General features: G+C 72.7%; 58 protein-coding genes and 1 riboswitch (1 of these 59 cut by a window edge). Of the genes, 41 read left to right on the top strand and 17 right to left on the bottom strand.

Going from position 1 to position 54,979, the window contains the following annotated elements; genetic code table 11:
• Nucleotides 1–24: 24 nt before the first annotated feature.
• The gene (locus tag AMK19_RS14390; protein ID WP_073811626.1) at nt 25–1,065 is read right to left on the bottom strand and encodes a LacI family DNA-binding transcriptional regulator; all 1,041 of its coding nucleotides are present in this window, start codon (nt 1,063–1,065) and stop codon (nt 25–27) included.
• 148 nt (nt 1,066–1,213) lie between these two features.
• Nucleotides 1,214–1,945: a response regulator transcription factor gene (locus AMK19_RS14385; protein ID WP_073811624.1), complete on the bottom strand. Its 732-nt coding sequence runs from the start codon at nt 1,943–1,945 to the stop codon at nt 1,214–1,216.
• 541 nt (nt 1,946–2,486) lie between these two features.
• Here AMK19_RS14385 and AMK19_RS34335 point away from each other — a divergent pair.
• The 5 genes from AMK19_RS34335 to AMK19_RS14360 all read left to right on the top strand — a co-directional run bounded on the left by AMK19_RS34335 (nt 2,487) and on the right by AMK19_RS14360 (nt 5,592).
• Nucleotides 2,487–2,792: a MoaD/ThiS family protein gene (locus AMK19_RS34335; RefSeq protein WP_241844399.1), complete on the top strand. Its 306-nt coding sequence runs from the start codon at nt 2,487–2,489 to the stop codon at nt 2,790–2,792.
• A gap of 123 nt (nt 2,793–2,915) precedes the next feature.
• Nucleotides 2,916–3,578: an LmeA family phospholipid-binding protein gene (locus tag AMK19_RS14375; RefSeq protein WP_158071908.1), complete on the top strand. Its 663-nt coding sequence runs from the start codon at nt 2,916–2,918 to the stop codon at nt 3,576–3,578.
• Nucleotides 3,579–4,087: 509 nt separating this feature from the next.
• Nucleotides 4,088–4,921 (top strand): sulfurtransferase, encoded by an 834-nt coding sequence (locus AMK19_RS14370; protein ID WP_073811620.1) that lies wholly within the window; start codon nt 4,088–4,090, stop codon nt 4,919–4,921.
• Between the two features lie 39 nt (nt 4,922–4,960).
• Entirely contained in the window at nt 4,961–5,251 is a 291-nt protein-coding gene (locus tag AMK19_RS14365) for a DUF1416 domain-containing protein (protein ID WP_035864892.1), read from the top strand.
• A gap of 62 nt (nt 5,252–5,313) precedes the next feature.
• Nucleotides 5,314–5,592 (top strand): DUF3099 domain-containing protein, encoded by a 279-nt coding sequence (locus AMK19_RS14360; protein ID WP_073811619.1) that lies wholly within the window; start codon nt 5,314–5,316, stop codon nt 5,590–5,592.
• 4 nt (nt 5,593–5,596) lie between these two features.
• Here the strand turns inward: AMK19_RS14360 and AMK19_RS14355 are convergent, their stop codons facing one another.
• Nucleotides 5,597–5,959 (bottom strand): DsrE family protein, encoded by a 363-nt coding sequence (locus AMK19_RS14355; RefSeq protein ID WP_073811617.1) that lies wholly within the window; start codon nt 5,957–5,959, stop codon nt 5,597–5,599.
• Between the two features lie 254 nt (nt 5,960–6,213).
• On the opposite strand from AMK19_RS14355, the gene AMK19_RS14350 reads away from it, so the two are divergent.
• The 3 genes from AMK19_RS14350 to ygfZ all read left to right on the top strand — a co-directional run bounded on the left by AMK19_RS14350 (nt 6,214) and on the right by ygfZ (nt 8,361).
• Nucleotides 6,214–6,798 (top strand): FABP family protein, encoded by a 585-nt coding sequence (locus AMK19_RS14350; protein ID WP_043915577.1) that lies wholly within the window; start codon nt 6,214–6,216, stop codon nt 6,796–6,798.
• A gap of 77 nt (nt 6,799–6,875) precedes the next feature.
• A complete protein-coding gene (locus AMK19_RS14345) occupies nt 6,876–7,322 on the top strand; it encodes a Fur family transcriptional regulator (RefSeq protein ID WP_073811616.1) in 447 nt (148 codons plus the stop codon).
• A gap of 82 nt (nt 7,323–7,404) precedes the next feature.
• Nucleotides 7,405–8,361, top strand: coding sequence for a CAF17-like 4Fe-4S cluster assembly/insertion protein YgfZ (gene ygfZ / locus AMK19_RS14340; protein ID WP_073811614.1), 957 nt, complete (start codon nt 7,405–7,407; stop codon nt 8,359–8,361).
• A gap of 14 nt (nt 8,362–8,375) precedes the next feature.
• Here ygfZ and dtd read toward each other — a convergent pair whose 3' ends face one another.
• On the bottom strand, nt 8,376–8,807 hold the full coding sequence (gene dtd / locus AMK19_RS14335) for a D-aminoacyl-tRNA deacylase (RefSeq protein ID WP_073811756.1): 432 nt from the start codon (nt 8,805–8,807) through the stop codon (nt 8,376–8,378).
• Between the two features lie 346 nt (nt 8,808–9,153).
• Between dtd and AMK19_RS14330 the strand changes: the two genes are divergently transcribed.
• From AMK19_RS14330 to AMK19_RS14320, 3 genes are all read left to right on the top strand, one after another.
• A complete protein-coding gene (locus AMK19_RS14330) occupies nt 9,154–9,672 on the top strand; it encodes an RsiG family protein (protein WP_073811754.1) in 519 nt (172 codons plus the stop codon).
• Nucleotides 9,673–9,730: 58 nt separating this feature from the next.
• Nucleotides 9,731–10,690, top strand: coding sequence for an asparaginase (locus tag AMK19_RS14325; RefSeq protein WP_241844398.1), 960 nt, complete (start codon nt 9,731–9,733; stop codon nt 10,688–10,690).
• Nucleotides 10,691–10,785: 95 nt separating this feature from the next.
• Nucleotides 10,786–11,001, top strand: a complete 216-nt coding sequence (locus AMK19_RS14320; protein ID WP_073811613.1) for a dodecin — start codon at nt 10,786–10,788, stop codon at nt 10,999–11,001.
• A gap of 94 nt (nt 11,002–11,095) precedes the next feature.
• On the opposite strand, the gene AMK19_RS14315 is transcribed toward AMK19_RS14320, so the two are convergent.
• Nucleotides 11,096–11,587, bottom strand: coding sequence for an inorganic diphosphatase (locus AMK19_RS14315; protein WP_073811611.1), 492 nt, complete (start codon nt 11,585–11,587; stop codon nt 11,096–11,098).
• Between the two features lie 137 nt (nt 11,588–11,724).
• Here AMK19_RS14315 and dacB point away from each other — a divergent pair, with 137 nt between their 5' ends.
• The 6 genes from dacB to folE all read left to right on the top strand — a co-directional run bounded on the left by dacB (nt 11,725) and on the right by folE (nt 19,357).
• On the top strand, nt 11,725–13,164 hold the full coding sequence (gene dacB / locus AMK19_RS14310) for a D-alanyl-D-alanine carboxypeptidase/D-alanyl-D-alanine endopeptidase (protein WP_241844397.1): 1,440 nt from the start codon (nt 11,725–11,727) through the stop codon (nt 13,162–13,164).
• Between the two features lie 72 nt (nt 13,165–13,236).
• On the top strand, nt 13,237–14,382 hold the full coding sequence (locus tag AMK19_RS14305) for a zinc-dependent metalloprotease (protein ID WP_073811608.1): 1,146 nt from the start codon (nt 13,237–13,239) through the stop codon (nt 14,380–14,382).
• Between the two features lie 231 nt (nt 14,383–14,613).
• On the top strand, nt 14,614–15,756 hold the full coding sequence (tilS, locus tag AMK19_RS14300) for a tRNA lysidine(34) synthetase TilS (protein ID WP_073811606.1): 1,143 nt from the start codon (nt 14,614–14,616) through the stop codon (nt 15,754–15,756).
• 63 nt (nt 15,757–15,819) lie between these two features.
• Nucleotides 15,820–16,374: a hypoxanthine phosphoribosyltransferase gene (gene hpt, locus AMK19_RS14295; protein WP_073811605.1), complete on the top strand. Its 555-nt coding sequence runs from the start codon at nt 15,820–15,822 to the stop codon at nt 16,372–16,374.
• Between the two features lie 221 nt (nt 16,375–16,595).
• Complete coding sequence (gene ftsH, locus AMK19_RS14290; protein ID WP_073811603.1) at nt 16,596–18,638, top strand: ATP-dependent zinc metalloprotease FtsH; 2,043 nt, start codon at nt 16,596–16,598, stop codon at nt 18,636–18,638.
• 113 nt (nt 18,639–18,751) lie between these two features.
• On the top strand, nt 18,752–19,357 hold the full coding sequence (gene folE, locus AMK19_RS14285) for a GTP cyclohydrolase I FolE (protein WP_073811602.1): 606 nt from the start codon (nt 18,752–18,754) through the stop codon (nt 19,355–19,357).
• 15 nt (nt 19,358–19,372) lie between these two features.
• On the opposite strand, the gene AMK19_RS14280 is transcribed toward folE, so the two are convergent.
• Nucleotides 19,373–20,557, bottom strand: a complete 1,185-nt coding sequence (locus AMK19_RS14280) for an alpha/beta hydrolase (RefSeq protein ID WP_073811600.1) — start codon at nt 20,555–20,557, stop codon at nt 19,373–19,375.
• A 391-nt stretch (nt 20,558–20,948) separates the two neighbouring features.
• Between AMK19_RS14280 and AMK19_RS14275 the strand changes: the two genes are divergently transcribed.
• The 7 genes from AMK19_RS14275 (at nt 20,949) to AMK19_RS14245 (ending at nt 27,268) form a co-directional block, all read left to right on the top strand.
• Nucleotides 20,949–22,784: a phosphatidylglycerol lysyltransferase domain-containing protein gene (locus AMK19_RS14275; protein WP_083646776.1), complete on the top strand. Its 1,836-nt coding sequence runs from the start codon at nt 20,949–20,951 to the stop codon at nt 22,782–22,784.
• 180 nt (nt 22,785–22,964) lie between these two features.
• The gene (gene folP / locus AMK19_RS14270; protein ID WP_073811597.1) at nt 22,965–23,831 is read left to right on the top strand and encodes a dihydropteroate synthase; all 867 of its coding nucleotides are present in this window, start codon (nt 22,965–22,967) and stop codon (nt 23,829–23,831) included.
• A 2-nt stretch (nt 23,832–23,833) separates the two neighbouring features.
• Nucleotides 23,834–24,331: a nuclear transport factor 2 family protein gene (locus AMK19_RS14265; RefSeq protein ID WP_083646774.1), complete on the top strand. Its 498-nt coding sequence runs from the start codon at nt 23,834–23,836 to the stop codon at nt 24,329–24,331.
• A 164-nt stretch (nt 24,332–24,495) separates the two neighbouring features.
• Complete coding sequence (folB, locus tag AMK19_RS14260) at nt 24,496–24,855, top strand: dihydroneopterin aldolase (protein WP_043916702.1); 360 nt, start codon at nt 24,496–24,498, stop codon at nt 24,853–24,855.
• A complete protein-coding gene (folK, locus tag AMK19_RS14255) occupies nt 24,855–25,490 on the top strand; it encodes a 2-amino-4-hydroxy-6-hydroxymethyldihydropteridine diphosphokinase (protein WP_443135008.1) in 636 nt (211 codons plus the stop codon). The genes folB and folK overlap by 1 nt, the downstream gene beginning before the upstream one ends.
• 137 nt (nt 25,491–25,627) lie before the next feature.
• Nucleotides 25,628–26,125, top strand: coding sequence for a DUF3180 domain-containing protein (locus AMK19_RS14250; RefSeq protein ID WP_073811592.1), 498 nt, complete (start codon nt 25,628–25,630; stop codon nt 26,123–26,125).
• Between the two features lie 132 nt (nt 26,126–26,257).
• Nucleotides 26,258–27,268 carry a hypothetical protein gene (locus AMK19_RS14245; protein WP_143200203.1) on the top strand — a complete coding sequence of 337 codons (1,011 nt, stop codon included), beginning with the start codon at nt 26,258–26,260 and terminating at the stop codon, nt 27,266–27,268.
• A gap of 61 nt (nt 27,269–27,329) precedes the next feature.
• On the opposite strand, the gene AMK19_RS14240 is transcribed toward AMK19_RS14245, so the two are convergent.
• Nucleotides 27,330–27,905 (bottom strand): TerD family protein, encoded by a 576-nt coding sequence (locus AMK19_RS14240; protein ID WP_073811589.1) that lies wholly within the window; start codon nt 27,903–27,905, stop codon nt 27,330–27,332.
• Between the two features lie 93 nt (nt 27,906–27,998).
• Nucleotides 27,999–28,490: a hypothetical protein gene (locus tag AMK19_RS14235; RefSeq protein ID WP_073811750.1), complete on the bottom strand. Its 492-nt coding sequence runs from the start codon at nt 28,488–28,490 to the stop codon at nt 27,999–28,001.
• Nucleotides 28,491–28,553: 63 nt separating this feature from the next.
• Between AMK19_RS14235 and arfB the strand changes: the two genes are divergently transcribed.
• Entirely contained in the window at nt 28,554–28,982 is a 429-nt protein-coding gene (gene arfB / locus AMK19_RS14230; protein ID WP_073811748.1) for an alternative ribosome rescue aminoacyl-tRNA hydrolase ArfB, read from the top strand.
• A gap of 10 nt (nt 28,983–28,992) precedes the next feature.
• Here arfB and AMK19_RS14225 read toward each other — a convergent pair whose 3' ends face one another.
• Complete coding sequence (locus AMK19_RS14225) at nt 28,993–29,547, bottom strand: flavin reductase family protein (protein ID WP_073811746.1); 555 nt, start codon at nt 29,545–29,547, stop codon at nt 28,993–28,995.
• Between the two features lie 294 nt (nt 29,548–29,841).
• Here AMK19_RS14225 and AMK19_RS14220 point away from each other — a divergent pair, with 294 nt between their 5' ends.
• Both AMK19_RS14220 and AMK19_RS14215 read left to right on the top strand, forming a co-directional pair.
• Nucleotides 29,842–31,617 (top strand): sensor domain-containing diguanylate cyclase, encoded by a 1,776-nt coding sequence (locus tag AMK19_RS14220; RefSeq protein ID WP_073811587.1) that lies wholly within the window; start codon nt 29,842–29,844, stop codon nt 31,615–31,617.
• A gap of 107 nt (nt 31,618–31,724) precedes the next feature.
• The gene (locus AMK19_RS14215; protein WP_073811585.1) at nt 31,725–32,651 is read left to right on the top strand and encodes a hypothetical protein; all 927 of its coding nucleotides are present in this window, start codon (nt 31,725–31,727) and stop codon (nt 32,649–32,651) included.
• 49 nt (nt 32,652–32,700) lie between these two features.
• Here AMK19_RS14215 and AMK19_RS14210 read toward each other — a convergent pair whose 3' ends face one another.
• From AMK19_RS14210 to AMK19_RS14195, 4 genes are all read right to left on the bottom strand, one after another.
• Nucleotides 32,701–33,555, bottom strand: coding sequence for a class II fructose-bisphosphate aldolase (locus AMK19_RS14210; protein ID WP_073811584.1), 855 nt, complete (start codon nt 33,553–33,555; stop codon nt 32,701–32,703).
• An 85-nt stretch (nt 33,556–33,640) separates the two neighbouring features.
• Nucleotides 33,641–34,816: an N-acetylglucosamine-6-phosphate deacetylase gene (nagA, locus tag AMK19_RS14205; protein ID WP_073811582.1), complete on the bottom strand. Its 1,176-nt coding sequence runs from the start codon at nt 34,814–34,816 to the stop codon at nt 33,641–33,643.
• Nucleotides 34,813–35,745: an ROK family protein gene (locus AMK19_RS14200; RefSeq protein ID WP_073811581.1), complete on the bottom strand. Its 933-nt coding sequence runs from the start codon at nt 35,743–35,745 to the stop codon at nt 34,813–34,815. The genes nagA and AMK19_RS14200 overlap by 4 nt, the downstream gene beginning before the upstream one ends.
• A gap of 125 nt (nt 35,746–35,870) precedes the next feature.
• Nucleotides 35,871–36,791, bottom strand: a complete 921-nt coding sequence (locus AMK19_RS14195; protein WP_073811579.1) for an SIS domain-containing protein — start codon at nt 36,789–36,791, stop codon at nt 35,871–35,873.
• A gap of 194 nt (nt 36,792–36,985) precedes the next feature.
• On the opposite strand from AMK19_RS14195, the gene AMK19_RS14190 reads away from it, so the two are divergent.
• From AMK19_RS14190 to otsB, 4 genes are all read left to right on the top strand, one after another.
• Nucleotides 36,986–37,774, top strand: coding sequence for a DeoR/GlpR family DNA-binding transcription regulator (locus AMK19_RS14190; protein ID WP_073811578.1), 789 nt, complete (start codon nt 36,986–36,988; stop codon nt 37,772–37,774).
• Nucleotides 37,775–37,921: 147 nt separating this feature from the next.
• On the top strand, nt 37,922–39,184 hold the full coding sequence (locus tag AMK19_RS14185) for an extracellular solute-binding protein (protein WP_241844396.1): 1,263 nt from the start codon (nt 37,922–37,924) through the stop codon (nt 39,182–39,184).
• Between the two features lie 61 nt (nt 39,185–39,245).
• Nucleotides 39,246–39,476 carry a DUF3263 domain-containing protein gene (locus AMK19_RS14180; RefSeq protein WP_073811576.1) on the top strand — a complete coding sequence of 77 codons (231 nt, stop codon included), beginning with the start codon at nt 39,246–39,248 and terminating at the stop codon, nt 39,474–39,476.
• Between the two features lie 41 nt (nt 39,477–39,517).
• Complete coding sequence (gene otsB / locus AMK19_RS14175; RefSeq protein WP_073811574.1) at nt 39,518–40,366, top strand: trehalose-phosphatase; 849 nt, start codon at nt 39,518–39,520, stop codon at nt 40,364–40,366.
• A gap of 197 nt (nt 40,367–40,563) precedes the next feature.
• Here the strand turns inward: otsB and AMK19_RS14170 are convergent, their stop codons facing one another.
• Together AMK19_RS14170 and AMK19_RS14165 are read right to left on the bottom strand one after the other, a co-directional pair.
• On the bottom strand, nt 40,564–42,030 hold the full coding sequence (locus AMK19_RS14170) for an alpha,alpha-trehalose-phosphate synthase (UDP-forming) (protein WP_073811573.1): 1,467 nt from the start codon (nt 42,028–42,030) through the stop codon (nt 40,564–40,566).
• Nucleotides 42,031–42,187: 157 nt separating this feature from the next.
• Entirely contained in the window at nt 42,188–43,186 is a 999-nt protein-coding gene (locus tag AMK19_RS14165) for a glucosyl-3-phosphoglycerate synthase (RefSeq protein ID WP_073811571.1), read from the bottom strand.
• 139 nt (nt 43,187–43,325) lie between these two features.
• Nucleotides 43,326–43,454, top strand: a riboswitch (SAM riboswitch).
• Nucleotides 43,455–43,471: 17 nt separating this feature from the next.
• Between AMK19_RS14165 and thrC the strand changes: the two genes are divergently transcribed.
• The 5 genes from thrC (at nt 43,472) to AMK19_RS14140 (ending at nt 48,236) form a co-directional block, all read left to right on the top strand.
• The gene (gene thrC, locus AMK19_RS14160; protein WP_143200202.1) at nt 43,472–44,752 is read left to right on the top strand and encodes a threonine synthase; all 1,281 of its coding nucleotides are present in this window, start codon (nt 43,472–43,474) and stop codon (nt 44,750–44,752) included.
• A gap of 29 nt (nt 44,753–44,781) precedes the next feature.
• Nucleotides 44,782–45,060, top strand: coding sequence for a MoaD/ThiS family protein (locus tag AMK19_RS14155; protein WP_073811567.1), 279 nt, complete (start codon nt 44,782–44,784; stop codon nt 45,058–45,060).
• A 574-nt stretch (nt 45,061–45,634) separates the two neighbouring features.
• Nucleotides 45,635–45,841 carry a cold-shock protein gene (locus tag AMK19_RS14150; RefSeq protein ID WP_014137493.1) on the top strand — a complete coding sequence of 69 codons (207 nt, stop codon included), beginning with the start codon at nt 45,635–45,637 and terminating at the stop codon, nt 45,839–45,841.
• 321 nt (nt 45,842–46,162) lie between these two features.
• Nucleotides 46,163–47,785: a chaperonin GroEL gene (gene groL, locus AMK19_RS14145; protein ID WP_073811566.1), complete on the top strand. Its 1,623-nt coding sequence runs from the start codon at nt 46,163–46,165 to the stop codon at nt 47,783–47,785.
• Nucleotides 47,786–47,876: 91 nt separating this feature from the next.
• Nucleotides 47,877–48,236 carry a hypothetical protein gene (locus AMK19_RS14140; protein ID WP_073811564.1) on the top strand — a complete coding sequence of 120 codons (360 nt, stop codon included), beginning with the start codon at nt 47,877–47,879 and terminating at the stop codon, nt 48,234–48,236.
• Between the two features lie 118 nt (nt 48,237–48,354).
• On the opposite strand, the gene AMK19_RS14135 is transcribed toward AMK19_RS14140, so the two are convergent.
• Complete coding sequence (locus AMK19_RS14135; protein ID WP_083646811.1) at nt 48,355–48,984, bottom strand: HD domain-containing protein; 630 nt, start codon at nt 48,982–48,984, stop codon at nt 48,355–48,357.
• A 165-nt stretch (nt 48,985–49,149) separates the two neighbouring features.
• Between AMK19_RS14135 and AMK19_RS14130 the strand changes: the two genes are divergently transcribed.
• From AMK19_RS14130 to AMK19_RS14110, 5 genes are all read left to right on the top strand, one after another.
• Nucleotides 49,150–49,866, top strand: coding sequence for an ABC transporter ATP-binding protein (locus AMK19_RS14130; RefSeq protein WP_073811561.1), 717 nt, complete (start codon nt 49,150–49,152; stop codon nt 49,864–49,866).
• Entirely contained in the window at nt 49,863–52,562 is a 2,700-nt protein-coding gene (locus tag AMK19_RS14125; RefSeq protein ID WP_073811560.1) for an FtsX-like permease family protein, read from the top strand. The genes AMK19_RS14130 and AMK19_RS14125 overlap by 4 nt, the downstream gene beginning before the upstream one ends.
• A 25-nt stretch (nt 52,563–52,587) precedes the next feature.
• Entirely contained in the window at nt 52,588–52,932 is a 345-nt protein-coding gene (locus tag AMK19_RS14120; RefSeq protein ID WP_073811559.1) for a PadR family transcriptional regulator, read from the top strand.
• Complete coding sequence (locus AMK19_RS14115) at nt 52,929–53,888, top strand: hypothetical protein (RefSeq protein ID WP_143200201.1); 960 nt, start codon at nt 52,929–52,931, stop codon at nt 53,886–53,888. The genes AMK19_RS14120 and AMK19_RS14115 overlap by 4 nt, the downstream gene beginning before the upstream one ends.
• 113 nt (nt 53,889–54,001) lie before the next feature.
• Entirely contained in the window at nt 54,002–54,688 is a 687-nt protein-coding gene (locus AMK19_RS14110) for a copper homeostasis protein CutC (protein ID WP_073811556.1), read from the top strand.
• Nucleotides 54,689–54,834: 146 nt separating this feature from the next.
• Here the strand turns inward: AMK19_RS14110 and AMK19_RS14105 are convergent, their stop codons facing one another.
• Nucleotides 54,835–54,979 carry the 3' end of a HelD family protein gene (locus tag AMK19_RS14105; RefSeq protein ID WP_073811554.1) on the bottom strand. The gene runs 1,922 nt beyond the window's last position, so 145 of the gene's 2,067 nt are visible here — the last part of the coding sequence; its start codon lies beyond the right edge, outside the window — the gene reads right to left on this strand; its stop codon occupies nt 54,835–54,837.

The following is a 54,979-nucleotide window of genomic DNA, read 5'->3' as shown; positions in this document are numbered from 1 at the left end:
CATAAAGCCTGGTCAGGACGGAGATCAGGCAGGGTCGCCGGAGCAGCCGCAGGAACGCCGCACGACCAGCCGGGACGGGAACTTGCGGACCCGTTCGGTGTCGCTGCCGGGCACCATCAGCGAGTCGTCGAGGACCAGGTCGACGGCGGCCCGGGCCATCGCGTCCCGGTCGGAGGCGACGGTGGTGAGCGGCGGGTCGGCGAACCCGGCCTCCGGGATGTCGTCGAAGCCGGCCACCGCGAGGTCCTTGCCGACCTTCAGCCCGAGTTCGCGGGCGGCCCGCAGCACGCCGATCGCCTGGTCGTCGGTGGAGCAGAAGATCGCCGGCGGCCGCCGGTCGGAGGAGAGCAGCTCCAGCGCGACCTGGTAGGCGCCGTAGCGGTGGAACGGGGCGTCGATCAGGTGCGGTTCGGTGGGCAGGCCGTGCGCGGCCATCGCGAGCTCCCAGCCGGCCACGTGGTCGATGACCGGGTCGCCGGGCGCGGGCGACTCCACCGGGCCGCCGAAGCATGCCACGTACGGGTGACCGTGCACTTCGAGCAGGTGACGGACGACCAGTTCGGAGCCGCCGACGTCGTCGGTGACCACGGCGACGTCGTCGATCGCCTCGGGGCGGCGGTGCAGCAGCACCACCTTGGCGCCCTCCATCGCGGCGAACTCCTCGGCGGCGCGCTGCGAGGGGCCCTGGCTGACCAGGATCAGACCGGAGACCCGCATGCCGAGGAAGGCGCGGACGTAGTGCACCTCGCGGTCGTCGACGTAGTCGGAGTTGCCGATCAGCACGAGCTTGCCGCGCTCGGAGGCGGCGCGTTCCACGGCGTGCGCCATCTCCGCGAAGAACGGCTGCCGGGCGTCGGGGACGACCATGCCGATCAGGTTGGTGCGCCGGGAGGCCATCGCCTGGGCGACGGAGTTCGGGCGGTACCCGAGCTGCTCGATCGCGGCCAGCACCTTTTCCCTGGTGGCCGGGGCGACCGGCCGGGGACCATTGTTGATCACATAGCTGACGACCGCGGTCGAGGTCCCAGCCAGTCGGGCTACATCGTCGCGCGTCACCTTGGCCACGGGGGGAGTCTACGCGGGTGGCTCGGCGCGTCGAGCCGGGGCCGGACCTGGTGGGACGGGGTGCCGGAGGGGACCGATCGGGACCGAATCGGACCGATCCGGGCAAGCCGGGCGAGGGGTGGCGCCGCCCGGCCCGTCCCGCGGGCGATCAGCGTTCGCGGTGCGCGGCGGCTCTGCCCGGTTCCGTCCGCTCGGCGCTCCTGTCGCTCCGCTCCGGGACCACGAAGCGGTAGCCGACGTTGCGCACGGTGCCGATCAACTGCTCGTTCTCGACGCCGAGTTTGGCCCGCAGCCGGCGCACGTGGACGTCCACGGTGCGGGTGCCGCCGAAGTAGTCGTAGCCCCACACCTCCTGGAGCAGCTGGGCCCGGGTGAACACCCGGCCGGGGTGCTGCGCCAGGTACTTGAGGAGCTCGAACTCCTTGAAGGTGAGGTCGAGGACGCGGCCCTTGAGCTTGGCGGAGTAGGTGGCCTCGTCGACCGACAGGTCGCCGTTGCGGATCTCCATCGGGGAGTCGTCCACGGCGACCTGGAGGCGGCCGAGGGCGAGCCGCAGCCGGGCCTCGACCTCGGCCGGGCCGGCGGTGTCCAGCAGCACGTCGTCGATGCCCCACTCGGCGGTGACGGCGGCCAGGCCGCCCTCGGTGACGACCAGGATCAGCGGGCTGCCGATGCCGGTGGACCGCAGCAGCTGGCAGAGGCTGCGGATCTGCGGCAGGTCGCGGCGCCCGTCGACCAGGATCACGTCGGCGTTCGGGGTGTCGATCAGGGCGGATCCCTCGGCGGGGGCCACCCGGACGCTGTGCAGCAGCAGGCCGAGGGCGGGCAGCACCTCGGCGGAGGGTTGCAGGGCGTTGGTCAGCAGGAGCAGTGAACTCATACCTGGCCAGTCCCCTTTCCGGGTCGTCGCGGTCGCGGCCGCCGCGGGGACGGCGGGCGCGGTACAGGGTGGGGGAGCGCCGACGGCCCGGAGGGGGCGGCGGCGGACGGGGCGGCGGCCGACCGGGGTTCGCGCATCCCCTGGCGTCCCGCTGCTGCCTCGTCCATCGGCGGTCCCTCCGCTCTGTCCGCCGGCTGCCGGCACGTCGTCGTGCGGTCGGCGGCGGGGTCGGTCCGGCGGCCGGTGCGGGTGGGGCACCGTGCGCCGGAACGTCCGACTGGCGTCCTGAAAGCACAAAAGGACCCGGGGGCGACTCTGCCCGGATCCCTCTCGGAATCGAGAATAGCCGACCGCCCCTGCGGTCGGGAGTGGCGCGGGCGGCGCACGGGCCCGCGAGGGGTCCCGGAACGGGTGAGGTACGACACCTTGCGCCCCCGTGATGACCTGGGAGGTTTGCCCGGCGGCGGGGGCCGGGGGCGATGATGGGGCCGCACCGGGCCGCTGCCGCCGTACCGGGCGAGGACCACCGAGAGGGGTTGCCGTGACCGCGACCGCCGATGCCCGTTCCACCTCGGATTCACCTGTGCGGGTGAACGGGACGGTCCGCTACTGGGCTGCCGCCAAGGCCGCGGCGGGCCGGGCCGAGGAGCCGTACCTGGCCGTCACGCTGGCCGAGGCGCTGGCCGCGGTGCGGGCCGAGCACGCCGGGCGGCCGGAGCTGCTGCGGGTGCTGGGCATGTGCTCGTACCTGGTGGACGGCGACCCGGTGGGCGGCCGGGAGCACGCCTCGGTGCCGCTGACCGAGGGCGGCACCGTCGAGGTGCTGCCGCCGTTCGCCGGTGGTTGACCGCGGGTTCGGCGGAGTGTCGCGCCGGAACCCGGGTATCCGTGCGATCGTCCTATGTCCGGGACCGGTTCGTCGACGGAGCGGTCCGGCCGGAGCCTTTCAGGGGGAACGATGCATGGCGCGGTGAAGCTGCTGATCGGACTCGGCGTGGTGGGCGGCCTGCTGGTCGCCGCCGACCGGGTGGCCGTCGGGGTCGCGGAGGACCAGGCCGCCGACGCCGCGGTCTCCTCCGGCTGGCTGACCGAGAAGCCGACCGTCGAGATCGGCGACGTCCCCTTCCTGACCAGCGCGGTCGCCGGGGAGCTCGACCAGGTCACGCTCTCCTCGGACGGGATGACCGTCACCGACGGCAAGGAGCGCGTGACGGTGCACGCCTTCAAGGCCGACCTGTCCCAGGTGAAGTTCACCGACTCCTACCGGGGCGTGACGGTCGGACGCGGCGACGGCCAGGGCGTGGTCGAGTACAAGGACCTCGCCAAGTTCATGAAGGGCGGCGGCCTGCTCGGCCTGGAGTACGCCGGCCCCGGCGCCGTGAAGGCCTCGGTGCCCGGCGGCGGGATCGAGGGCAAGCTGCACAGCGAGGGCCCCGACACGATCGTCGTCGACGGCCTCCAACTGACCGGCACCGCCGCCTCGTTGAAGGGCCTGGCCGGAGACCTGCTGAAGCCCCAGAAGTTCCGGCTGACCGGTCTGCCCAAGGGCCTGTCGCTGGCCGAGGCCACCCCGGAGGCGGGCGGCGTGCGGCTGCGCTTCACCGTCGCCCCCGGCACCACGCTCGGACACTGACGCCTGTCCGGTGGGCGAGACAGTCTGTCCAGCACCGCCGGAGAAATCCTCCGCAGCACCGGTTCGCCCGGTCCCCGCACGGGGTCCGGGCCCGTCGGCGCGCGGTGGAAAAGAGGTAAATCCCAGGATTCGAGCGATCTGGTCTCAGTATTCGACACGATGATGACAGCGCCCCTCCGGAGTCCCTAGCATCGTCGTCATGAAGCGACAGGCGGACCTCACAAAGCGGCGGGCGGTAGACCACTGCCGCGTGTCGAGCTGCCTGTGTCGAATGCGCTGACCGGGCGGTCCTGACCCCAGTCACGGCACGCCCGCCCCCGTCCCGACGCCGCGAACCGGCAGCATTTGCGCACCGGTGCGTCGGGGACGACGAGCACACCTCTCACGATCGACCTCCCGGCTCTGCCGCACCTCACGCCGTCCCAGCATGCGGACAGGTGTGCGGGCAACGCGGCCCGGGAGACCCTCCAGCAGCCTTCCGCCAACCGCCCCCGGATGGAGAATCAGCAATGAGCCGCACCGACGTCCTGGTCGATGCCGACTGGGTTCAGGCCCACCTGGACGACCCGAAGGTGGTCGTCGTCGAGGTCGACGAAGACACCGCCGCCTACGACAAGAACCACATCCGCAACGCGGTCCGGATCGACTGGCAGAAGGACCTGCAGGACCCGGTCCGCCGCGACTTCATCGACCAGGCCGGCTTCGAGGCACTGCTGTCCGCCAAGGGCATCGCCAACGACAACACGGTGGTGCTGTACGGCGGCAACAACAACTGGTTCGCCTCGTACGCCTACTGGTACTTCAAGCTGTACGGCCACGGCGACGTCCGCCTGCTGGACGGCGGCCGCAAGAAGTGGGAGCTGGACTCCCGCGAACTGGTCGTCGAGCAGCCCGAGCGGGCCGCCACCCAGTACACCGCGCAGCCGGCCGACTCCTCGATCCGCGCCTTCCGGGACGACGTGCTCAACGCGATCGGCACCCTGAACCTGGTCGACGTCCGCTCGCCCGACGAGTTCTCCGGCAAGCTGCTCGCCCCGGCCCACCTCCCGCAGGAGCAGTCGCAGCGCCCCGGCCACGTGCCGACCGCGAAGAACATCCCGTGGGCGAAGAACGCCAACGACGACGGCACCCTCAAGAGCGACGACGAGCTGAAGGCGCTCTACGAGGCCGAGGGCGTCGACCTGGCCACCGACACCATCGCGTACTGCCGGATCGGCGAGCGCTCCGCGCTCACCTGGTTCGTCCTGCACGAGCTGCTCGGCCAGGAGAACGTCAAGAACTACGACGGCTCGTGGACCGAGTACGGCAGCCTCGTCGGCGTGCCGATCGAGCTCGGCAACTGAGCCCCGGCTCGCGCGAAGCAAGGAAGAGGGAGAACAGACATGTGCGGTGCGAAGGCCGGCGGCCCGGACCTGGCAGGAGTTGACGTGGCGAACGAGACGATCATCCAGGGTTCGGTGACCCGCAACGAGGAGCCGGTCAACGGCTACGTGCGGCTGCTGGACGAGAACGGCGAGTTCACCGCCGAGGTCCCGACCTCGGCGACCGGGCAGTTCCGGTTCTTCGCCCGCCCGGGCAAGTGGACCCTGCGGGCCCTGGTGCCCGGCGCCACCGTGGACCGCCAGGTGGTCGCCACCCAGGGCGAGTTCACCGAGGTCGCGATCGCGGTCTGACGACTGCGGAGAGGGCCCCGGACGTCTTACGGCGTCCGGGGCCCTCGGCCTACCCTGGAAGCGTGCAGGCACACCGGCGGCATGTGCGCTACTTCGTGATGATGGGCGTCTGCCTGGGGCTGTTCGTCCTCGCCTGGGGCGTGGTGCGCTTCTACTCGGTCGGCGCCGCCATCGGCATGTGCGTGGTCGCCATGGTGATACCGCCGCTGGCCGCCGTCCTCGCCAACCGGCGCGACAAGGACGACGACTGGTGGAACGACCCGCGCTGGGACGACCCGCACTGGGAGCAGCGCGGCCACGACCGGGACCGGCCGGACCACGAGCCCCCCGACGAGCGGTAGCGGATCAGTAGACGAGCGCCTGGGTGTCGTCCGCCATTACCTCGGACAGGAACACCTGCGCGCCGGCGATCCGCACACCCTCGATGACGTCCGCCCGGCCGATCTCCCGGCGCGCCGCGCACTGGGTGCACAGGGTGACGGAGCCGGCGGCGAGGATCGCCTCCAGCAGGTCGGGCAGCGGCGCGGCGTGCGGCAGCTCGAACTCGGCGGCCTTGCCGGGCAGCGCGAACCACGAGGACTCACCGGTGAGCCAGAGCGAGACCGGCACGCCGCTGGCGACCGCGACCGAGGCGACCGTGAAGGCCTGCGAGCAGCGCTCCGGCGCGTCCGCACCGGCGGTGACCTTGATGACCAGCTTCTTCGACATGCCCCAGAGACTACGGCCGCAGGGGCCGCCCGATAGACTCCCGGCCGTAGTGGAGAGCCCCGTTCCTCCGTCGAACCCGCCCCTGGGAGCACACCGTGTCCGGTCTTGAGATCTTCTTCGAAAGTGTCCTGGTTCTGGTGGCCGTGCTGATCACCTGGTTCGCCATCTTCTCCGTGATGAAGCTCTACCAGGGCCAGCGCTGAGCACTGCCGTACGGTTGAGCCGGTAACCGTCCGACGACAGCAGCCAGGACCATGATCGAGATTCCTTCCGACCTCCACCGGGACGTCGTCCCGCTCGCCTTCCTCCTCGGTACCTGGGAGGGCGCGGGCGTCCACGACTTCCCCGGCTCGGAGAAGTGCAACTTCGGCCAGGAGATCGTCTTCCGCCACGACGGACGACCCTTCCTGGAGTTCCGCTCCCGTACCTGGGTGCTCGACGAGCAGGGCGAGAAGGTCCGCCCGCTGGAGATGGAGCACGCCTTCTGGCGGGTGACCAGCAACCAGCACGGCACCAGCGGCGAGCGCGAGATCGAGGTCTCCTCGGTGCGCGACGACGGCACCGTCGAGATCTGGTACGGCAAGCTGCACGACGGCAAGCCGCAGATCGACCTGGCCACCGACGCGGTCGCCCGGATCGAGGGCGCGGCCCCCTACAGCGGCGGCAAGCGCCTGTTCGGCCTCGTCAAGGACGAGCTGCTGTGGGTCGGCGAGAAGGCCGCTCCCGAGGTGCCGCTGCGGCCGTACATGTCGGCGCAGCTGAAGAAGGTGCTCAACCCGGCGCAGCTGATCAAGGACGTCAACGACCTCCCGGACGACGGGATCGCGTTCTTCCGCTGAGCGTGACCGAGTGGGGGACCGACCGGGCGGTCGGTCCCTACACTGGTCGGCACGACCTCTCAACGGGCAGGGACACCGTGGCGAACACCGACACCACCGACTGGAAGGCCGACCTGCGCGAGCGCGGCTATCGGCTGACCCCGCAGCGCCAGCTGGTGCTGGAGGCCGTCGACGTGCTCGACCACGCCACCCCGGACGAGATCCTGGTGCACGTCCGCCGCACCGCCAGCGGCGTGAACATCTCCACCGTGTACCGGACGCTGGAGCTCCTGGAGGAGCTCGGCCTGGTCTCGCACGCCCACCTCGGGCACGGCGCGCCCACCTACCACCTGGCGGGCCGGCACACCCACCTGCACCTGGTCTGCCGGGACTGCGACCGGGTCACCGAGACCGACACCGCGATCGCCGCGCCGCTGATCGACAGCCTGCGCGCCCAGCACGGCTTCGACACCGACCTGAAGCACTTCGCCATCTTCGGCCGCTGCGGCGACTGCACGGCCAAGGCGGAGCACCCGCAGTCGTAGACCGCGGTCGTAGCCTGCCGTTGTGGACCCCGGCCGTGGACCCCGGCCGTGGACCGTGGCCGCCGGTCGTAAGCTGGCCGGTATGAAGAGCCCGCTGCTTGAGCTGCCCGGCGCCGTCGCCGCCGAAGGTCCCGACGAGGGCGTCGCCGCCCACTACGGCGACCTGTTCCGCGAGCAGCGCGAACTGGCCGCCGGCCGCGGCTTCGTCGACCTCTCGCACCGCGGCGTGATCACCGTGACCGGCCCGGACCGGCTGAGCTGGCTGCACCTGCTGCTCACCCAGCACGTCAGCGAACTGCCGCCGCGACAGGCCACCGAGGCGCTGGTGCTGTCCCCGCACGGCCACGTCGAGCACGCGCTCTACCTGGTCGACGACGGCGCCACCACCTGGATCCACGTCGAGCCCGGCACCGCGCCCGCGCTGGTGGCGTACCTGGAGTCGATGAAGTTCTGGAACCGGGCCGAGGTCGCCGACGCCACCGCGGACCACGCCGTGGTGTTCCTGCCGGCCGGCTCCACCGCGGCCGCCGACCGGGCCGCCGCGGTGCGCGAACTCCCGTGGGGCCGCGACCTGTTCCTGCCGCGCGCCGAACTGGCCGAGGCCGTCGCCGAGTTCGGCCCGGCCGCGGGCGTGTGGGCGTACGAGGCGCTGCGGATCGAGGGGCACCGGCCGCGGCTGGGCTTCGAGACCGACCACCGCACCATCCCGCACGAGGTGGACTGGCTGGGCAGCGCGGTGCACCTGAACAAGGGCTGCTACCGCGGCCAGGAGACCGTCGCCCGGGTGCACAACCTGGGCCGTCCGCCGCGCCGGCTGGTCTTCCTGCACCTGGACGGCACCGAGGAGAAGCTGCCCGCGCACGGCGCCGAGGTGCGGGTGGACGGCCAGGAGCGCCCGGTCGGCTTCGTCACCTCCGCGGCCCGCCACCACGAGCTCGGCCCGGTCGCGCTGGCCCTGGTCAAGCGCAACACCCCGGTCGACGCGGTGCTGCTGGCCGACGGCGTGCCCGGCAGCCAGGACGTGATCGTCCCGGCCTGAGGCTGCCTCTCGGCTCAGACCTCCAGCAGGACGGTGAACGGGCCGTCGTTCACCAGCGCGACCTTCATGTCGGCGCCGAACCGTCCGGTCTCCACCTTCGCGCCCAGCGCGCGGAGTTCGGCCACCACGGCGTCCACCAGCGGTTCGGCGACCGGGCCGGGGGCGGCGGCGTTCCAGGTGGGGCGGCGGCCCTTGCGGGCGTCGCCGTACAGGGTGAACTGACTGATCACCAGCAGCGGGGCGCCGAGCTCCGAGCAGGACTGCTCGGGGCTGCCGGGGAACAGCCGCAGCGTCCAGAGCTTGCGGGCCAGTTGGGCCGCCTGCGCCGGAGTGTCCTCGTGGGTGACGCCGACCAGGACGCACAGGCCGGGCCCCTCGATCGCGCCGACCGTCTCGCCGTCCACCGTCACGGTCGCCTCGGCGACCCGCTGCACCACTGCTCGCATGCCGCCCATTGTGCCCGCACGCCCGTCCGGGGGGCGCGTGGCCCCGAGTTGCACGCCGGGGTCGCACATGATGCGCCCCGATCGGTGCAGGTGAGCCCATGGCGCGGATTCTTCGTACTAGCCAGGGGTGTTCGCCAGGGGGCCGTTCGGGTACTCGGGCGTGCGGGTCCGGGTCCCGGGGTGGCACGCTGTCCGACGGCCCGGAGCCATCCGGGCCCCGAGTGGGCGTCCGCCGTCCCGGCGAACCGCGTCACCCGCACGAGTGGCATCGCCCACCGGGGGAACCCTGGATGACGGGCGGTCCCGCGACCGGCGGGCACAGGTACTACGGCAGGTGGTCGGACTGATGGACGTGAGCGCGATCGACGAACTGGCCGGCCTGGCCCTGGAGCAACTGCGGGTGCTGCGCCGGGACGCCCTGGAGCAGGAGGCCGACCTGTCGTACCTGCGCCGCCTGCTGCACGGCCGGATGGACATCCTGCGGGCCGAGCTCCAGCGCCGGGAGATCCCGTTGGCCGGCGCCAGCGAGGCGCAGTGCGCCCTGCTCGACCGGCTGCCCGCGATCCTCGCGGACGCCCCGTCCGCCACCCGCCGCCCGGCCCGGCACCTGACCCTCGGCCCGCCGCGCGGCGAGCGCTACCGGCTGGAGGCGGACGCCCTGATGGGCGACGTCCAACTGGCCGACCTCGGCGCCCACGCCACCGCCGACCTGCTGGCCGCCGTCGAACGGCTGGCCGAGTACGAACGCGAGGTGTCCGACCGCCGCCAGACGCTGCAGCGGACCGCGGACGACTGCGGCGCGGAGATCACCCGCAGGTACCGTGAGGGGGAGGCCCGGGTCGAGGACCTGCTCGGCGGGAGCTGAGCGGGCGGGACGCGACCGGGCCCGCACCCACCCTCGTCGCATTCCTGGAGACCCGCCCGTGTCGCAGTCCGTCCTGCCCGCCCTCGCCGAGGTCATACGCTCCGGCTTCACCGAGGGCCGCCACCGCGGTTCGCTGGTCCTGCTCGACGCCGACGGCACCGTCGCGTACGCGCTGGGCACCCCCGAGCAGCCGGTCTACCCGCGCTCCACCGCCAAGCCCTTCCAGGCGGTGGCCACCCTGCGGGCCGGCCTCGCCCTGCACGGCGAACAGCTCGCGCTGGCCGCCTCCAGCCACTCCGCCGAGCCCTTCCACCGGGCCGCGGTCCGCCGGATGCTGGCCGACGCGGGCCTCACCGAGGCCGCCCTGCGCACCCCCGCCGACCTGCCGCTGGACGAGGTCGAGGCGGAGGAGCTGCTGCGCTCCGGCGGCGAGCGGGCGCCGATCCTGATGGACTGCTCCGGCAAGCACGCCGGCTGGCTGGCCGCCTGCGCCGCCAACGGCTGGGACCTGGCGAGCTACCTCGACCCCGAGCACCCCATCCAGCTGCTGGCCCGTACGGCGCTGGAGGAGGCCACCGGCGAGCAGGCCGCGCACACCGGCACCGACGGCTGCGGCGCCCCGCTGCTGGCCGTCTCGCTGACCGGCCTGGCCCGCGGCTACCGCGCCCTGGTGCTGGCCGAGCCCGGTACCGAGCAGCGCCGGGTCGCCGACGCGATGCGCGCCCACCCCGAGTACGTGGCCGGCACCCGCCGCCCCGACACCTGGCTGATGCGGGCGGTGCCCGGCGCGCTGTCCAAGATGGGCGCCGAGGCCGTCCAGGTGGTCGCACTGGCCGACGGCCGGGCCCTCGCCTTCAAGATCGAGGACGGCGCGGAGCGGGCCCGCGGCCCGGTGCTGGCCGCCGCGCTGCGCCGGCTGGGCGTCCAGGACCCGGAGATGGGGCGGCTTGCCGATCGCCTGGCCTCCCCGCTGCACGGCGGCGGCCAGGTGGTCGGCGAGGTCCGCGCGGCGTTCTGACGCCCCGCCGGGTGAAGCCGGGATGCCCGTCCCGGCCCGCTGGTGCACGGTGGACGGCGGGGGATCCCGCCACCGCCGCACAGGGAGTACTCGCCATGTCCGACCACACCTACCGGGTCACCGAGATCGTCGGCTCCTCGCACGAGGGGGTGGACGCCGCCATCCGCAACGGCATCACCCGCGCCGACCGCACACTGCGCAACCTGGACTGGTTCGAGGTGGTGCAGGTCCGCGGCCACATCGAGGACGGAGCGGTCAAGCACTTCCAGGTCGGTCTGAAGGTCGGGTTCCGGCTCGACGACAACGACTGACCGACCGCCGAAAAACCTGCGAGGGGCGGGAGTCCGAATCCGGACTCCCGCCCCTCGCGCGGGTGTTGAGCGCCGCCCCGGAGGGCGTCGCGGCTCAGTGGCCGCCCTGCTCCTCGAGGCGCTTGATCGAGGCGTTGATCTCGGCCTCGGCCTCGGCCCGGCCGACCCAGTCGGCGCCCTGGACGGACTTGCCGGGCTCCAGGTCCTTGTAGACCTCGAAGAAGTGCTGGATCTCCAGGCGGTCGAACTCCGACACGTCGTGCAGGTCCTGCAGGTGCGACCAGCGCGGGTCGGTCGCCGGGACGCACAGCAGCTTGTCGTCGCCGCCGGCCTCGTCGGTCATGTGGAACATGCCGATGGCGCGGCACTTGATCAGGCAGCCGGGGAAGGTCGGCTCGTCCAGGATGACCAGGGCGTCCAGCGGGTCGCCGTCGTCCGCGAGGGTGCCCTCGACGTAACCGTAGTCGGCCGGGTAGCGGGTCGAGGTGAAGAGCATGCGGTCCAGGCGCAGGCGACCGGACTCATGGTCGACCTCGTACTTGTTGCGCGAGCCCTTCGGGATCTCGATCAGGACGTCGAACTCCAACGGTTCCTCCAAGGTCTGGGACTGACAGAATCCAAGTGTCTCCTACGACGGGGAGTGCTCTTGAAAGGGGCCGGTCGGTGAGATCAGGGACAGGGGTGGGACGCGGGCGCAGAACGGCGCTCGCGGGGGTCCTGGGGGTGGCGCTGGCAGCGGGGGTGCTGACCGTCGCCGACCCGGCGACGGCGCAGCCCTCGCCGAGCGCAGGCCGCTCGGACGGGCACGGCAGACGCCCGGACGACGGGCACCACCAGGACGGGGACCCGCAGGGGCACGGCCGGCAGGACCGGCACGGTGACCGGCGGCGCGCGGTGCCCGTCAAGGGCCCGGTGCTGTCCGCCGGGGACGCCGGGGACAGCCGCGCCCCGAACGGCAACGCGCTGCGCAGCGCGGTCGGCAGCACCGTCCAGGACAAGTCGCTGGGCACCCTGAGCTACGCGGTCGCCGACGCCGCCACCGGTGAGCTGCTGTTAGGCGCCCAGGAGAACACCCCGGCGACGCCCGCCTCCACCACCAAGCTGGCCACCGCCGTCGCCGCGCTGGCCCTGCTGCCGGCCGACCGCCGGATCGCCACCACCGTGGTGCAGGGCGCCGCCGGCGAGATCACCCTGGTCGGCGGCGGCGACCCCACGCTGACGGTGCTGCCCGTCGACCAGGTCCGGGTCGGCGGCGCCCCCGTGGACGCGGACAGCGCGCCCGCCTCGCTGGCCGACCTGGCCCGCCGCACCGCCGCCGCGCTGAAGGCGGCCGGCACCACCGGCGTCAAGCTCTCCTACGACGCCTCGCTGTACACCGGCCCGCTGCTGCACAAGGAGCACGACGGGACGAACATCGCCGCGGTCGCCCCGCTGATGGTCGACGAGGCCCGGTCCGACCCGCACTCCCAGGAGGAGGCCCCGCAGCGGGTGTCCGACCCGGCCGGGCAGGCCGTCGAGGCCTTCGCGAACCTGCTGAAGGCCGAAGGCATCACGGTGCAGAACAAGGCCGGGCAGGCCACCGCGCCCGCCGGGGCCGCCGAGCTGGCCCGGGTGGAGTCGCCGGAGATCGGACGGCTGGTGGAACGGATGCTCACCACCTCCGACAACCAGCTCGCCGAGGCCGTCGCCCGGCAGGTCGCGCTCGCCGCCAGGCAGCCCGCGAGCTTCGAGGGCGCCGCGAGCGCCGTCACCGCCGAACTCGGCAAGCTCGGCCTGCCGCTGACGGGCGTGGTGCTCACCGACGGCAGCGGCCTGGCCAAGGCCAACCAGCTGCCGCCGACCGTCCTGGTGAAGCTGCTCGCCGAGGCCGCCTCCCCACGGCACCCGGAGCTGCGCCCGGTGATCACCGGCCTGCCGATCGCGGGCTTCACCGGCACCCTGGCCGGCCGGTACGGCGCGAAGTCCGGGGCCGGCGAGGCGGCCGGCATCGTGCGCGCCAAGACCGGCAGCCTGGCGGGCGTCAACACGCTGGCCGGCACCCTGGTCGACGCCGACGGCCGGGTCCTGGTGTTCGCGCTGATGACCCGGACCGGCGCCGACCCGTTCGTGGCCCGCGCCGCGATGGACCGGATCGTCGCGAAGATCGCCGCCTGCGGGTGCTGACGGCCCGTCGGCCCGTCGATCGGCCGCCGCCGTTGTCTCCCCCGGGGGGTGGCGAGCACGTACCGTGAGGGCATGACGAGCGCGAACAGCGGTGCGGAGATGGTCGACTGGGATCTCGCGGTGGCGACCGCGGTGCGCCTCGCCCGGCCCGGGCCCCGGGTCGGCCGGGAGGAGGCCCGCCTGGTGGTCTCCGAGCTGCGCCGGCACGCCGTCGAGGCCGAGCGGCACGTCCGCGAGTTCACCCGGATGGGGATGGGCGAGGACACTCCCGGCACCCCCGTCCTGGTGGTCGACCGGCCCGGCTGGGTGCGGGCCAACGTGGCGGGCTTCCGCACCGTGGTCCGCCCGCTGACGGACCGCCTGGCGGCCCGCCGCCCGGACGGCCCGGGCGCGGCGGCGGCCGGCTCGGTGGGCGCCAAGGCCACCGGCGTGGAGGTCGGCGCGGTGCTGGCGTTCCTGTCGGGAAAGGTGCTCGGCCAGTACGAGACCTTCGCCCCCGCCGAGCTGCCCACCGCCCCGGACAGCCCCGAGGGCCTGTTCGACCAGCCGCGCCGGGGCTTGGCGACGCCGCCCGGACGGCTGCTGCTGGTGGCCCCGAACATCGTCCAGGTGGAGCGCGAACTCGGCGTCGACCCGCACGACTTCCGGCTCTGGGTGTGCCTGCACGAGGAGACCCACCGCACCCAGTTCACCGCCGTGCCCTGGCTGCGCGACCACATCCAGTCCGAGGTGCAGGAATTCCTGGCGCAGACCGACGTCGACCCGTCGGCGCTGCTGGACCGGCTGCGCGAGGCCTTCGGCGGCCTGGCCGGCCGCGGCAACGGCTCCACCGCGGGCAGCCTCACCGACCTGGTGCAGACGCCCGCGCAGCGGGAGATCCTGGCCCGGCTGACCGCCGTGATGTCGCTGCTGGAGGGCCACGCCGACGTGGTGATGGACGGCGTCGGCCCGGCCGTGGTGCCCTCGGTGGCCGAGATCCGGGAGAAGTTCCAGCGCCGCCGCGACCGCGGCAACGGCCGGCTCGACCTGGTGCTGCGCCGCCTGCTCGGCATGGACGCCAAGCTGCGCCAGTACCAGGACGGCGCGGTGTTCGTGCGCGGCGTGGTGGAGCGGGCCGGGATGGACGGCTTCAACCGGGTGTGGACCTCGCCGAACACGCTGCCCACCAAGGACGAGATCCACGACCCGGCGTCCTGGGTGGCCCGGGTGGTCGGCTGACGCCCGGCCCCCTTGGCGGTCACGGCGCGGCCCGGCGTGGACGGTCACGCGGGCGAGTCGTACACCTGGCGGCAGACGTAACGTTTCTCCATTCACCCGTACGTGGGACCGTGGATCCGCCGTTGGCGCGGGTGGCGTGGGCGGAGGCCGGATTCTGCGACCATCTGTGAGCGCCTGGTGACCGAGAGCTGACAGGCGGTCCCGAACCCCCTCCGCCAAGGAGTGCCAACCATGGGCCCACACCCCGCTGTCGCGGCGATACGCCTCGCCGTCCGCCGTACCCTTGCCGACCTCGCCGCCGAGGCCGGCGTCACCCCGGGCGGGCCGGTGCGCGCCCGCAGCGCGCCGTCGGCGCAGACCGCCCCGCTGCCCGCGCTGGCCGCCACCGCCACGGTGCCCGGCACGTTGATCGGCAACGCCCGCCGCCACCCCTCCGGCCTGCCCCGCACCCCGGCCGCCCCCGGCTCCCCGCTGGTGCTGGTCGCGGTCTCCGGCGGCGCCGACTCGATGGCGCTGGCCATCGCCACCGCCTTCGAGGCCCCCAAGCTCGGCCTGCGGGTCGGCGCCGTCACCGTCGACCACGGCCTGCAGGACGGCTCCGCCGAACGCGCCGAGCAGGTCGCCGTCCGGCTGCGCGAGCTGGGCCTGGACCCGGTGGAGGCGGTCGCGGTGCACGTCGGCCGCGAGGGCGGCCCGGAGAACGCCGCCCGGGAGGCCCGCTACGCCGCGCTCGACCGCGCGGCGGAACGCCTCGGCGCCCTCGCCGTGCTGCTCGGCCACACCCGCGACGACCAGGCGGAGACGGTGCTGCTGGGCCTGGCCCGCGGCTCCGGCGCCCGCTCGCTGGCCGGCATGCCGGCCCAGAAGGGCCGCTACCGCCGCCCGCTGCTGGAGCTGGACCGGGCCGCCACCCGGCAGGCCTGCACCGCGCAGTCCATCCCGGTCTGGGACGACCCGCACAACACCGACCCGGCGTACACCCGCTCCCGGGTCCGCCACGAGGTGCTGCCGGTGCTGGAGAAGCACCTCGGCGGAGGCGTGGTGGAGGCGCTGGCCCGCACCGCCCGGCTGTTCCGCGACGACGCCGACGCGCTGGACCAGTGGGCGGCCCTCGCCGAGCACGACCTGCGGGCCCCCGACGGGGCGCTCGACGTGGGCAAGCTCTCCGAACTGCCCCCCGCGGTGCGCCGCCGGGTGCTGCGTCGCGCCGCCCTGCGCGCTGGCTGCCCGGCCGGCGACCTGTTCGCCAGGCACCTGGAAACCGTGGACTCGCTGGTCACCGGCTGGCGCGGCCAAGGCCCCCTGCACCTACCCGGGGGCGTCGAAGCCGTGCGTCGGTGTGGCACGCTGGTGTTTCGGCGGCAGGGCGACTGAGCACGAACCAGTCGTACTACCGCCGCCGAACCCAGACCCCGAACGTTTGAGGACGTATCCCCGGTGGACCAGAACGACATGGGCGCAGACCTCGCGAAGGTGCTCATCAGCAAGGACGAGATCGACGCCAAGCTGGTGGAGCTGGCCGCGCGGATCGACCAGGACTACGCGGGGAAGGACCTGTTGCTGGTCGGCGTCCTCAAGGGCGCCGTGATGGTGATGGCGGACCTCGCCCGGACCCTGCACAGCCAGGTCACCATGGACTGGATGGCGGTCTCCTCCTACGGCATGGGCACCAAGTCCTCGGGCGTGGTGCGCATCCTGAAGGACCTGGACACCGACATCGCGGGCCGTGACGTGCTGATCGTCGAGGACATCATCGACTCCGGTCTGACGCTGTCCTGGCTGCTCGGCAACCTCGGTTCGCGCGGTCCGGCCTCGCTGAAGGTCTGCGCCCTGCTGCGCAAGCCGGACGCGGCCAAGGTCGAGATCGACGTCGAGTACGTCGGCTTCGACATCCCCAACGAGTTCGTGGTCGGCTACGGCCTGGACTACGCGGAGAAGCTGCGCAACCTGCCGTTCATCGGCACCCTGGCCCCGCACGTCTACGGGGGCTGAACCGTTCGGGCGACCGGCGGGAACAGGGCCCTGTTCCCACCCGTTGTGCGGGGGTAGGAAAATAGGCCGCACCGTGGTGTGATCCCGTCGTGAGCGGGGCCCGCTGCGGTACGGTCCAATCAACCGCTCGTCTGACGAGCACATATCGGAAGCGCCGCGGCCCCCAGCCGAGCAGCGCCCGTTGAATGGCAGGAGGGACGGGGCGGTGACGCCCCGCATGGATGGACGTCAAGCGATACTTCCGTGCGCCGATCATGTGGGTCGTGCTGGCCGCCCTCGCCGTGTTCGCGTTGATGGAGCTCGTCTCGGATTCGAGCGGCTACAAGACGGCGGACACCGGTCAGATCATCAGCGCGATCGACAACAACCAGGTGAAGTCGGCGCAGCTCACCACCGGTGACTCGAACCTCATCAAGATCAAGCTGCAGGACGGTCAGAAGCTGAAGCCGGGCGCCAACGGCAAGTCGCCGTCCGGCTCCAACTTCCAGGCTTCCTACACCGGCGACGCCCAGGCAGCCGACCTGGCCAAGAACCTGCAGACCAAGTACGCCGCCGGACAGATCCCGGACGGTTACACCGTCAGCCCCGAGAAGCAGTCGACCTTCGTCAGCCTGCTCTTCTCGATGCTGCCGATCGTGATCATCGTCGTGGTCTTCCTGTTCCTGATGAACCAGATGCAGGGCGGCGGCTCCCGGGTCATGCAGTTCGGCAAGTCCAAGGCCAAGCTACTGACCAAGGACACCCCGAAGACCACCTTCGCGGACGTCGCGGGCGCCGACGAGGCCGTCGAGGAACTCCACGAGATCAAGGAGTTCCTGCAGGAACCGGCCAAGTTCCAGGCCGTCGGCGCGAAGATCCCCAAGGGCGTGCTGCTGTACGGCCCGCCCGGTACCGGCAAGACCCTGCTGGCCCGCGCCGTCGCGGGCGAGGCGGGCGTCCCGTTCTACTCGATCTCCGGCTCGGACTTCGTCGAGATGTTCGTCGGTGTCGGCGCCAGCCGGGTCCGCGACCTGTTCGAGCAGGCCAAGGCCAACGCCCCGGCGATCATCTTCGTCGACGAGATCGACGCCGTCGGCCGGCACCGCGGTGCGGGTCTCGGCGGCGGCCACGACGAGCGCGAGCAGACCCTCAACCAGCTGCTGGTCGAGATGGACGGCTTCGACGTCAAGGGCGGCGTCATCCTGATCGCCGCCACCAACCGCCCCGACATCCTGGACCCGGCGCTGCTGCGCCCCGGCCGCTTCGACCGGCAGATCGCCGTCGACCGCCCGGACCTCCAGGGCCGCCTGGACATCCTCAAGGTGCACCAGAAGGGCAAGCCGATCGCGCCCGACGTCGACCTCTCGGCCGTCGCCAAGCGCACCCCCGGCTTCACCGGCGCCGACCTGTCGAACGTGCTGAACGAGGCCGCGCTGCTCACCGCGCGCTCGGACCTCAAGCTGATCGACAACAACATGCTGGACGAGGCGATCGACCGCGTCGTGGCCGGTCCGCAGAAGCGCTCGCGGATCATGTCCGACAAGGAGAAGAAGATCACCGCGTACCACGAGGGCGGTCACGCCCTGGTCGCGGCGGCCTGCAACTACTCCGACCCGGTGCACAAGATCACCATCCTGTCCCGGGGCCGGGCGCTCGGCTACACCATGGTGCTGCCGGACGAGGACAAGTACTCGACCACGCGCAACGAGATGCTCGACCAGCTCGCCTACATGCTGGGCGGCCGGGCGGCGGAGGAACTGGTCTTCCACGACCCGACCACCGGCGCCTCGAACGACATCGAGAAGGCCACCGCCACGGCGCGGGCCATGGTCACCCAGTACGGCATGAGCGAGCGCCTGGGCGCGATCAAGTTCGGCTCCTCCGACTCCGAGCCCTTCCTGGGCCGCGAGATGGCCCACCAGCGCGACTACTCCGAGGAGATCGCCGGGCTGGTGGACGAGGAGGTCAAGCAGCTGATCGAGACCGCGCACAACGAGGCCTGGGAGATCCTGGTCGAGAACCGCGACGTGCTCGACAACCTGGTCCTCGAACTGCTGGAGAAGGAGACGCTGAACAAGGAGCAGATCGCCGAGGTCTTCGCTCCGGTCATCAAGCGTCCCCCGCGTCCGGCGTGGACCGGCTCGGCCCGCCGCACCCCGTCCACCCGGCCGCCGGTGCAGTCGCCGAAGGAGCTGGCGCTGACCAACGGCGCCGTCTCCGGCACCGACAGCCCGGTCGACACCGTGAAGCTCCCGCCGGCCGACGGCGGCCAGGTCGAGAGCTGATCGACCCGAGCACCTGTTCGGAATGGATGCCGCGTTTCCGGGGTTTGTACCCTGGAGGCGCGGCATTCGTGCTGCACGGAAACTTCTTCCCTTTCACGAGCAGCGAGGCACGCATGATCGATCCGGTGACGCTCGACGGTGAGTCCCCCGTCCGCGAGTTCGACCAGAAGCGGGCCGAGAACGCCGTCCGCGAACTGCTCATCGCGGTCGGCGAGGACCCGGACCGCGAGGGCCTGCTGGAGACCCCGGCCCGGGTCGCGCGCGCCTACCGGGAGATATTCGCCGGCCTGTGGCAGCAGCCGGAGGACGTGCTCACCACCACCTTCGACCTCGGCCACGACGAGATGGTGCTGGTCAAGGACATCGAGGTGTTCTCCACCTGCGAGCACCACCTGGTGCCGTTCCGCGGCGTCGCGCACGTCGGGTACATCCCCGCGACCACCGGCAAGATCACCGGCCTGTCCAAGCTGGCCCGCCTGGTCGACGTGTTCGCCCGCCGCCCGCAGGTGCAGGAGCGGCTCACCAGCCAGGTCGCGGACGCGCTGATGCGGATCCTGGAGCCGCGCGGCGCCATCGTGGTGATCGAGTGCGAGCACATGTGCATGTCGATGCGCGGCATCCGCAAGCCCGGGGCGACCACCGTCACCTCGGCGGTCCGCGGCCAGTTGCGCGACCCCGCCACCCGGGCCGAGGCGATGAGCCTCATCATCGGTCGTTGATCGGGTGCGCCCCCGTCAGGGCCGCGGTTCGCGGTCCTGCGGGGGCGTGAGGTGGTCGCTGAGCCACTCCAGGGTGGCCGGCAGCTCGCGGCGCCAGGTGTCGAAGGAGTGGCCGCCGTCCGGCAGCAGCAGTGAGTCCACCAGGAATTCCGGGTGGTCGTCGGAGGCCTGTTTGGCGGCGGTGAGGAACCGCTCGGTCGCCGGGTAGTCGTCCTCGGCGTGGGTGGAGACCACCAGCAGGGCCGCGGACGGCGCGGGCAGGTTCTTCAGCCGCCAGTTCAGGTCGGACTTCTGGGCCGCGTCGGCGTCGCCCCGGAACAGGTCGCCGTCGGTCCAGCGGTCGTTCGGCACCGTGTAGTCGGGGTGCATCCCGGCCGCGTTGCGGTACACGTCGGGGTGACGCATCGCCAGCCGCAGCGCGCAGGACCCGCCGGTGGAGTAGCCGAACACGCCCCAGGACTCCGCCGCCCGGCCGACCCGGTACGCGGAGCGCAGCGCGGCCGGCAGGTCCTTCACGAACCAGGTCTCGGTCTTCGGGCCGCCGGCGACGTCCACGCACTCGGTGTCCCGCGGCGGGGCGACGGTGGGGCGGGCCATCACGATCACGGTGGGGGCCATCTGGCCGGTGCGTTGCAGTTCGGCGGCGGTCTGCGGCAGTTGCAGGCTCTCCACCAGGTGCAGGGTCGGACCGGGGTAGCCGGCCAGGGCGATCAGCACCGGGAAGTGCTCGCGGTTGTAGCGGGGGTTGAAGTACTCCGGTGGCAGATAGACGAACATCTGATCGGACAGGCCGGACTCGGTGCCGGTCACTTTCACCGAATCGATCCGGCCGACCTCTTCGGGTGGACCGGGCGGCAGCACGTCCTTGACCGTCTCCAGCCCTCCCTCGGTGGTCGGCTGCACCAGCTTGTCGCTCTCGGGGGCGGCGCCGGGGGCGCGCCCGGAGGTCAGTGCCAACGGGGCTCCTGCGCCGGGGCGCAGCAGGTCGTTCCAGGAGGTGTAGAAGCCGTACGCGTTGTTCACCGACAGCAGCAGCACCGACAGCACCGCCACCTGGGTGACGGCCAGCAGTCCGAGTCGTCCCAGCATCGGCAGCGGCCGCTGCGCGGACAGCCGCGGCCACAGCCAGAGAGTGGCCACCAGGGCCGCCGTTCCCACCGCGATCAGCGCGTACACCAGTGTCCGGCTGGTCAGCTCCATGCCGTCCGGCCCTCCTCGACTCCCGCTCGGTCAACGTTGTCTGACGGCCCGTCTGGTGCGAGTGGGGGTAGTCTGACCGAGCGTCGGAAACCAGTACGACCGGATGACTGCACGAACGGGAACCGTCGCCCTAGAATGCGGCGTCCACGGGTTGGAATCGCGCCGAACCGCCGAGTCGGCGGCCACGGGTGCGGCATCGGTAGTACCCGCCGCGTCCCCCGGTCCGATGAGTGCACCCGTTCGAACCGAGCCCCCGGCGGACCCCCTCATCCGTCCGGTGGACCCCTCTTGACGTGCGGATTGCCAGAAAAAGGAACAGTCATGAAGGTTCATCACAACCAGGCTCCCAGGGTGCGCGAGCAGCACCCGGGTGCCTCTAGGCTGGGTTCTCATGAGCGCTCCCGTGTCCGCTGAGACGACGTCCGACCAGCCCCGCCGGCGTGGGCTGAAGGCGCTCCGGTCCCAGGCCTCCGCCGTACCGCGGGCATGGGTGCCGGGCGCGGTCGGGTACGCCTGCCTGGCGATCGGACTGATCGACATCGTCGGCGGGATCTTCCCCCGCTTCCGGGCCACCCGGATGCACAGCTGGGCCGGCCAACTGCCCGGCGGCACCACCACGTTGGCCGCCGCCGGCACCCTGATGGTCGGCATGCTGCTGGTGCTGCTCGCGCACGCCCTGCGCCGCCGCAAGCGCCGCGCCTGGCGCGCCGTCTGCGTGCTGCTGCCGGTCGGCGCCGCGCTGCACATGCTGCGCTGGCACCAGTTCGGCCAGGCCGCGATCTCGCTGGCGCTGTTCGTGCTGATGCTGATCCACCAGCGCGAGTTCTACGCCAAGGCCGACCCGCGCACCCGCTGGCGCGCGGTGGTCAACTTCGTCGTGCTCGGCACCGTCTCGGCGCTGATCGGCCTCGCCATCGTGTCCGTCCGCTGGAAGGACGAACTCGGCGACCCGACGCTGTTCCAGCGCCTGGAGCACGTCGGCTACGGCCTGTTCGGCTTCGAGGGCCCGATCCACTACACCAAGGAGTGGGTCAGCGACCTGGTCGCCTACTCCCTCGGCGGGCTCGGCCTGCTCACCGCCCTCACCACCGCGTACCTGGCGCTCCGCCCCGAGAAGCCCGAACCCGAGCTCACCCCCGAGGACGAGCTCAAGGTCCGCGAGCTGCTCGCCCGCCACGGCAGGCGCGACTCGCTCGGCTACTTCGCGCTGCGCCGCGACAAGAGCGTCCTGTTCTCGCCCACCGGCAAGGCCGCGATCTCCTACCGGGTGGTCTCCGGCGTGATGCTCGCCTCCGGCGACCCGGTCGGCGATGTCGAGGCCTGGCCCGGCGCGATCAAGGTCTTCATGACCACCGCCCGCGAACACGCCTGGGTGCCAGCCGTCACGGGCTGCTCCGAGGTCGGCGGCGAGGTCTGGACCCGCGAGGCCGACCTCGACGCGCTCGAACTCGGCGACGAGGCCATCGTCGACATCTCCACCTTCTCGCTCTCCGGCCGCGCCATGCGCAACGTCCGCCAGATGGTCAAGCGGATCGAACGCAACGGCTACTCCTGCAAGGTCCGCCGGGTCGGCGACCTCACGCTGGAGGAGAAGCGGCAGATCGCCGACGCGGCGGCCCGCTGGCGCGGCACCGACACCGAGCGCGGCTTCTCGATGGCGCTCGGGCGCTTCGGCGAGGTCGGTGACGACGAGTGCGTCGTCGTCACGGCGCACAAGGCGCCGGAAGGCGACGAGAGCGGCTCCGACGACCTGAAGGCGGTGCTGCACTTCGTCCCGTGGGGCGAGGACGGCATCTCGCTGGAACTGATGCGCCGCGACCGGGAGGCGGACCCCGGCCTCAACGAACTGCTGATCGTCGCGGCCCTCCAGGAGGTCGGCGCGATGGGCATCCGGCGGGTCTCGCTGAACTTCGCGATGTTCCGCTCGGCGCTCGCCCGGGGCGAACGGATCGGCGCGGGGCCGGTGCTGCGGGCCTGGCGCGGGCTGCTGGTCTTCCTGTCGCGGTGGTTCCAGATCGAGTCGCTGTACAAGTTCAACGCGAAGTTCCAGCCGACCTGGGAGCCGCGGTTCCTGGTCTACAAGCACACCCGCGACCTCCCGCGGATCGGCTTCGCAGCGATGCAGGCGGAGGCGTTCATCACGCTGGGCATGCCGCGATTCGGGCGCAAGCGGCAGCGGCAGGGCCTCATGCCGGAGGCTCCGGCCGAGCTCGACAGGGCGGCGTAGCGGGGAGTACGAGCAGGGGCGCAAGCGCAGACCTGTCCGTGAGGTCGCGATCAATGGCAAGTCATTGCCGGCGTCGCGACCTTGCGGTGGGGTGCCTTCCGCCTCGCGCAGTTCCCCACGCCCCTGGTTTTGCGCTTGCGGGGTTCCCCGGCCGGTCGGGGGTGGCCGGCTGCGTCGATAATGGGTCTTATGAGCGAGAACCTCCCTGGCCTGCCCGTCCTGGACCGTTGTGCGGTGATGGGGGTGGTGAACGTCACGCCGGATTCGTTCTCGGACGGGGGGATGTGGCTGGATCCGGCGAAGGCGATCGCGCACGGGCTGGACCTGGTGGCGCGGGGGGCGGACCTGGTCGATGTGGGTGGGGAGTCGACCCGGCCGGGGGCGGTGCGGGTGACGGAGGAGGAGGAGCTGCGCCGGGTGGTGCCGGTGGTCACGGAGCTGGCCCGGGCGGGAGTGGTGGTGTCGGTGGACACCATGCGGGCGGCGGTGGCGCGGGCCGCGGTGCAGGCGGGTGCGGCGATCGTCAACGACGTGTCCGGAGGACTCGCGGATGCGGAGATGGCGAACGTGGTCGCCGAGACCGGCGCGCCGTTCGTGGTGATGCACTGGCGCGGGCAGTCGGCGGACATGTACGCGCAGGCGGTGTACGACGACGTGGTCGCGGACGTGGTGCGGGAGCTGTCCGACCGGATGGAGGAGCTGCTCGCGGCGGGGGTGAAGGAGGATCAGCTGATCCTGGACCCGGGCCTGGGGTTCGCCAAGACGAGCGCGCACAACTGGGCGCTGCTGGGTCGGCTGGACGCGCTGACGGCGCTCGGTCGGCCGGTTCTGGTCGCGGCTTCGCGCAAGCGCTTCCTGGGTACGCTGCTGGCCAACCCGGAAACCGGGGAGCTGCGCCCGGCGCGGCAGCGGGACGACGCGACGGCGGCGGTCTCGGTGCTGTCGGCGAAGGCGGGCGCCTGGGCGGTGCGGGTGCATGACGTGTCCGGCACGGCTGACGCCGTACGAGTCGTGGCGGCCTGGGAGCAGGCCGAGCAGAGGGGGTAGACGTGGCGGAGGCAGTGAGCGGCAACGACCGGGCGGCGGCGCTGGAACCGGACGAGGAGGCCGTGCTGGCGGCCAATCAGGCGCTGTACGAGGCTCTGGAGACCGGCGACCTGGACGCCGTCGAGTCGATCTGGCTGGGCCCGGGCGAGGCGGACGACAAGGGCGGGGTGTTCTGTGTGCACCCGGGCTGGCCGGCGCTGGTGGGCCGGGCCCAGGTGACCCGCTCGTACATGTTGATCATGGCGAACACCGAGTACATCCAGTTCTTCCTGACGGATGTGGAGGTGGACGTGCAGGGCGATGTGGCGCTGGTCACCTGTACGGAGAACATTCTGTCCGGCGGCGAGCCCGAGGAGGAGGGCGAGTTGGGGCCACTGGTGGGCGGGAAGGTGGTGTCGACGAACCTGTTCCGGCGCACTCCGGACGGCTGGAAGCTGTGGTCGCACCATGGTTCGCCGGTGCTCACCAGTGGCGACGACGAGGACGACGAGGACGAGTGATCGCCGCCCGTCAAGGGCCGCGGTGGCCGGTCCGATCGGGTGGGCGGCCGGGGAGGCGGTCCGGGAGGGTCGGCGCTCGAAGGTAGATTCGAGGGGCGGCGGGCGACGATGCCCGCCGGTCCCCGCTTCGGCGGGGCCGTCAGCTGGGAGCAGTGATTCTTGTGCTGGACCGCGTCACCTTGCGTGGGCTCCGTGCCCGCGGCCACCACGGCGTCTTCGAGCGGGAGCGGATCGAGGGGCAGACCTTCGTCGTCGACCTGACGCTGTTCCTGGACACCCGGCCGGCCGCCGCGAGTGACGACCTGACCCGCACCGCGCACTACGGCGTGATCGCGGAGGAGGTCACCGCGGTGATCGCGGGCGATCCGGTCGACCTGATCGAGACGCTGGCCCAGCGGATCGCCGACCAGTGCCTGCGGCACGAGGTGGTCGAAGAGGTCGAGGTCGTCGTGCACAAGCCCGATGCCCCGATCACCGTCCCGTTCGACGACGTCACCATCACGATCCGCCGGGGCCGCGCCTGATGGCGCCCGGTGGAGCCCGAGTGGAGGGAACTCCCATGGCCACCACAGACCCGACCGCCACGCCGACCACGTTCGACCTGCAGGGCAAGGTGGACCGCGTGGAGGCCACCATGCACGAGTCGCGGGACGCCGCGATCGCGCTCGGCAGCAACCTGGGCAACCGCCTGGAGACCCTGCAGGGCGCGGTCGACGCGCTGGAGGACACGCCCGGCGTACGGGTGACCGCGCTGTCCGCGGTGTACGAGACGGACGCCGTCGGCGGGCCCGCCGACCAGCCCAACTACTTCAACGCCGTCGCGCTGCTGCGCACCTCGCTGCCGCCGCAGGACCTGCTGGAACGGGCCAACGCCGTGGAGGACGCGTTCGGCCGGGTGCGGACCGTCCGCTGGGGCTCCCGCACGCTGGACGTCGACATCCTCAGCTACGAGGGCGTGCGCAGCGACGACCCGCAGCTGACGCTGCCGCACCCGCGGGCCCACGAGCGGGCGTTCGTGCTGGCGCCGTGGCAGGACGCCGACCCGCAGGCCGAGGTGCCCGGGCACGGGCCGGTCGCGGAGCTGCTGGCGGCGCTCGGCGGGGCCGAGGGCCAGGGCGTGCGGCTGCGCGCCGACCTGCAGCTGCGACTGCCGGAGTGAGCCGTCCGGGAACTTCCGGCCGACCACGGCCGTAGCTCCCTGCGGGTGCGGCCCGGCCGGTACGGTGGGCTGGTCGCCGCGCCGAACTCCCGGGCCGTGCAGGGCCGGGTCGAACCACTGGAAGGAAGCCCGTCCGCGTGAAGCCGCTCCGTCTCCGCCTGCTGCTCGGCATCACCGCCATCACGGGGCTGCTGTCCTGGGGCGGTGCCCGGCTGTGGGACTCGCTGGGCACGCTGCCCGGAGTGCCCGCGTACGCGCCGTACGTGCTTGCGGCGATCGCCGTGGTGCTGCTGGCCGTGGCGATCTCGCTGCGGTCGCGGCTGAAGGCGATGCGGGAGCGGCAGCCGGGCGCGAAGCGGGTCGATCCGCTGCACGCGGCGCGGGCGCTGGTGCTGGGGCAGGCCAGCGCGCTGGTGTCGTCGGTGGTGACCGGCGTGTACGCGGGCGTCGGGGTGTTCCTGCTCGGCTCGCTGGAGGTCGCCGCCCGTCGGGCGCAGGCCGCCACCGCGCTGTTCGCGGTGCTGGCCGGTGCGGCGGTGATCGCGGTGGCGCTGTGGCTGCAGCACATCTGCCGGCTTCCGGAGGACCACGACGACCCGGAGCACCCGCGCGGCACGGCCGCCTCCCCCCGCTGAGGCCGCCACTCGCACTGCGCGCCACTCGCACTGCGTGACGGTTCGAGTGCGGCCCGTGTTTCTGTCGGCGTGTCAAGGGCGGAATGGGGGGCGAGGCTGACAGGGCCGCGACTCGCACGCTAGTTTCTAGCCATGCCTCGCGGACGCCACCGTCATTCCTCCGTCCTGGGCCGGTCGCTGCCACCGGTCGCCTCCGGTGTGCTCGTGGTCGCGGCGGTGGCCGCGCTGGTGGCCAGTCCGGACCAGATCGTGGCCCGCTCGGTCGGCGTCGCCGCGGTGGTCGCGGTGGTCGGCCTGGCGCTGGTGCTGCGGCAGCGCGACCGGGCCGCCCGGGCCGCTGTCGAGCTGGCCATGACGCGCCGGCTGCGCGCCGAGGAGCGCTACGAGGAGCAGATCGCCGAGGCCGAGTACGCGGCCGAGGTCGCCGAGGAGCGGGCCACCCGCTTCGGGCGGCGGCTGACCGCGGAGAAGTCCCGGCTGGCGAAGGCGGAGACGGAGATCGCCCGGCTGCTGCGCGAGCGTGCCGTGCTGGTCGCCGAGCAGGCGCTGAAGGAGGCCGAGGCGGCCCGCCGGGCCGTCGAGGAGTCCCGCCCCAAGCACCCGGTCACCCCGGCCGCGTTCGTCCGCGCACAGGCCGCGATGCGGCATCTGGAGCGGCAGGCGGTGTCCGCCGAGGCACAGCGCGCGGTGGACGAGCGGGCCCAGGTCGAGCTGCGGCCGAAGATGCCGGAGCCGGTGCCGGCCACCGGTCCGGCGGCGCTGCGCCCGGTCGGTCCGGCGCTGCCCGGCCCGCGCCCGCAGGCCGCGGAGCACGCTGCCCCGCAGCGGCCGCGGGGAGCGGCGTTCAGCTTCTTCGGCCGGCCGGGCAGTGCCCGGGCCGCGCTGCGGGCGGCCGCGCCGGCCCCGGCGGTGGGCGACCTGGCGGACGTGGTGGGCGACGAGGCGCTGGCCGACAGCGAGCGCTACGCGGTGCTGGACGCCGCGCCGGTGGACGTCGGGCAGCCCGCGCACCGCGCGGTGGAGCAGCCGCCGAGCCACCAGCACGCGGAGTCCGACACCGAGCCCGCCGAGGTGGTCGACCTGACCCCGCACGACGAGACCGAGCTGCTGGAGCTGCCCGAGCTGCGGGCCGGCCGGCCGTGACCACGCGGAAGGGCCCCCGTTCCTGACGGAGCGGGGGCCCTTCCGGCTGTGCGGGTGCGCGTCAGACGTTGACGCCGAAGTCCTGGGCGATGCCGGCCAGGCCGGAGGCGTAGCCCTGGCCGATGGCGCGGAACTTCCACTCGGCGCCGTTGCGGTACAGCTCGCCGAAGATCATCGCGGTCTCGGTGGCGGCGTCCTCGGAGAGGTCGTAGCGGGCGAGCTCGGCGCCGCCGGCCTGGTTGAGCACCCGGATGTAGGCGTTGCGGACCTGGCCGAAGCTCTGGCCGCGGCTGTTGCCGTCGTAGATCGACACCGGGAAGGTGATCCGGGTGACGTCGGCGGGCAGCGCGGCCAGGTTGACGTTGACCTGCTCGTCGTCGCCGTCGCCCTCGCCGGTGCGGTTGTCGCCGGTGTGGACGACGGTGCTGTCCGGGGTGCTGGTGTTGTTGAAGAAGACGAAGTGGCGGTCGGAGTAGACCTTGCCCTCGCCGTTCAGCACGATCGCGCTGGCGTCCAGGTCGAACTCGGTGCCGGTGGTGGTGCGCACGTCCCAGCCGAGGCCGACGGTGACCGCCGTCAGGCCGGGGGCCTCCTTGGTCAGCGAGACGTTGCCACCCTTGGTGAGGCTCACGGGCATGGTCTGTGGTGTCCCTTCGGTCGGTTTTGCCCAGAGAACGCGGGACGGGCGGCCTTTGGTTCCACGCGGGGTGCGGGGCCGTCCGACGCCGGGTCAGATTCTCGGGTACCGGCCCTGCACGGTCCAGATGTTCGGATTGTCGGCCAGGTCCTCGTGCAGCTCGGTCAGGTCGGCCAGCACGTCCTGGAGGAAGTCCCGGGCCTCCCGGCGCAGCTCGGCGTGCCGGACCACCACCGGCTCGTCGTCCGGACGCCAGGTGGCGGTGATCTCCACCCAGCCGAACCGGCGGGCGAAGCGCAGCAGTTCGGTGTTCTGGGTGAAGTCGAGGTCCTCGGTGCGGACCCGGGCCTCGCGGCTGCCGCGCGGGTCCTCGTCGAGGCGTTCGACGACGTCGCACAGCGCCCAGGCGAAGTCCAGCACCGGCACCCAGCCCCAGAGGGTCTCGACGCCGGTGCCGTCGCCGCTCTCCAGGTAGACGTCCCCGGCGAACAGGTCGTGGCGCAGCGCGCGGACCGGTGCGGTGCGGTAGTCGGTCTGCGGGGGGTCGGGGAAGCGGTTGGAGAGGGAGTAGCCGAGCTCGATCACGCCCGCCATTGTGCCGGGTTAACCAGGTGACGGGCGCCGCGCCCGGGCGGGATGATGGGCGGCATGACTGAGCCCGTGCGCGTACGGGGTTCGGTGGTCGTCCCCGACGCCGAGCTCGTCTGGCGCTTCTCCCGTTCCTCCGGCCCCGGCGGCCAGCACGTCAACACCTCCGACAGCAAGGTCGAGCTGCGCTGGGATCTCGCCGCCTCCGACGCGCTGCCGCCGGTGTGGAAGGACCGCGCCCTGGAGCGGCTGGCCTCGCGGCTGGTCGACGGGGTGCTGGTGGTGCGCGCCTCCGAGCACCGCTCGCAGTGGCGCAACCGCGAGGTCGCGGCCGCCCGGCTGGCGTCGCTGCTGGGCGAGGCCACCGCGCCGCCGCCGAAGGCCCGGCGGGCCACCAAGCCCACCCGGGGCATGATCGAGCGGCGGCTGGAGAACAAGCGGCACCGCGCCACGCTGAAGCAGGGGCGGGGTCGGGTCAAGCCGGACTAGCGGCCTCGGCTCAGCCGAGTTGGCGGTAGCCGGAGCGGAAGTAGACCAGCGGTCGGGCCGCCGGGGCGGGGACTCGCGCGGCCAGGACGCGGCCGAGCACCAGGGTGTGGTCGCCGGCCGGGATGCGCTGTTCGGTGCGGCACTCGACGGTGGCGAGCGCGCCGTCGATCAGCGGGGCGCCGGAGTGCGGGCCGCGCTGCCAGGCGGCGTCGGCGAACAGCAGGCGGTCGCTGAGCCGGCCCTTCATGGCGAACCGGGAGGCCAGCGTGCGGTGCTCCTCGCCGAGCAGCGAGACCGCCCAGGTCTCGGCCCGGGCGAGCAGGTCGTCCATCCGGGAGTCCTCGCGCACCGAGACCAGCACCAGCGGCGGCTCCAGCGACACCGACAGGAACGAGGTGGCGGTCATGCCGACGTCCTCGCCGTCCTCGGGGTCGTGCACGGTCACCAGCGAGACGCCGGCGGCCAGTTGGCCGAGGGCGGCGCGGAACTCCTCGGGAGTGGCGCCGGCGTCGGCAACGGGGGCGGGCGCGGCGGGGGAGGCGGGGGACTGTGGGGAGCTGTACACGTACCGCACGGTAGTCTCCGCGCGGGCGCAGCGGTATCGGGCCCTGGTCGTAGGTCGGATCGGTCGCTGGGCCGAGCGTGGGGGTGGTGTGCTGCCGGAAGTCGCCTGCCGGGCGTCCTGTCGTTCCCTGCCGTTTCCGAATACGATCATCACTTGATCATTATGTGATTTGAGTCACACTGACAGGCTATTGCTGACCGAGCGTGCCTATCGAAGTGCTCGCTGTGATTCAGTTCTTCTGGCAATCGGACGACACCTCTCAAGAACCATCCGAAGCAGCCGGGGAGCCCCCGCATGGAAGCCGAGTCGGAGCCCTACGTCCGCCTCGCGACCCTCCGCACCTTGCACCGGGTCGTGGCGGACCTCAACGCTGCCCGGAGCCTGGCGGGAACCCTGCAGGCGGTCGTCGAGGGAGCGGTCCACGGGCTCGGGTTCGACGCCGCCGCGGTCAGCCTGGTGCGGCCCGACGGGGACCTGGTGATCGCCGCCGTCTGGGAGATCGAGGAGAGCACCTTCGGCGGGCCCTCCGTGCTGCTCGGCCAGGTCGGCTCCCGCGAGTCCTGGGACCGGATGCTGCAGGTCGCCGACCACTGGGGCACCCTGCGCTTCCTCCCGTACGACCGCGGCTGGGCCATCGGCACCGACATCCCCACCTGGACCGGCGACGGCCCGCTGCCCGTCTACGACAACGACTGGCACCCCGCCGACGTCCTGCTCGCGCCCATGTACAGCCCCGGCGGCGACCTGCTCGGCGTCCTCTCGGTGGACCGACCGCGCAGCGGCAAACGCCCCGGCGCATGGACCCGCGAGGCACTGGAGATGTTCTCCCTGCAGGCCTCCATAGCCATCGGCAACGCCCGGCTGCGGGCCGAGATGCAGCGCGCCCTGGCCCGCCTGGAGAAGGAGCAGCAGGCCCTGCGGGCCAGCGAGGAATCCTTTCGGCAGGCCTTCGAGTACGCCCCCAGCGGCATGGCCATCACCGAACTGCACGGCGACGGCACCGGGCAGCTCACCCGCGTCAACGACGCCCTGTGCCGGCTGCTCGGCCGCCCCCGGGCCACCCTGCGCCAGCAGCGCTTCGTCGACCTGGTCCACCCCGACGACCTGGGGCTGCTGCTGCGCACCAGCGCCGAGGGCGGACGCGCCGAACTGCGGCTGTCCCGCCGCGACGGCGGCTTCCAGTGGGTGTGCCTGCGCAACTCGGTGGTCGCCGACGCCACCGAGGGCCCCAGCTTCCTGCTCACCCACGTCGAGGACATCGAGGACCGCAAGCGGCACGAGCTCCAGCTCGCCCACCGGGCCAGCCACGACGCCCTCACCGGCCTGCCCAACGGCGCCGAACTGCGGTCCCGGCTCGCCCGCCGGCTCTGTTCCCGCGCCCAGCTGCCCGCCCCCGGCGGTCCGCCCGACACCGGCCACCCGCCCTCAGGCACCGTCCAGAACGGCCCGCCGGCGTCCGGTGGCCCCGTGACCGTGGCGCACGGCTACCCGCCCCCCGACGAGGCCCTGGAGCGCGACCGGGAGGCCTTCGCGGCCGGTGAGATGCTCCGCCACGACGCCACCGCCGCGCACCACGTGCACGCCGTCGTCCCCGCCGACCCGTCGGGCGGCGAGCTCTGGCAGGGCCACCGCCGCCCCGGCCCGGAGAAGGGCCTCGCCGTCCTCTACTGCGACCTCGACGGCTTCAAGCTGGTCAACGACCGCTACGGCCACAACGCCGGCGACGCCGTGCTGATCGAGATCGCCCGCCGGCTCCAGCAGGTCGTCCGGGAGGGCGACACGGTGGCCCGGATGAGCGGCGACGAGTTCGTCGTGCTGGCCGACGCCATCGGCCGCGAGGAGGCCAAGGAACTCGCCGGGCGGCTGCGCAGCGCCATCCTGCCGCCGATGCGGATCGACAACCGGGCCGTCCGGGTCGGCGTCAGCCTCGGCATCGGCTGGGCCGGCTGCGGCATGAGCATCGACGAGGTGCTGCACTCCGCGGACGAGCGGATGTACGACGAGAAGCGCACCCGCGGCGGCACGGCCCGCGGCTCGCGCGGCGAGCGCTCGCACCGCCGGGCGGGCTGAACCGCTCCGGGTCGAACCGCTCGGCGGGCTGAACCGCTTGGTCCGGGCCGAAAGGCGACAGGTAGGGTGCCCTGGGTACGAGAGCATCCAGTCCTGGGGAGTTGACCGTGACGACCGCCGGTAACAACGACGGCGCGGGCGAGGACGACCCGTTCGCGTACCTCTACCGTCCCGCCGAGGGCGAGCAACCCGCGGCCGAGCGGCCCCGCACCGGCTACAGCCGTCCGATGGAGGTGGGCCGCGCCACCTACGGCGAGCGGCCCGCATACCCGCAGGCCCCGCCGCCCGCCGGCCCCGGGCACCCGCAGGCCGGGCCCGGCGCCGCGCCCGGGCAGGAGACCACCGCGCTGCCGCAGCAGTCGCGGTACGCCGAGCGCTCCCGGCCGCGCCCCGGTGAGGACCGGCCGGCCGGCCGCGGCAAGGCCACCGTGATCGGCGCCGTCGCGGTGGTCGCCGCGATCGCCATCGGCGCGGGCGTCGCCCTCTCCACCGGCGACCCGGACGCCGGCAAGGGACAGGCCGCCGGCAACAGCCACAGCCCGTCCGCCCCGGCCGAACCGAGCTCCTCGGGCCCGTCCAGCCCCGCGCCCAGCCCGAGCGCCGCCAACGAGCCGATCGGCGACGCCTCCACGATGCAGGCGCAGGGCGCGAACCTCGACGCGGCGGTCAAGGGCGCATCCTCCGCGGACGGCAAGTACCTGACGCTGCAAGGCGGTTCGTCGGTCACCTGGACGGTCAACTGGGACGCCGCCGGGCGGACCAAGGTCTGGCTGCACTTCAACAACACCGGAGCCGACCAGCCCGCGCAGGTCACGGTGAACGGCAAGGACCACTCGGGCGGCGTGACCTTCAAGAACTACTCGAAGGGCGGGAACCAGGACCCCGCGCAGTCCTGGTACAGCACCAACATATGGCCGGACCTGCAGGCCGGTTCCAACACCATCACGGTGACCCTGCCGGCCGGTGCGGGCACGGTGCTGCTCGACCAGATCGCGGTGACGCCGTTCTCGGTGGAGAAGTACCCCGCCAAGTGACCACCGCGACGGGGGCGCCGGGGAACACCCCGGCGCCCCCGTCGGCGTGTCAGCGGTCGGCGACCACCCGGGACAGCTGTTCGACGGTGCGGGTCATCGCGTCCCGGGCGGCGGTGAGGTACTTGCGCGGGTCGGTGGCGGCGGGGTGGGCGGCCAGGTGCTCGCGGACGGCGGCGGTGTAGGCCAGGTTGAGCGCCGTGCCGATGTTGATCTTCACCATGCCGGCCGCGACGGCCGCGGTGAGCAGCTCGTCGGGGACCCCGGAGCTGCCGTGCAGGACCAGCGGGACGGGGACGGCGGCGGCCAGGTCGCCGATCAGGTCGAGGTCGAGGGCGGCGGTGCGCGAGGTCATCGCGTGCGAGGAGCCGACGGCGACGGCCAGCGCGTCCACGGCGGTGTCGGCGACGTAGCGGGCCGCCTCCGCCGGGTCGGTGCGGGCGCCGGGCGCGTGCGCGGACAGCGGCGGCTCGCCGTCCTTGCCGCCGACCCGGCCCAACTCGGCCTCCAGGTGCAGGCCGTGCCGGTGCGCCCAGGCGGCGGCCTCGGCGGTGGCCTTGACGTTCTCGTCGTGCGGCAGCGCGGAGGCGTCGAACATCGCGGAGGAGAACCCGGCGGCGGGGGCCGCGCGCAGCAGGTCGAAGTCCTCGCAGTGGTCGAGGTGGAGCGAGACGGGGACGCGGGCAGCGGCGGCGATCTCCGCGCAGGCCCGGGCGATCGGCAGCAGACGGCCGCCGCGGTAGGCGATGGCGTTCTGGCTGAGCTGGAGCACGACGGGCGTCCCCGCGGCTTCGGCGCCGGCGGCGATCGCCTCGGCGTGCTCCAGGGTGATCACGTTGAAGGCGGGCAGTCCGCGCCGGTCGGCGGCGGCGGACGCGAGCAGGTCGGAGGTAGCGGCGAGCGGCAAGGGGGTCTCCGGGTGGGGTGAGCAACGAGGCGCAGGTTCCGCTGCTCACCCCCCGTGCAGAGCCGCCCTCGCGGGCGGTGCCGGGTCAGGCCGGGTTGCCGGCCACGGTGAAGCGGTCCGCGCCGACGATCCACTCGCCGCGGCGCATCACGGCGGCGAGCTCGTAGGTGTCGGATTCGAGGACGACCAGGTCGGCGTTCTTGCCTGCCTCCAGGGTGCCGAGGGTGTCGGCCAGGCCCATCAGCCGGGCCGGGACGGTGGACAGCGAGGTGACGGCCTGGCTCAGCGACAGGCCGAGCACGGTGACGGCGCGCCGGAAGGCGACGTCCAGGGTGAGGGTGGAGCCGGCGATGGAGCCGCCCTCGACGAGGCGGGCGACGCCGTCCTCGACCCGGACCTGGAGCGGGCCGAGCGGGTACAGGCCGTCGCCCATGCCGGCCGCGCCCATCGCGTCGGTGATCAGCGCGACGCGTTCGGCGCCGGCCGTGCCGTAGGCGAGTTCGAGCACCGAGGGGTGCAGGTGGATGCCGTCGTTGATCAGCTCGACGGTGACCCGCTCGTCCTCCAGCAGCGCCACGATCGGGCCGGGCGCGCGGTGCTGGATGCCCGGCATCGCGTTGAACAGGTGGGTGGCGACGGTGGCTCCGGCGTCGATCGCCTCCAGGGTGATCGCGTAGTCGGAGTCGGTGTGGCCGACGGCGGCGATGATGCCCTGGTCGGCGAGCATCCGGACGGACTCCAGGCCGCCCGGCAGCTCCGGGGCCAGGGTGAACATCTTCGCGTGGCCGCGGGCGGCGTCGGCGAGCTTGCGCACCAGCGCCGGGTCGGGGTCGCGCAGCAGGTCGGGGCGGTGGGCGCCGCACCGGTTGTGCGAGATGAACGGGCCCTCGAAGTGGATGCCGGCCAGGACGCCGTCCTCGACGAGTTCGGAGAGCACGGCCGCCTGGCGGCAGACCTCGTCGATCTCGCCGGTGACGGTGGAGGCCATCGTCGTGGTGGTGCCGTGCTCCAGGTGCGTGCGGGCGGCGGTGAGCGCCTCCTCGGCGACACCGGAGGCGTACGAGGCCCCGCCGCCGCCGTGCACGTGCAGGTCGACGAAGCCGGGGACGACGGTGTACCCGGTCAGGTCGAGGTCACCGGGCAGCGGGTCGCCGCCGAGGTCCGCGATGCGGGTTCCCCCGACCGTGAGCCGGCCGCCTTCGATCACCCCGCCGGGCAGGACCAGTCGGGCTCCGGCCAGTGCAGTTCGGTCCGCGGTCACGCGGTCACCTCCATGGAGAGCAGATCCCAGGCGAGCAAACCTGCGCCCAGGGACGCGGCGGTGTCTTTGAGCATGGCCGGAACGACCTTCGGGGGCATCTGGAAGGTCAGGCGCTCGGTCACCGCGGCGCGCAGCGGCGTGAAGAGGGTGTCACCGGCCTCCGCCAGCCCGCCGCCGACGATCACCGTCGACGGGTCGAGCAGGCTCTGCGCCAGCACGATGCCGTCGGCGAGCGCGTCCACCGCGTTCTGCCAGACCGCCAGGGCCGTCGGGTCGCCGGTCTCGACCGCCAGCGCGCAGTCGGCGGCGTCGGCGGTCGGGTCGCCGACGGCCTCGGCCCAGGCCCGGGACACCGCCGAGGCGGAGGCCAGGGTCTCCAGGCAGCCGCGGGCGCCGCAGCCGCACTGCGGGCCGCCGGGGCGGACCACCACGTGCCCGATCTCGCCGCCGTAGCCGTGGGCGCCGGCCTCGATCGTGCCGCCGATCCCGATCGCGCCGGCGATGCCGGTGCCGAGCGCGATGAACAGGAAACGGTCGACCCCCCGACCGGCGCCGATCCGGCCCTCGGCGAGCCCGCCGGACCGGACGTCGTGGCCGAGAGCGACCGGGATGTTGCCGAGGCGCTCGCCGAGGAGCTTGCGCATCGGCAGGTCCCGCCAGCCGAGGTTGGCGGAGAAGACCGCGATCCCGTTCTTCTCGTCGATCGTTCCCGGCACGGCGACGCCTGCCGCGAGGGGGGCGGCACCGAATCGGGTGCGGCCCTCCTGCGCCAGGTCGGCGGCGAAGTCGAGGATGGTGGCGACGACGGCATCAGTGCCGTGCTCCCGCCCGGTCGGTCGGCGTGCTTCGTACAGCACGGAGCCGTCCTGGGCGACCAGCGCGGCTTTCATGCCGGTGCCGCCTACATCGAGTGCGATGACGTGCTTCACGGGGGACAGTTTCCCTTGGCCAGGTCGAAGAGGTCTAGTCCAGTCGATCGATTGGTCTGGTCCTGAGAGGTGAGCTTTGTCGCTCTTTGCCGACTCCTGGGGGTTTTCGGGGCCTTGGCGGGCGGTCAGGCCAGGACGATCGAGCGGGTCAGGTTGCGCGGCTCGTCCGGGTTGAGACCGCGGTGCTCGGCCACCGCGACGGCCAGCTTGTGCACCCGGACCAGGTCGGCCAGCGGGTCCAGGCCGTCCGCGCCGGAGTCGGCCAGCAGCCGGCCACCGACCGCCGCCACCTCGTCGGCCAGGCCGACCGGCAGCGCGCCGAACGCCCACGCGGCGCGTCCCGGAGCGGTGATCGAGATCGGGCCGTGCCGGTACTCCATCGCCGGGTACGCCTCGGTCCAGGCCAGCGCGGCCTCGCGCATCTTCAGCCCGGCCTCCTGCGCCAGGCCGTTGGTCCAGCCGGTGCCGAGGAAGGAGATCTGCTCCAGCTCGACCAGCTCCTGCGGCACCTGCCAGGCGACGGCGCGCTCGGCGTCCGCGGCGGCCTCGGCGACGGTGGCGACACCCGCCGGGCGGGCCTCCTCCAGCTCCAGGTGGGCGCGGAGCAGGGCCAGCACGGTGGTGGCGAAGCGGGTCTGCACCACCGAGCGCTCGTCGGCGAAGCCCAGGTCGATCAGGTGGCCGGCGTCCGCGGCGACCGGCTGGTCGACGCAGGCGGTGATCGCGGTGCTCGGCAGGTCGGTGTCGGCGAGCAGCCGCAGCACCTCGGTGGTGGTGCCGGAGCGGGTGATCGCCAGCACCCGGTCGTAGCGGCGGCCGTGCGGGAACTCGGAGGCGGCGAAGGCGTCGGTCTCGCCGTGGCCGCCGGACTCGCGCAGCGCGGCGTACGCCTGCGCCATGAACCACGAGGTGCCGCAGCCGACCACGGCCACGCGCTCGCCGCGCTGCGGCAGGCCGGCCGGGCCGCTCGCCGCCAGCGCCGCGGCGGTGCGCCAGTTCTCGGGCTGGGTGGCGATCTCCTCGCCGGTCAGGGACAGGTGCGGCATGGGTGCGGACTCCTTATGACTGCCTGCGGGTGGCTGTACTTGAGGACGTGTGCACCATGAGGGGTGCGCAAAGCTGATTGTTTTATAGCCGTTTCGCGCATCACTGCGCAATGCATCGGCCATGACCGGGGTGTGCCAAGCTGTCCCGACCGGCCGCGGGGGCGCGCGTCGGCGGGTGTGGAAGGAGCGGAACGATGTCCAGGTACGAGCGGTGGAACGCACTGCTGGAACTGTTGGCCGAGCACGGCAAATTGGACGTCGAGGAGGCGGCCGGCGCGCTGGACGTCTCGGCCGCGACCATCCGGCGCGACCTCGACCAGCTGGCCCGCCAGCAGATGGTCACCCGCACCCGGGGCGGCGCGGTGGCGCACAGCGTCTCCTACGACCTGCCGCTGCGCTACAAGACCGCCCGGAACGCCGACGCCAAGCAGCGGATCGGCGCCCTGGTGGCCGGTCTGATCGCTCCCGGCGAGGTGGTCGGCCTGAACGGCGGCACCACCACCACCGAGGTGGCCCGCGCCCTCGCCGTCCGCCCCGACCTCGCCGAGCACCCCGAGAACGGCCAGAGCCTCACCGTCGTCACCAACGCCCTCAACATCGCCAACGAACTGACGGTCCGCCCACAGGTGAAGATCGTCGTCACCGGCGGCGTCGCCCGCCCGCAGTCCTACGAACTGATCGGCCCGCTGGCCGCCCAGGTGCTCGGCGAACTCACCCTGGACACCACGGTGCTCGGCGTGGACGCGATCGACGCCGACCACGGCGCCACCGCCCACCACGAGGGCGAGGCCGCGGTCAACCGACTGCTCGCCGAGAGGGCCCGCCGGGTGGTGGTCGCCGCCGACTCCACCAAGCTCGGCCACCGCGCCTTCGCCCGGATCTGCGGCCTCGACCGGGTGCACACCCTGGTCACCGACAACCAGGTCGACGACCGTCTGGCAGCCGATTTCGCCGACGCCGGGGTCACCGTTCTGAAAGCTTGAATGTCCCATTACCGGACAGTCGCTGACGGTCCATCATGCTGAGCGCAACAAGATCTGACGCTTCGATAACTTCCGCCAGGACAGGTCTGGACCGCAAACCGGTCACCTGACAGGGTCACGCTGTCACCCTATGAAAGCGGTCCATCTGTGAAGCGATCAGCGCTGCTCCCCCTGCCCATCGTCGGATCCCTGCTGCTCACCGGCTGCGGGGCCCTGGACATGTCGGGGGGTGTCACGCTCAACCTGGTCGCAGCCGACTACGGCGACAACGAGACCAACTCCAGCTCGATCTACTGGAACGACCTGGCCCGCCGCTTCGAGGCCGCCAACTCCGGCATCAAGATCCATGTCGACGTGGTCAGTTGGAACGACATCGACAAGCACCTCGCCGACCTGATCGCCAAGGGCAAGACCCCCGACATCGCCCAGACCGGCGGCTACGCCGACCAGGTCGCCGCCGACCGCCTCTACCCGGCCGGCGAGGTGCTCTCCAACAGCACCCAGGTCAACCTCCTCGACTCCTTCGCCAAGGCCGGCCAGGTGCTCGGCAGCCAGTACGGCATACCGTTCATCTCCTCCAGCCGGGTGTTCTTGTACAACAAGGACTACTTCGACAAGGCCGGCATCGCGAACCCGCCCACCACCTGGGACGAACTGCGCCGCGACGCCGAACTGATCAAGTCGAAGGTCCCCGGCGTCATTCCGTACGCGCTGCCGCTCGGCCCCGAGGAGGCCCAGGGCGAGGCGATGATCTGGACCATGAGCGGCGGCGGCGGACTCTCCGACAACGCCGGCAACTACACCATCGACAGCGCGCAGAACCGTTCCACCTTCAACTGGCTGCGCACCAACCTGGTCGAGAAGCACCTCACCTACGACGACCCGGCCAAGGTCGACCGCAAGACCGCGTTCAACGACTTCGCCTCCGGCAAGACCGCCATGCTCAACGGCCACCCCGGACTGGTCAGCAAGGCCGCCGCGGGCAAGATCCGGTACGGCACCGCGGTGATCCCGCGCAAGGACGCCGGCGTCAAGCCCTCCACCCTCGGCGTCGCCGACTGGGTCATGGCGTTCAAGGCGAACGACCACAAGGCCGAGATCAAGAAGTTCCTCAACTTCGCCTACACGAAGGAGAACACCCTCAAGTTCGACGAGCAGTACAACATGCTGCCCGTCACCCAGGACACCCTTGAGGAGATGTCCGCCAACCCCGTCCACAAGGACCTCGCCGAGTTCCTCAACGCGCTGCCCAGTGCCAACTTCTACCCGCTCGGCGACCCCTCCTGGGACAAGGTCTCCAGCATGCTCAAGCAGCGCATCGGCGAGGCCGTGCGGCCGGGCGCCGAGAGTGTCCTCGGCGAACTGCAGACCGCGGCGGCGGCCGAGGCGTCGCGGGCCCGCAAGGGCTGACGCGCCTTGGTGCTCGGGTGTCCCTCGGTGCTCTGACGGTCGGGGTGCTTAGCCTGGACGCATGGCCGAACTGACCGAACGCGACCGGGCGGTACTCGAACTGGAAGCACGCGGGTGGCGGACCGCCGGCGCCAAGGAACAGGCGATCCGGCAGGAACTCGGCATCTCCGCCACCCGCTACTACCAACTGCTCAACGCCCTCCTCGACCGGCCGGAGGCGCTCGCCCACCAGCCCGTCCTGGTCAACCGGCTGCGACGGGTACGGGAGAACCGGCGTGACGCCCGGCAGTGAGAGACGCCCGCCGGCGGCGTGCGCCAGGTAGCGTCTGGGGCATGGGAATTGCTGAGCAGATCACGTCCCAGGCAGGGCGGACCGGACTGGCGGGCCTGCTCGCCGACCCACGCTCCGCGGTCGTGGGACTCGACTTCGACGGCACGCTCGCCCCGATCGTCCGCGACCCCGGACAGGCCCGCGCCCACCCCGGCGTCGTCCCCGCCCTCACCGCGCTTGCGCCGCTGGTCGGCTCGGTCGTCGTCGTGACCGGGCGGCCCGCTGCCACCGCCGCCGCGTACGGCGGCTTCGCCGCCATCCCCGGCCTGGAGCACCTCACCGTCCTCGGGCACTACGGCGCCGAACGCTGGGACGCGCGGACCGGGGCCGTCACCGCCGCCCCGCCGCCGCCCGGGGTGGCGGCCGTGCGGGACGAACTCCCACTGCTGCTGGGCGACTTGAAGGCCGCGGAGGGTGTCTCCGTGGAGGACAAGGAACGGGCGCTGGCGGTGCACACACGGCGGGCGGACGACCCCGACGGCGAGCTCGCCCGGCTGCGCGAGCCGCTGGCCGAACTCGCCGAACGCCACGGTCTGGTGGTGGAACCCGGGCGGATGGTCCTCGAACTCCGTCCGCCGGGCGTCGACAAGGGCGTCGCGCTCCGGAAGTTCCTGGCGGAACGGGAGGCCGGCCCGGTGCTGTTCGCGGGCGACGACCTCGGGGACATCGCCGCGTACGAGGAGGTCGCCCGGCGGAGGGCGCAGGGGCACCCCGGGCTGCTGGTCTGCAGCGGTCCGGTCACCGGCGAGGCACCGGTACGCGAGCTGGCGGACCGGGCGGACCTGGTGGTGGCGGGGCCGGCGGGGGTGGTGGACCTGCTGAACGAGTTGGCGTTGCGGCTGGGGGTGTGACGGCATGGACCCGGGGAACTGCGCGACAAGCGCAAGGCCCGTCCGCAAGGTCGCGATCACGTGCAGGTCATTGTCCTGCGTCGCGATCTTGCGGACGTGGTGCGTTCCCCTTCGCGCAGTTCTCCCCCAGCCCTGGCGGGCCGGGAGGTACCCCCACGCGCCCCTGGTTGTGCTCTCCCTGGTTTCGCACCCGTTCCCTAGAGCGCGTTCAGCTGGTCGAGGAACCATTGCTGGGGCGGGAGCGCCGTCGCTGCGGCGGCCAGGCGTTTGGTGCGGTCGGCGCGGTCGGTGAGGGGCATGGCGAGGGCCAGCGCCAGCGCGTCCGCGGTGGCGATGACGTCGAAGGGGTTGACGGTGATCGCGTCGTCGGCGAGTTCCGCGTGGGCGCCGGCCTCGCGGGAGAGGACGAGGGCGCAGCCGTTGTCGGAGACGACGGGGACTTCCTTGGCGACCAGGTTCATGCCGTCGCGGACGGGGTTGACCAGGGCGACGTCGGCGAGGCGGTACGCGGCGAGGGAGCGGGGGAAGTCGTCGTTGACGTGCAGGATGAGCGGCTGCCAGTCGGCGGTGCCGAACTCGGCGTTGATGTCCTCGGCGATCCGCTGCACCGCCGCGGTGTAGTCGCGGTATTCGACGAGGTCGGTCCGCGAGGGGTAGGCGAAGGCGATGTGGACGACCCGGTCGCGCCATTCGGGGCGGGTGCGGAGCAGGTGCCGGTAGGCGAGCAGGCCGCGGACGATGTTCTTGCTGAGTTCGGTGCGGTCGACCCGGACGATGGTGCGCCGGTCGCCGACGGCTTCGCGGAGGGCGGCGAGGCGTTCGTCCACATCGGGCCGGTGGGCGCGTTCGCGCAGGAACTCGCCGTCGGCGCCGAGGCCGTGGACGCCGAGCCGGGTGGTGCGGCCGGCATGCGTGACGGCGAGGACGTCGCGGTCGACGCTCGCGCCGAGGACGGCTTCGCAGCAGTCGGCGAAGGCGAGGGCCCAGCGGCGGGTGAGGAAGGCGGCGCGGTCGGCGCCGAGGATGCCGAGGAGGACGTCGGCGGCGATGTCGTCGGGCAGCAGCCGGTAGTAGTCGGGCGGGGCCCAGGGGGTGTGCGAGAAGTGGCCGATGCGCAGGTCGGGGCGGAGTTCGCGGAGCAGCGCGGGGGCCAGTGAGAGGTGGTAGTCCTGCACCAGGACGGCCGCGCCGGGGGCGGCTTCGGCGGCGAGGGCTTCGGCGAAGGCGGTGTTGTAGGCGCGGTAGGCGGCCCATTCGTCACGGAAGTCGGCGTCGAAGGCGGGCTTGGTGGGGATGTCGTACAGCAGGTGGTGGACGAACCACAGGGTGGAGTTGGCGACGCCGTTGTAGGCGCGGGCGAAGGTCTCCGGGTCGATGTCGAGCATGCGGACGGCCTGTCCGCCGACGTCGTGGCCGGCCCGGTCGAGGCGGCCGTCGGGGGCCTGCCGGGCGGCGGTGCGGTCGGCGTCGGAGAGGGCGGCGCAGACCCAGACGGCGTTCGGGTCGTCGATCGCGGAGAGCCCGGAGACCAGGCCGCCGCCGCCTCTGCGGAGGCTCAGCGTGCCGTCGTCCTCCGTGCGGAAGGACACCGGGCCGCGGTTGGAGGCCACCAGGATCGGGGCGGCTCCGGACTGCGTGGGGCGTTCGGACGCGTGATCGGCCATACAGCCAACCTTGCCGTGTGATCAGCCGACCAAACCACCCGGCGCGGCCTGCGCCGGGTGAACAGCGGGGGGCAACCCGGCCGTGCCCAGCAAGCCGAAGGCGATCAGCAGGCCTCTGCGACCGATTACGGCCCCTCCCCGAGATGTGGGCGGGCGGTCAGCGGTTGCGGTACTCCGGGACGGTGATCATCGGGGGGCGTTCGGTGGCGGCGACGGGGTGGGTGCGGGGGGTGAAGCCGGCGGCGGTGCGGGTGTACTGGGTGAGCAGCGGGCGGACCAGGTCGGCGTCGGCCTTGAGGCGGTGGGTGCGGTCGAGGCGTTCCAGGGCGGTGCGGTAGATGGTGGCGGCCATCCGGCCGAGGGCCTGGCCGTCCTGGTGGCGGTGGTGCCGGACGCCGACGTCGACCTGGGCCAGCGCGTCCAGCCCGACCAGTTCCAACGCGTCCACCAGCAGGCCGAGTTCGACACCGTAGCCGGTCGGGAAGGGCAGTCGTTCGAGCAGGCTGCGGCGGGCCGCGTACTCGCCGCCGAGCGGCTGGACGAAGCCGGCCAGCTGCGGCCAGTGCAGGTTGAGCAGCGGGCGGGCGACCAGTTCGGTGACCCGGCCGCCGCCGGCCGGGACGATCGCGCCGTCGGCCTCGAACGGGCGGTCGTACATGGCCTTGACCAGGTGCACGGCGGGGTCGGTGAGCAGCGGGCCGACGATGCCGGAGACGAACGCCGGGTCGAATTCGCGCAGGTCGGCGTCGATGTAGCAGACGATCGCGCCGCTGCTGGCGAGCAGCGAGCGCCACAGCACCTCGCCCTTGCCGGGGGCGGCGGGCAGCCGGGGCAGGATGGCGTCCCGGTGCACCACCCGGGCGCCGGCGGCGGCCGCGGCGGCGGCGGTGCCGTCCACCGAGCCGGAGTCGACCACCAGGAGTTCGTCGACCAGCGGGACGCGTTCCATCAGCTCGGTGCGGATCGCGGTGACGATCTCGCCGACGGTGGGCTCCTCGTCGAGGGCGGGCAGCACCACGCTGACGGTGCCCGCCGGGCCGGCGGCGCGCTTGGCGACGAGCAGCCGGTCGAGCGGTCGGTCGGCGGCCGCCCAGGACCGGCGGCGCAGCCAGTCGGCCACTTCCGGCAGGACCCCGGGCTCGGGCTGCTCGGGCAAGATCTCGCTCCCTGTCTCGGTCCGTCTCGGGTGTCGGACGGGGGGGTTGGACGGCACGGGCCTTCGGTTACAGTCTTCGTACTGCGGTCGGACCTTCGCACGTCGGGGTCGCTCGCAGCGTACGACCACAACTTCACAGAGCTCATCCAGAGGGACTGAGGGAACGGCCCGTCGAAGTCCCGGCAACCCTCCCGCGCGGCCTCGCAGGCCCGGCGGGACAGGTGCCAATTCCGTCCCGGGCGCGACCGCGACCCGGGGAAGATGAGGAGAAAGGGCCTCGCCACCATGGCTGTTGACACCCCCGCACCTGCCGCCGTCGACCTCGGTCCGGCCACCGCGCTGTCCTGTCGCGAGTGCGGCACCCGCTTCCCGCTCGGCCCGAGCTTCGCCTGCCTGGAGTGCTTCGGCCCGCTGGAGATCGCCTACGACTACGCGGGACACGACGCCGAGGAGCTGCGCAAGCGGATCGAGGCCGGCCCGGCGTCGATCTGGCGCTACGCCCCGCTGCTGCCCGTCCCCGCCGACGTCGCGGGCAAGCCGAACCTGAACCCGGGCTGGACCCCGCTGGTGAAGGCCGACAACCTGGGCCGCGAGCTGGGCTTCACCGCGCAGCTGCACATCAAGGACGACTCCGGCAACCCCACCCACTCCTTCAAGGACCGGGTGGTGGCCTGCGCGATCGAGGCCGCCCGGGCGTTCGACTTCACCACGCTGTCCTGCTCCTCCACCGGCAACCTGGCGGGCGCGGTCGGCGCCGCCGCGGCCCGGGCCGGCTTCAAGTCCTGCGTGTTCATCCCGCACGACCTGGAGCAGGGCAAGGTCGTGATGGCCGGGGTGTACGGCGGCGAGCTGGTCGGCATCGACGGCAACTACGACGACGTGAACCGGTTCTGCTCGGAGCTGATCGGCGACCCGGCCGGCGAGGGCTGGGGCTTCGTCAACGTCAACCTCCGCCCGTACTACGGCGAGGGCTCCAAGACCCTGGCGTTCGAGATCTGCGAGCAGCTCGGCTGGCGGCTGCCCGAGCAGATCGTCATCCCGATCGCCTCCGGCTCCCAGCTGACCAAGATCGACAAGGGCCTGCAGGAGCTGATCAAGCTCGGCCTGGTCGAGGACCGCCCGTACAAGATCTTCGGCGCCCAGGCCGAGGGCTGCTCCCCGGTCTCCGCCGCCTTCAAGGCCGGCCGCGACGTGATCAAGCCGGTCAAGCCGGACACCATCGCCAAGTCGCTGGCGATCGGCAACCCGGCCGACGGCCCGTACGTGCTCGACATCGCCCGCCGCACCGGCGGCGCCGTCGAGGACGTCACGGACGCCCAGGTGGTCGAGGCGATCCGGCTGCTGGCCCGCACCGAGGGCATCTTCGCGGAGACGGCCGGAGGCGTCACCGTCGGCGTGCTGAAGAAGCTGGTCGAGACCGGACAGCTCGACCCGAGCAAGGAGACCGTCGCGATCAACACCGGCGACGGCCTGAAGACCCTCGACGCGGTCGCCGACTCCGGCATGACCGCCGTGATCCGCCCGACGCTGGAGTCCTTCCGCGCCGCCGGCCTCGCCTCCGCCTGATCCCCCACGTCTTCCGAGGAGCACCCCCCATGAGCGCCACCGTCCGCATCCCCACCATCCTCCGCACCTACACCGGCGGCGCCGCCGAGGTGACCGCCGAGGGCGCCACCCTGGCCGCCGTCATCGCGGACCTGGAGGCCAACCACGCGGGCATCGCGGCCCGCCTGCTGGACGACACCGGCAAGCTGCGCCGCTTCGTCAACGTGTACGTCAACGACGACGACGTGCGCTTCGCGGAGGGCCTGGAGACCGAGATCAAGGACGGCGCCTCGGTGTCGATCATTCCGGCGGTGGCCGGCGGCTGCTGACGCCGCCCCGTGCATTCGCCCTGCCGCCGTCAGGCCTCGGAATTCGATTTCCGAGCCGCCTGGCGGCGGCTTCGCGCACTGTGCCCGCCACCTGATTCCCGGATGCGGGCAGCCGTGATTACGGCCCGGCGGGTCGCTGGAATTCCCGGACCCCCGGGGGAGTAGAGTGCCGGGGAAGCCGTTCCCCTCCACGGCCCGTTCCAATCCTCGTTTTTCCCCGCACCGCACCTCGCGCAGGCCCCGCCCCGTCCCGCGCTTCGAGACATGCGCCGGACCGTTCCTTGCCCCGCCTGTCAGGCCGCCGTCAGAATTCTTCCGGCGATTTGCGGTGACACGTCCGTTATGCCCGGTGGCAATTGTCGCGCCGCATACCTTTCGCCCCGTCATATCCCCTGCGGGGCAAGGACTTTCCGCGAAATTAGGGCCTGTTGCAGAGGGCGCATATCCGGATACATTCAGCCGCGACAGAGGCTGCGCCGTACGGGGGGGATCCCCACAAGGCCGGTCTTCCAGACCTCCGGGTCCGCGTCCCGCGGATCTCTGAAGGGCCAGCACAGCACAAGGGGAGTTCGGAATGGCTCAGGGCACCGTCAAGTGGTTCAACGCCGAGAAGGGCTACGGCTTCATCGCGGTCGACGGTGGAGCGGACGTGTTCGTCCACTACAGCGCGATCCAGATGGACGGCTACCGCACCCTGGAAGAGGGCCAGCGGGTCGAGTTCGAGATCTCGCAGGGTCAGAAGGGTCCGCAGGCCGACATGGTCCGCGCCGCCGGCGCCTGACGGCCCCGGCAGACCGCACACACCACGGATCCGACCGACAGGTCCGGCCCCGGCGCGACGCGTCCGGGGTCGGGCCTGTCGGCGTTCTCCGCCCGGCCTGCGGGTTTCCCGGAAGGGGGGTCGGAGGGTGCCGAATGGGCTTGCACTCGACACCCCCGAGTGCTAATCATTGGCGTTAGCACTCACAGCGTGAGAGTGACAACGGACCGGGCCGGTGAGGCCCCGGAAGCGGTAGGGGACGAGACCCCCGCTCTCCTGGGCCGTCCGTCGCGGGCACCCCTTGGTCCGAGCAGTCGACCGTGTCCCGGAGGACCACTTCTTATGGCCAAGATCATCGCCTTTGACGAGGAAGCCCGCCGCGGCCTTGAGCGTGGCATGAACCAGCTTGCCGACGCCGTGAAGGTCACGCTCGGCCCCAAGGGCCGCAACGTCGTTCTGGAGAAGAAGTGGGGCGCCCCCACCATCACCAACGACGGTGTCTCCATCGCCAAGGAGATCGAGCTCGAGGACCCGTACGAGAAGATCGGCGCGGAGCTCGTCAAGGAGGTCGCCAAGAAGACCGACGACGTCGCGGGTGACGGCACCACCACCGCCACCGTGCTCGCCCAGGCGCTCGTCCGCGAGGGTCTGCGCAACGTCGCCGCCGGCGCCAACCCGATGGCCCTGAAGCGCGGCATCGAGAAGGCCGTCGTCGCCGTCTCCGACCAGCTGCTGGCGCAGGCCAAGGACGTGGAGACCAAGGAGCAGATCGCCTCCACCGCCTCCATCTCCGCCGCCGACACCCAGATCGGCGAGCTCATCGCCGAGGCCATGGACAAGGTCGGCAAGGAAGGCGTCATCACCGTCGAGGAGAGCAACACCTTCGGCCTGGAGCTCGAGCTCACCGAGGGCATGCGCTTCGACAAGGGCTACATCTCCGCCTACTTCGCCACCGACCTGGAGCGCATGGAGGCGAGCTTCGAGGACCCGTACATCCTCATCGCCAACTCCAAGATCTCCTCGGTCAAGGACCTCCTGCCGCTGCTGGAGAAGGTCATGCAGAGCGGCAAGCCGCTCGTCATCATCGCCGAGGACGTCGAGGGCGAGGCCCTGTCGACCCTGGTCGTGAACAAGATCCGCGGCACCTTCAAGTCCGTCGCCGTCAAGGCCCCGGGCTTCGGCGACCGCCGCAAGGCCATGCTCGGCGACATCGCCATCCTGACCGGCGGCACCGTGATCTCCGAGGAGGTCGGCCTCAAGCTCGAGAACGCCGGCGTGGACCTGCTGGGCACCGCCCGCAAGGTCGTCATCACCAAGGACGAGACCACCATCGTCGACGGCGGCGGTGACAGCGACCAGGTTGCCGGTCGCGTCAACCAGATCCGCGCCGAGATCGAGAACTCCGACTCGGACTACGACCGCGAGAAGCTCCAGGAGCGCCTCGCCAAGCTGGCCGGCGGCGTGGCCGTCATCAAGGCCGGCGCGGCCACCGAGGTCGAGCTCAAGGAGCGCAAGCACCGCATCGAGGACGCGGTGCGCAACGCCAAGGCCGCCGTCGAGGAGGGCATCGTCGCCGGTGGTGGCGTCGCCCTGCTGCAGGCCGGTGTCGCGTTCGACAAGCTGGAGCTGGAGGGCGACGAGGCCACTGGCGCCAACATCGTCCGCGTGGCCCTGGAGGCCCCGATCAAGCAGATCGCCACCAACGCCGGCCTTGAGGGCGGCGTCGTGGTCGAGAAGGTCCGCAACCTGCCCGCCGGCCACGGCCTGAACGCCGCGACCAACGAGTACGTCGACCTGATCGCCTCCGGCATCATCGACCCCGCCAAGGTCACCCGCTCCGCCCTGCAGAACGCCGCCTCCATCGCGGCGCTGTTCCTCACCACCGAGGCCGTCATCGCCGACAAGCCGGAGAAGGCCTCCGCGGCCGCCGGCGGCGGCATGCCGGGCGGTGACATGGACTTCTGATCCGGCCCTTCGGACGGATCTGTCGTTCTCACGCTGAGGGCGGTCTCCTTCGGGAGGCCGCCCTTGCGGCGTTCTTTGGGACAATGGGCGGATGGCCAGCCCCCAGATCGAAACCGCCCTGCACAACGCGCGTGCGCTGATCCTCGCCGACCTCACCGCGAGGGACGTCGCCGACGCCGCGATCGTCTCGCTGGTCGAGGACGCCGTCACCCACCGGCGGTGGTGGCTCGAACAGTGGCCGGACGGCTGCGAGTTCGTGCTCGGGCTGATCGCGCAGGACGTGCAGGACGCGCTGCTGGAGTCGTACGGGCGGTGGCCGCTCTGTTCCGCTTGCGCGGCGGAGGACGACGACCCGCACGCGCTCGGCGTGGAGCCGGAGTTGGGGGCGGATCCGCACTGGGTGTGCGGCAAGAAGGGGTTGGTCGTCGCGGCGGTGGGGGAGCTCGGCTGAGGGTGCTCACCTGCTGGGGCGCGAGCACGTGCAAGTGATTGTCTGCGTCGCGATCTTGCGGTGGGGTGCCTTCCGCTGCGCGCAGTTCCTCGCGCCCCTGTCTTCGCACCCACGCCCCTTACTGGGCCAGCTCGTTGAGCTCGCGTTGCATGTTGGCGCGCGCCTGGGCGTCGTAGCGGTCGTGGGCCTCGGGGGTGCGGTAGAGGGCGGGGAGGGCGAGGAGGTGGTGGAGGATCGCGGTGCGGCCCTCGCGGAAGGCGTCCGGGGGGACGAAGGAGTATTCGTCGCGGACGGCGGCGGTGTAGGCCGCGTAGCGGTCGGGGGGCGAGCCGAGGACGGCGAGGTCGGCGTCGCAGAGGACTTCGCCGTTGCGGTCGCCGGGCGCGGGGTGGTGGGTGGCGGTGAGGCGGACCAGGCGGGCGACCTCGTGGACCACGGGTTCGGGGAGGCCCGCCTCGCGGAGGGCGCGGCAGGCGAGGGCGGCGCTGCGTTCCTCGTTCTCGGAGCGGTCGGGCCGGTAGACGGCGTCGTGGAACCAGGCGGCCAGCCGGACCGCGTCGGGATCGTCGGCGTGGTCGGCGAGTTCGTCGATCCGGTCGAGGACGGCCCGCAGGTGGTCGGTGGTGTGGTAGCGGCGCTGCGGTTCGGCCCAGCGGGCAAGCAGGTCGCGGGCGTAGGGCACCGGGTCGACGGTGGCGCCGCAGCGGGTGAGCAGGGCGTGCCAGCGCTCGGACAGCGATGCGGTCATGACGGTCATTCTGCTCCCCGCCGTCGTCGTGGTGGCGTGGTCCGTCCGCGGATGTGACCCAGGCTATATGTAGTTCACCGACTTATGCCGCAGACTTGAGTAGTCGTCGCGCGAAGGCTATACATACTCGGTATGCAAGATGTTCCGCTGTTCCGAGGGGGATCCATGACCGGATCGAGCGCGCAGGCCGTGCTGCGCCTGGAAGGTGTCGGCCGGGTGCACGGCCGGGGCGAGGCCGAGGTGCACGCCCTGCACCCGATCGACCTGGAGGTGCGGGCCGGGGAGTTCCTGGCCGTGATGGGGCCGTCCGGCTCCGGGAAGTCCACGCTGCTGGCGCTGGCCGGCGGCCTGGACCGCCCGTCGGTCGGCCGGGTGCTGGTCGAGGGCACCCCGCTGGAGGGGCTGAGCCGGGCCAAGCTGGCCGATGTGCGGCGTCGCTCGGTCGGCTACGTGTTCCAGTCGTACAACCTGATCCCGGCGCTGACGGCGGCGGAGAACATCGCGCTGCCAAGGGAGTTGGACGGTGTCTCGGCCCGCACCGCGCGGGCGGAGGCGCTCGCCGCGCTGGAGGAGCTGGGGATCGCCCAGCTCGCCGACCGGTTCCCGGAGGACATGTCCGGCGGCCAGCAGCAGCGGGTCGCGATCGGCCGGGCGCTGGCGGGCGAGCGGCGGCTGGTGCTGGCCGACGAGCCGACCGGCGCGCTCGACTCGGCCACCGGCGAGGCCGTCCTGCAGGTGCTGCGTTCGCGGTGCGACGCCGGCGCCGCCGCGGTGATGGTCACCCACGACCCCGCGCACGCGGCGTGGGCGGACCGGGTGGTGTTCCTCCGGGACGGCCGGTTCCTCCGTGAGGCGGCGCAGCGCGCCGGGGCCGAGCGATGAGCGCCTGGCGGGCGGTGCTGCGGATGGCGCGCCGCGACGCCCTGCGGGCCAAGGGCCGCAGCGCACTGGTGGTCGCGATGATCGCGCTGCCGGTGCTCGGCGCGACCGGCGTGGACGTGGTGCACCGCAGCGGACAGCTCACCGCCGCCGAGCGCTCCGACCGGCTGATGGGCCGGGCGGACGCGCTGATCGGCGCCTACGACCCGGGCCGCAGCATCGAGCAGTCGGTGTTCCCGGCCGACGGCGTCCGCACCCTGCCGCAGCGCCAGGACAGCCTGACGCCCGAGCAGAAGCGCGGCGCGAGCACCGAACCGGTCGCGCTGCTCGGCGAGTTGCTCCCGCAGGGCAGCACCCTGACGCCGGCCCGCACCGGCCCGGTCGCGGCCGTGCAGACCCACGACGGCCTGGCCCCCGTCGACACCTTCGAGGCCGACCTGAGCGGCGACCTCTGGAAGGGCCGCCTGAACCTGGTCTCCGGCCGCGCCCCCGCCGCCGGCCACGAGGCCGCCGCCACCAAGGCGTTCCTCGCCGACACCGGCCTGCGGATCGGCGACACCGTCACCGTTCGCGGCCTGGAGTCCACCCCGTTCACGCTGACCGGCACCGTGGAGCACCCCGACGACCTGAACAAGTCCGAACTGGTCGCCCGCCCCGGCGAGTTGTACCAGCAGCTGGACGCCGCCCAGGTCACCGCCGGGCTCGCCCCGCAGAGCCCGAGCGCCGAGCAGGCCGCCGCCAAGAAGGACGCCTGGCTGGTCCAGCTGCCCGCCGGCGCGCAGCTCGGCTGGGACAAGGTCCGCGAACTCAACCGCCACGGCTACACCCTGGCCGGCCGTCAGGTCGCCGCTCACCCGCCGGCCGACGCGCCGGCCGTGGCGGAGGCCATCGGCAGCGAGGACGCCCGTGAGCGCAGGATGATGACGGTCGCCACCACCGCCGCGATGGCGCTGTTGGAGGTCGCCCTGCTGGCCGGCCCGGCCTTCGCGGTCGGCGCCCGGCGGGCCCGCCGCCAACTCGCCCTGCTCGGCGCGGCCGGCGGCCGCCCCGGACACGTCCGGGCCGTGGTGCTCGGCGGCGGCCTGGTGCTCGGCGCGGCCGGCGCGGCCCTCGGCGCAGTGCTGGGCGCCGGTCTGGTCGCCGTGCTGCGCACCCGGATCGAGGAGTGGGGCGGCAGCCGGTTCGGCGGGTTCACCCTGCGTCCGACCGACCTGCTGGCGATTGCCGCCGTCGGCACCGTCACCGCCCTGCTGGCGGCCCTGCTGCCCGCGCTGCAGGCCGGGCGCCGCGAGGTGCTGGACGGCCTGACCGACCGCGACCCGGTGCGCCGCTCCGCCCGCTGGACGCCGGTGCTCGGCGTGGTGATCGTGCTGGCCGGCGTCGGCCTCGCGCTGTACGGCGCGGTGGTCACCCCGACCGGCGCGATGCCGGTGCTGGCCGGCCTCACCACCCGCACCCTGTCGGTGCTGGGCGGCGCGATGCTCGCCGAACTCGGCCTGCTGCTGTTCACCCCGGCGCTGCTGGTCCTGCTCGGCCGGCTCGCCCGCCTGCTGCCGGTCGGCCCGCGGCTCGCGCTGCGCGACACCGCCCGGCACCGCTCCCGCACCGGCCCCGCCGTCGCCGCGGTGCTCGCCGCCGTCGCCGGAGCCGTCGCGGTCGGCGTGCACACCGCCGGCGCCGAGGCCCAGGACCGCGCCTCCTACCGGCTGGAGCAGCCCGTCGGCGCCGTCAGGCTCACCCTGCACGGCGACGCCGACACCATGCCCCAGCTGCGCACCGCCATCGTCCAGGACATCCCGGACCTCGGGGAGCGCGCCGACCTGTACGAGGCGCAGTACGTGTTCTGCGAGGGCTGCCTGGACGTGGTGTACGCGGAGGGCGGGCCGCGCTACGGCCAGACCGACGCCAAGCCGGTCGTGGTCGGCGACGCCGCGGCGCTGCACAACCTGCTGGCGCTGCGCGACCGTGACGCCGAGGCCGCGCTGCTCGCCGGGAAGGCCGTGGTCACCGACCCGTCCTACCTGCACGACGGCAAGGCCGTGCTGCGGATGCGGGGCGTCAACATGGAGCCCAAGCAGGTCGCCGTCGACGCTGTCCTGGTCGCCCGCCCCGGAGCGCAGCGCTACGCGCCGGTGGTGATCGCGCCCGACACGATCCGCGGGCTCGGCCTGAAGGTCGAGCCGACCGGGGCGATCTGGCTGCCCGGCACCCCGGTCGCCGACAAGGCCGAGCAGCGGGCCGCCGCCACCGTCGCCCGGCTCGCCCCGCGCTCCGAGTTCGGGGTGGAACGCGGCTTCCGGGCCAAGGACAGCGTGGTGCAGGTCGCGCTCAGCGGCTTCGCCGCCCTGGTGGTGCTCGGCGCGGCCGTGGTCTCCACCGCGCTGGCCGCCGCCGACGCCCGCCGCGAACGCGCCCTGCTGTCCGCGATCGGCGCCCGGCCCCGTACCCGGCGCACCGTCGCCGGCCTCCAGGCCGGACTGATCGCGCTGCTCGGCGGCCTGCTCGGCACCGTCGGCGGCTTCGTCCCCGCGTACGCCCTGCTGCGCTCCCGGGTGTCCGGGATGATGGGCGCGCCCGCCGTGCTCAACCCCGCCGACGTCCCGTGGACCACCATCGCGCTGCTCGCCCTGGTGCTGCCGGTGCTGGCCGGCGTGCTCGGCGCGCTGCGCCGGGACGACCCCGCAGGATGGCGCGGATAGGCAGGTCGGCGATATATGTAGTCGTATGACTGAACGCGCCATGCAGGAACCCACCCTGCTGCTGCTCACCGCCCTCGCGGACGCCCCCCGGCACGGATACGCGCTGATCCAGGAGGTCGACGCGATCTCCGGGGGGCGGGTGAGGCTCCGCACCGGAACCCTGTACGGCGCACTCGACCGGCTGCTCCAGCAGGGCCTGATCGAGGTCGCCGCCGAGGAGATCGTGGACGGCCGGGCCCGCCGCACCTACGCCCTCACCGACACCGGCCGGGGCATCCTGGCCACCGAGGCCGAACGGCTGCGCACCGTCGCCGCCGAGGCGCAGCGCCGCCTCGGCGGCGCCGTCCGCCCCCGGGGAGCGACCGCATGAGCATGGCCCTGCGCACCGCCCTCGCGCTCTACCCCGCCCACTACCGCCGCGACCGGGGCGCCGAACTCGCCGAGGTGTTCGCCGACACCACCGCCGGCTCCGGCCGCCTCGCCACCGCCCGCGAAGCCCTCGACCTCGCCGCGTACGGCCTGCGGCTGCGCACCGGCCTGACCGAGACCGCGCTGGTCGGCCGGCTGCTGGCCGCCGCGGCCCCCCTGCTGGTCGGCGCCCTGCTCGGCCTCGCCGTCCTGCCCGGCGTCGGCGACTGGCGGGAGTACAGGATCACTCGCGCCGCCCGCTCCGGGACCGACCTGCCGTGGCCCCAACTGGTCGAGAACATCGCCGTCCTGGGCCTCGCCGTCATTCCGCTGCTGCTGGTCGCCGCCGCCGCGCTCGGCGCCTGGCGGGCCGTCCGACTCCTGGGCACCGTGGTGGCGCTGCTCGGCGCCGTCCGGATCGGGTACGCCGCGCTGAGCCTGCCGGCCAGCGGGGTGTGGAGCGGCTGGTTCTTCGCCTACGAGACCACCGCCCTGGTGCCCTACCTGCTGGGCGGTCTGATGCTGGCCGTCGCCCCGACCCGCCCGGCCGATTCGCACGGCCGAACAGACCGGCTGCTGATCCTGGCCGGTGCGGCAGCCGGCTTCGCGGTCACCCGCGCCCAGGGCGGCTACGACACCCGCAACCTGATGGACGGCTGGTGGCCGATCGCGCTGCTGCTGATCCCGCTGCTGCTGGTGCTGTTCGCCGCCCGCGACCGGCTGCTGCCCGCCGCGCTCGGCCTCGCCCTGCTGCCGCTGACCGCGGGCTTCAGCCTGTTCTCGCTCTGGGAGCAGCTCGGCGGCGTGTGGCGGGCCGCGCCCTACGCGTTCGGCACCGCGGCGGGGCTGCTGCTGGCGTACCGGCTGCTCGGATCCGTCCGTCCGACGCGGCGTCAGATCGCCTCCCCGTTGGGCTGAACGGGAGCGGATCGGGCGAACGGGACACCAGCGGGGAGCGAACGGAGGAGGATGCGGGGCCGAACGGTCGATGGGGGTCGCTCGGGGCGGGTCGATGTGGCAGGCTATCGGATATGTCTAGACCAATGTTCGAAGTGATCGCGCTGACCCCCCAGGACGCCAGGGCCGCCGAGTCGGGCGGCGCGGACCGCCTCGAACTGGTCACCGACATGGCCGCCGACGGGCTCACCCCCACCGTCCGGGACTTCGCCGCGATCCGCGCCGCCGTCTCGCTGCCGCTGCGGGTCATGCTCCGCATCCGCGACGGCTTCACCCCCGGCGACCTCGACGTGCTGCTGGCCCGCACCGCGGCGCTCCGCGCCGAGGGGGCGGAGGAGTTCGTCTTCGGATTCCTCACCCCCGACGGCGCGGTCGACCTGGAAGCGACCCGCGCGGTCGCCGACGCCGTCTCCGGCTGCCGCTGGACGTTCCACCGGGCCATCGACCACAGCGTCGACCGCTCCGAGGTCCGCGCCGCCGTCACCGACCTGCCCGGGCTCGACACCTTCCTCACCTCCGGCGCGGCGACCGGCGTGGACGCCGGGCGGGAGGTCCTCCTCGGCGAACTCGCCAAGTCCGGCGAGCCCGGCTACCGCCAGCAGATCCTGGTCGGCGGCGGCCTCCGCGCCGAACACGTCCCCGAACTGCGGGCGGCGGGCCTCGACGCGTTCCACATCGGCGGGGCGGCGCGCACCGGCGGCTGGGCGGGGGCGGTCGACGCGGGCAAGGTCGCAGAATGGCGAACTCTGATCGGAGGGTGAGCAACTGGGGGCGCGGGGAACTGCGCGAAGGGGAACGCACCACGTCCGCAAGATCGCGATGCAGGGCAATGACCTGCACGTGATCGCGACCTTGCGGACGTGACCTGCGCTTGTCGCGCAGTTCCCCGCGCCCCTGGTGGTGCTCGCTAGCTCAGCTCTTCCGGCAGCGGGTCCGTGTGGAGCACCGTCAGCCCCGAGACCGCGCGGGTCAGGGAGACGTAGAGGCGGCGCAGGCCGGTGCGGTGGTCGGGTTCGCCGGCGATGATCGCGGTGGGTTCGTCGAGGACGACG

The organism is Kitasatospora sp. CB01950 (assembly GCF_001905465.1).
Taxonomy (GTDB): Bacteria; Actinomycetota; Actinomycetes; order Streptomycetales; family Streptomycetaceae; genus Kitasatospora.
Note: the sequence above shows the minus strand (reverse complement) of the source record. Positions and strands in the feature narration are given on the sequence as shown.

Excerpts from the sequence above, each read along its gene's own strand:
- AMK19_RS14385 (WP_073811624.1), bottom strand. The coding sequence starts at position 1,945 with ATGAGTTCACTGCTCCTGCTGACCAACGCCCTGCAACCCTCCGCCGAG.
- AMK19_RS14370 (WP_073811620.1), top strand. The coding sequence starts at position 4,088 with ATGAGCCGCACCGACGTCCTGGTCGATGCCGACTGGGTTCAGGCCCAC.
- AMK19_RS14365 (WP_035864892.1), top strand. The coding sequence starts at position 4,961 with ATGTGCGGTGCGAAGGCCGGCGGCCCGGACCTGGCAGGAGTTGACGTG.
- AMK19_RS14355 (WP_073811617.1), bottom strand. The coding sequence starts at position 5,959 with ATGTCGAAGAAGCTGGTCATCAAGGTCACCGCCGGTGCGGACGCGCCG.
- AMK19_RS14350 (WP_043915577.1), top strand. The coding sequence starts at position 6,214 with ATGATCGAGATTCCTTCCGACCTCCACCGGGACGTCGTCCCGCTCGCC.
- ygfZ (WP_073811614.1), top strand. The coding sequence starts at position 7,405 with ATGAAGAGCCCGCTGCTTGAGCTGCCCGGCGCCGTCGCCGCCGAAGGT.
- dtd (WP_073811756.1), bottom strand. The coding sequence starts at position 8,807 with ATGCGAGCAGTGGTGCAGCGGGTCGCCGAGGCGACCGTGACGGTGGAC.
- AMK19_RS14330 (WP_073811754.1), top strand. The coding sequence starts at position 9,154 with ATGGACGTGAGCGCGATCGACGAACTGGCCGGCCTGGCCCTGGAGCAA.
- AMK19_RS14320 (WP_073811613.1), top strand. The coding sequence starts at position 10,786 with ATGTCCGACCACACCTACCGGGTCACCGAGATCGTCGGCTCCTCGCAC.
- AMK19_RS14305 (WP_073811608.1), top strand. The coding sequence starts at position 13,237 with ATGACGAGCGCGAACAGCGGTGCGGAGATGGTCGACTGGGATCTCGCG.
- tilS (WP_073811606.1), top strand. The coding sequence starts at position 14,614 with ATGGGCCCACACCCCGCTGTCGCGGCGATACGCCTCGCCGTCCGCCGT.
- ftsH (WP_073811603.1), top strand. The coding sequence starts at position 16,596 with ATGGACGTCAAGCGATACTTCCGTGCGCCGATCATGTGGGTCGTGCTG.
- folE (WP_073811602.1), top strand. The coding sequence starts at position 18,752 with ATGATCGATCCGGTGACGCTCGACGGTGAGTCCCCCGTCCGCGAGTTC.
- AMK19_RS14280 (WP_073811600.1), bottom strand. The coding sequence starts at position 20,557 with ATGGAGCTGACCAGCCGGACACTGGTGTACGCGCTGATCGCGGTGGGA.
- AMK19_RS14275 (WP_083646776.1), top strand. The coding sequence starts at position 20,949 with ATGAGCGCTCCCGTGTCCGCTGAGACGACGTCCGACCAGCCCCGCCGG.
- folP (WP_073811597.1), top strand. The coding sequence starts at position 22,965 with ATGGGTCTTATGAGCGAGAACCTCCCTGGCCTGCCCGTCCTGGACCGT.
- folK (WP_443135008.1), top strand. The coding sequence starts at position 24,855 with ATGGCGCCCGGTGGAGCCCGAGTGGAGGGAACTCCCATGGCCACCACA.
- AMK19_RS14245 (WP_143200203.1), top strand. The coding sequence starts at position 26,258 with ATGCCTCGCGGACGCCACCGTCATTCCTCCGTCCTGGGCCGGTCGCTG.
- AMK19_RS14240 (WP_073811589.1), bottom strand. The coding sequence starts at position 27,905 with ATGCCCGTGAGCCTCACCAAGGGTGGCAACGTCTCGCTGACCAAGGAG.
- arfB (WP_073811748.1), top strand. The coding sequence starts at position 28,554 with ATGACTGAGCCCGTGCGCGTACGGGGTTCGGTGGTCGTCCCCGACGCC.
- AMK19_RS14220 (WP_073811587.1), top strand. The coding sequence starts at position 29,842 with ATGGAAGCCGAGTCGGAGCCCTACGTCCGCCTCGCGACCCTCCGCACC.
- AMK19_RS14195 (WP_073811579.1), bottom strand. The coding sequence starts at position 36,791 with ATGCCGCACCTGTCCCTGACCGGCGAGGAGATCGCCACCCAGCCCGAG.
- AMK19_RS14190 (WP_073811578.1), top strand. The coding sequence starts at position 36,986 with ATGTCCAGGTACGAGCGGTGGAACGCACTGCTGGAACTGTTGGCCGAG.
- AMK19_RS14180 (WP_073811576.1), top strand. The coding sequence starts at position 39,246 with ATGGCCGAACTGACCGAACGCGACCGGGCGGTACTCGAACTGGAAGCA.
- otsB (WP_073811574.1), top strand. The coding sequence starts at position 39,518 with ATGGGAATTGCTGAGCAGATCACGTCCCAGGCAGGGCGGACCGGACTG.
- AMK19_RS14170 (WP_073811573.1), bottom strand. The coding sequence starts at position 42,030 with ATGGCCGATCACGCGTCCGAACGCCCCACGCAGTCCGGAGCCGCCCCG.
- thrC (WP_143200202.1), top strand. The coding sequence starts at position 43,472 with ATGGCTGTTGACACCCCCGCACCTGCCGCCGTCGACCTCGGTCCGGCC.
- AMK19_RS14155 (WP_073811567.1), top strand. The coding sequence starts at position 44,782 with ATGAGCGCCACCGTCCGCATCCCCACCATCCTCCGCACCTACACCGGC.
- AMK19_RS14150 (WP_014137493.1), top strand. The coding sequence starts at position 45,635 with ATGGCTCAGGGCACCGTCAAGTGGTTCAACGCCGAGAAGGGCTACGGC.
- groL (WP_073811566.1), top strand. The coding sequence starts at position 46,163 with ATGGCCAAGATCATCGCCTTTGACGAGGAAGCCCGCCGCGGCCTTGAG.
- AMK19_RS14140 (WP_073811564.1), top strand. The coding sequence starts at position 47,877 with ATGGCCAGCCCCCAGATCGAAACCGCCCTGCACAACGCGCGTGCGCTG.
- AMK19_RS14135 (WP_083646811.1), bottom strand. The coding sequence starts at position 48,984 with ATGACCGCATCGCTGTCCGAGCGCTGGCACGCCCTGCTCACCCGCTGC.
- AMK19_RS14130 (WP_073811561.1), top strand. The coding sequence starts at position 49,150 with ATGACCGGATCGAGCGCGCAGGCCGTGCTGCGCCTGGAAGGTGTCGGC.
- AMK19_RS14125 (WP_073811560.1), top strand. The coding sequence starts at position 49,863 with ATGAGCGCCTGGCGGGCGGTGCTGCGGATGGCGCGCCGCGACGCCCTG.
- AMK19_RS14120 (WP_073811559.1), top strand. The coding sequence starts at position 52,588 with ATGACTGAACGCGCCATGCAGGAACCCACCCTGCTGCTGCTCACCGCC.
- AMK19_RS14115 (WP_143200201.1), top strand. The coding sequence starts at position 52,929 with ATGAGCATGGCCCTGCGCACCGCCCTCGCGCTCTACCCCGCCCACTAC.
- AMK19_RS14110 (WP_073811556.1), top strand. The coding sequence starts at position 54,002 with ATGTCTAGACCAATGTTCGAAGTGATCGCGCTGACCCCCCAGGACGCC.